The sequence below is a fragment of the Gilvimarinus gilvus genome, from assembly GCF_030518155.1.
Taxonomy (GTDB): domain Bacteria; phylum Pseudomonadota; class Gammaproteobacteria; order Pseudomonadales; family Cellvibrionaceae; genus Gilvimarinus; species Gilvimarinus gilvus.
The window spans coordinates 1-57,671 of record NZ_JAULRU010000220.1 but is presented as its reverse complement, the minus strand read 5'-3'; the positions used below and the strand labels follow the sequence as shown (position 1 = coordinate 57,671).

The following is a 57,671-nucleotide window of genomic DNA, read 5'->3' as shown; positions in this document are numbered from 1 at the left end:
AATGGCGCCATACAAAGTTCCCCGACCACCGGTAGCCACCCACACCACAAGCTCAATTGAGTTCAGTGGCGAAAACTCGCCGGGGTTAATAATGCCTACCTGCGGTACGTACAGTGCACCGGCAATACCGGCCAATACGGCGGAGAATACAAACAACCAAAGTTTGTAAGACTCCACTTTATAACCGGAGAAACGGGTGCGGGTTTCGGCATCGCGAATGGACACAATGACTCTGCCTGCGCGCGAGGTAACAATGTAACGACAGGCGAGGTACGCTAACATGAGTGCAATGCCGGAAGCCAAAAACAATCCAATTCGGGTAGAGTCGGCGGTAATTGAAAATCCGAGTATGTCTTTGAAGTCGGTTAAGCCATTGTTACCGCCAAAACCCATTTCGTTGCGGAAGAAAGCAAGCATTAAGGCGTAGGTAAGCGCCTGGGTAATAATCGCAAAATAGACACCGGTTACGCGTGAGCGGAAGGCAAGCCAGCCGAATACCCAGGCCAGTATGCCGGGAATGAGAACAATCATAATGGCGGTAAACCAAAACATATCGAAGCCCTGCCAGTACCAGGGTAAATCTTTCCAGTTAAGAAATACCATAAAGTCGGGCAGGAGCGGATCACCGTACTTGCCTCGGTCGCCAATTTGACGCATGAGGTACATGCCCATGGCGTAGCCGCCCAGAGCAAAAAAGGCGCCGTGTCCCAACGACAGAATGCCGGCGTAGCCCCAAATTAAATCGAGCGCCAAGGCGAGAAGGGCATAGCAGAGAAATTTGCCCAGTAAGGTAACGGTAAAAGTGGATACATGAAAAGGCGAGCTTTCCGGTACCGCCAGATTTAGTATTGGCACCAGAATGCAGGTTAGCGCAAGAATCGCCAACACTATCATTCCGCCTTTATCACTGGTTAATAATCGTTGAGTGAGCATAGTATTTTCACGTCCTATCAATATCACTGGGTGCTTCGTTAGTGGCGGCAAATATTTGTACTGCCGTTGCCCGAAGGCCAGCGCAAGCCCGATTGCAACAAGAAGCTTGGAAAAGCTTTGTTTGCCTCAATAGGGCGATAAGCCAATGGTTTATAAGCAACATACTGGCTTTCCTGGGTACTAGTCAGCCGCAGCCCGGCCTTTTTGCGGGAATAGCCCTTTGGGTTTTTTCTGAATGAATAAAATCAGCATCACCAGAATCAGCACTTTGGCCAGCACGGCACCGGCGTAGGGCTCCAGGAACTTATTGACAATACCAAGTCCCATGGCGCCGACTAAGGTACCCCACAGATTGCCGACGCCGCCAAACACGACGACCATAAATGAATCGATAATGTAGGCCTGGCCTAAGTTCGGGCCAACGTTGGTTAGTTGCGAAAGGGCCACGCCGGCAATTCCTGCAATACCAGAGCCGAGGCCGAAGGTAAGGGCGTCTACCCAGCTGGCGCGTACACCTACGGCACGAGCCATGGGGCGGTTTTGCGAGACCGCGCGTACTTTGAGGCCCAGCGAGGTTTTCTTAAGAATGGCCATTAGCGCGAAGAACACCATCAGGCCAAAAAGTAATATATACAGCCGGTTAAACGTGATCGACAGGGCGGGGTTTATTTGCAGGGATCCACTCATCCACTCGGGCAGGCTAACGGCCCGGTTTAATGGTGAGAAAATACTGCGAGCGGCCTGTTGTAATATCAAGCTGATACCGAAGGTGGCCAGCAAGGTTTCCAGCGGGCGGCCATATAAAAACTGGATGACGCCGCGTTCAATGGCAATGCCTACTAACCCCGCCACGACAAAAGCCGCAGGAATGGCCATAAACAAACTGTATTCAATTTGGTTGGGAAAGGCTTGTTGAATCACCCATGTGGTGTAAGCGCCGATCATCATGAGCTCACCATGAGCCATGTTGATTACGCCCATCACGCCAAAGGTAATGGCAAGTCCAATGGCCGACAGCAAAAATACAGAACCTAAGCTCAAACCAAAAAAGACATTTTCGCCGAAACGAAACATCTTCAGTTTGCCTTCAATGGAGTCAATGGCGCGCTCCGCCTCAATGCGTACCGCTTTGTCAGGATCGTTAGTGACCAGAGCTTTAAGCGGGCCGCGTACCTCAGGGATTAAAGAGCCGCGCAGTTGTTTGACTGCGTACAATCTAACGGTAGCATCGTCACTTTCGATTCTGTAGAGGGCGATGGCCGTGTTCATGGCCTCAACGACCGCAGCGCTAGTTTCATTCGCTTTGAGAGATTGCAAAAGCTCTGCGGTGTCGGCGTCGCCACCGTCGGTAATCAAGCGAGTAACAGCGCTTAAGCGAATTTCTTCGTCTGCGCTGGATAAATTAATCTGTGCTAGCAGCGTGCGAATTTGGCCGCGTAATTTGTTGTGAATAGGTACGCGCTTTAGGCGCCCTAAGTCTTTATCGATTATAGGCTCGCCGGTTTTTGCGTCGACGTATTGGTCGTTGGCGATTTCAATCACTACCAAGCCTTCTTTACCACGCGCATTCTTTAGTGCACCTTCTTGTAAGGCTTCCAGAATGGCTGCACTGCGGGTGTGATTGAGTTCGGCAATCGCATCAACAGTTTTAATGCGTTTGCTAAGGCTGCCGGAGGCCACCTGATCGACTAGCGCATAAAATTCGGTGTCGGTCTCGCTAGCTTGCGCGTGACTTGCTAAGGGCAATAACGTTGCCAGAAGGACCAGCAACACTTTTAGACATTCGCGGTACACCATAGTCGGGCCCACTTTTTTAAATCTTTCCATGGTTGTCATCACTGTCATGGTTTAGCGTTCTTTCCCGGAGGAAAACAAGGGGCGGCAGTCGCCGCCCCTATACTCATATCGAAAATACGAGAGGTCTTACTCGGCAGTAGCGCCTACACACTTTTTGGTTGCTGTGTTGTAGTTACCACAGTTCATGCTAGGCCAATCAGACTTCAGGTCTTTAGAGCCTTCAAGGTAGTCAGACCATGCATCACCCGCTACCAGGTCTTCGGTTTCCCATACGGTCAGGAACTGGCCGTCTTCCTGGATTTCGCCGATAAGAACAGGTTTGGTGATGTGGTGGTTAGGCAGCATTTTGCTGCTGCCACCGGTTAGGTTCGGTACTTCAACGCCGACGATTGCATCGATTACAGCGTCAACATCAGTAGTACCCGCTTTCTCAACCGCTTTCACCCACATATTGAAACCGATGTAATGAGCTTCCATTGGGTCGTTGGTAACGCGTTTGTCATCACCAATGAACTTCAGCCACTGATCAATGAAGGTGTCGTTCACGTCGGTTTCAACGCTCATGAAGTAGTTCCACGCCGCCATATGACCAACCAGAGGCTTAGTGTCGATACCAGACAGCTCTTCCTCACCTACAGAGAATGCAACCACTGGGATATCTTCAGCAGAAATACCTTGGTTGCCCAGTTCGCGGTAGAAAGGTACGTTGGCATCGCCATTAATGGTCGAAACTACAGCGGTTTTCTTACCCTGGCTGCCGAAGCGTTTGATGTCTGCGACAATGTTCTGCCAGTCAGAGTGGCCAAACGGGGTGTAGTTAATCATAATGTCTGATTCGGCTACGCCCTTGGACTTCAGGTAGGCTTCCAAAATTTTGTTGGTCGTACGTGGGTAAACGTAATCCGTACCGGCCAATACCCAGCGTTTCACTTCCATGTCATTCATCAGATAATCGACAGCTGGTATGGCTTGCTGATTAGGCGCCGCACCGGTGTAGAACACATTGCGCGAAGATTCTTCACCTTCGTACTGAACAGGATAGAACAGCAATCCGTTCAGCTCTTCAACCACGGGTAATACTGATTTACGTGATACCGAGGTCCAGCAACCAAAAATTGCATCGACTTCTTCCTGCGAGAGTAGCTCGCGAGTTTTTTCAGCAAACAGTGGCCAGTTAGACGCAGGGTCCACGACTACCGGCTCCAGTTTTTTACCCAGCAGGCCACCTTTTTTGTTCTGCTCTTCGATCAGCATCAGCATGGTGTCTTTCAACGTAGTTTCTGAAATAGCCATGGTGCCAGAAAGTGAGTGCAATACACCGACCTTGATAGTTTCATCTTCGGCGTAGCTCGTGGTTGCGGACAACGCCATACCACAGGCAATACCCAATGCCCCAACGGTTTTTGCCAATTGCTTGAGAATCATGGTTTTTCTCCATTTGTGTAGAAAACGATTTGGTTGAACTCCAAGTGCTTAGCGAAGGCGCCTGTTTTTCAGGCGTCTTTCTTTTTGGGGACTGTCTTCCCCCTATTGCAGCCGGTAAAGGCTCCAAATTTGCGAGCGTCGGATTGCACCGCAGTCTGACAACTGCCGCAGTGTTTACTTCACCGCTTGTAGTTACTCGCAAATATTTTTTATTACGAAACTTTTCGCTTAATGCTCGCAATATAATTTTTCCAGCCGCCGAATTCGGTAACGTCACTTGCGTTGGCAATACCGGCCGCTTCGCAGATAAATCCTTTTACGGATTCTCCGGTGTGCAAAGTGATACTGCCTAGGCCCAAAGGTGCTGGAATTTGTGAGAAAAAAGCCCCCAGGTTGCTCATCGGCAGCTGCCAAATCTCTAGGCTAATTGCCTGGCCGCTCTCTGCGCGAACCAGTGCGGGTTTGGCCGGTGTGGTATCGGCCAAGGCGTATAAACGATAATTGTTGGAGGTTGTGGTTTCTTCCACAAATTGGGCGCCGAGCTCGGTAAGCTGATAATTGAGCGGCATGCCGGTTAGGTGGGCGCCAACAACGGCTATGCGCATACAGTTTTCGCGGTGGGTAAACGTGAGTTGACCGTCTGCCGGTAATGTTCCTGCCAGGGCGCCGCGTTGCCACGGGCAAAACTGTTGCCAGCGGTGACCAAACTCGGCCAGAGCCAAATCGTTCCAGGCTGGGGCTATCAAGGTGATGCCGAACGGCAGCCCGTCGCTGCGAATTCCTGCCGGTAGCGATAGTGCAGAACAATCGGCCAGGTTGACGAAATTTGTAAAAGTACCCAATTGGCTATTGACTAGAATAGGTTCATCAGCCACTTGCTGTTGCGTAGGGAAGCGAGGAGTGGTTGGTACCAGCAAGGCATCAACGGCCTTCATTTTCTCTTGAATGGTTTTGGCGAGAGCAGCGCGATTGTATTCGGCGTTAAAGGCATCAATGGCAGAAAAATTTGAGCTATTGCGAATAATTTTTCCGACGACTTCATTAACGCTGCCGGGTTTTTGTTCGATAAAATCACCCACAGCGGCGCCGCGCTCAGCCACCCATGCACCTCCATACAGAAGCTGGGCAAGTTCAAGCATAGGCGTAAAGTCCATTTCGACAATGGTTGTGCCCATCTCTTTGAGTTTTATCAAGCTTTGCTGCCATGCGGCTTGTTGAGCTGTGTCTCCAAACCAGTCAATGCTGGCAGGAACAGCAAAGGTTGGGGAGTTGCCAATACGTTTAGCTTGCGCAAGTGTGTTCGGTTCGCGCGAATAGCCATCGCCTACATCTTCACCTTGCATAATCTCTGCAATGCAGTGAGCATCGGCGACTGAGAGCGCGAAAACGGAAACACAATCAATACTGCGACACGCCGGTACAACGCCTGCGGTACTGAAACGCCCCTTGGTGGGTTTTAGTCCGACAATGTTGTTGAAGCTGGCCGGCACACGGCCAGACCCAGCTGTGTCAGTGCCAAGACTGAAAGGCACCAGACCATTGGCGACGGCAACCGCGGAGCCGGAGCTTGAGCCACCGGAAATATAGTCTTTGTTGAAACTATTAGGCACTGCTCCGTACGGGGAGCGTGTACCTACCAAGCCTGTGGCAAATTGATCGAGGTTGGTTTTGCCTATTACAATCGCGCCGGCGTCTCGCAGTTTGGCAACGGTGGCGGCATCGTGGCGAGCTTCATAGGCATAGTCGGGACAGGCAGCTGATGTGGGCAGGCCGGCCACGTCTATATTGTCTTTTACGGCAAAGGGGATGCCGTACAATGGACACTCTTGCGGTCTCTTGTTGCTTAAATCGCTCAGTGCTTGCTGTAGGTATAACTCGCTAACAATGTGAGTCCAGGTGGGGGCGCACTCAGTAAGGCTACTCAGCAGATCCTGCAGTAGGGTGTCGGGTGTGTGTTTACCGCTGGCATAGGCTTCTTGCCAGTCCGGTATTGTCCAACCTGTGGTCAGCATTGTTTATTGATGTCCTGTCTATTATGGCAAACTCTGCTTGAGCATGAAGCGTGCCAAACAAAAAATGAGAGGTATGCTGTGTGCGGGAAAGGCCGATTTTATGGGGCTTGGCGAAAGAAACTGATCACCTCTCAGAAATCGGGTTTGCTTCAACAGGTATTCTTTGCACTAATGGTGCGCACCAAATTAACGATACGTGCACTCAATTGCGTTAAAATGGTGCGGTAATTCGGTGGCTGTTTGGAAAAGGCTTTCGTGGACTAAAAATGCGCCAGAGCGCCCTCTGTTATCTGGCTTATTGACGCACCTAATGCGAGCAGCACGGGTGTACTGCAACTAAGGAAAGTAAGAATTATGAAGCATTGGCTGCGTTTCCCTCGCAACGTCTGGGTGTTAGCGGGAACCTTATCTTTGGTCATGACCTCGATCCCATTGATGGTTCTCATTAGTGGGCTGTTGGGGGCAAAGCTCGCGGCTAACCCCGCATTGGCCACGTTACCATTGGCCTGTACTATTGTCGGCACCGCGTTAACGACCTTGCCGGCGGCTTCGTTGGTTCGTCGCCGAGGTCGACGTTTTGCAGGTTTCACGGGTATCGCTTGCTCGGCGATCGGCGCATTGCTCGGATTGGCTGCAACCGAATTTTCCAGCTTTATCAGTCTGCTGTCAGGAGCCGCTTTTATGGGCGCGGCCATGGCTTTTTTTCAGCAATTCCGCTTTGCCGCCATAGAGAGCTTAAGCGATCCGGCCGATGCAGGTCCCGCTGTATCCATGATTATGTTAAGCGGTATCGTCTCCGCCATTGTGGGGCCAGAGTTTGGGGCCTGGGGCCGGCACTGGTCGGGGCTGGCACAGTACAGTGGTTCTTTCTTGATTTTGCTGTTGGCTATCGTCTTGGCGGCCATCGTGTTTATGGGTTTTCGCAACCCTGAGCAGCTGCAAACTCAGGACAAAGGCACCGGTCGGCCTCTTTCAGAGATTGTGCGCCAGCCTGTGTTTTTAATTGCATTGGCCTCGGCTGCCATCGGCTATGCCGTTATGAGCTTCCTAATGACGTCCACACCCATCAGCATGCACAGTCACTATGGCCATAGTTTGCATGAGGCAAAATGGGTTATCCAAAGTCACCTAATGGCAATGTTTCTCCCCTCGTTGTTTGCGGGGTTTTTATTGCAGCGCCTGGGCGTTATCACGCTAATGTTGAGCGGCTGTGTCCTGTATTTTGCCGTGTTGATTATCGCATTGAGTGGACACGCTGTTATGCACTATTGGTGGGCTTTGGTGTTGCTGGGGGTTGGTTGGAATTTTCTTTTTCTTGCCGGTACCACCTTACTGCCCAAAGCTTACAGTGGCGCCGAGCGCTTTAAGGCGCAGGCGGTTAATGATTTCAGTGTATTTTCACTGCAGGCTGCGGCATCGCTTTGTGCCGGTTGGGTGTTGGTGAGCTTTGGCTGGCAGGTGCAAGTGCTGGCGACGCTAGTGCCCGTGGTGTTGCTGTTGTTGATTTCAGTGTGGGCTTTGTTGAATCGCCAACGATTGGTATAACCGAGAGACCGTGAGGCCTCTCGGGGGCGGGGTTCTGGTTTATTTATTTGCGTGAGGTAACGTGGCTAAAACATCTTCAGCCGCTTTTTTGATCAGAGCTTCCCGGTCATCACGCCTGTCGCTGGTGATTTTTTGTTGGTAAACACCCTGCCAAATTGCCTGCTTGTGTTTGGCATCGACAACATCGATATTCAGCGCCCCGGTATAGGTAATACGAGTGCTGCCACCTTCGCGCTCTTGCGGCAGTGGGCCATAGAGAGAGGCCCAGGAGCTGTAATAACCCATACGATTTGGGGTTATGGGAATGGCGTTATTGAATGACTCCAGCTGGTTATCCACTTCCGCCCGATAGTTGACAAACAAGTCTCCACCTTCTTCGATGTGGCGGTAACCTTTATCTTCCATGGCGCTAATGATGGCGGTATTGAAAACCGCTATATAGGGCTTAGCGTCGTCATAAAGCAGCATTTCTGGTTCACGGGTCAGAGAAAATGTCCGATAAACTGAAAAATCCGCCGCCTTATTGTATATCGACTCAATTTTAGGTTTGGGGGCGCTCTGACATGCCGCCAGCACTGCAATGGCGAGAGTCACAGTTACAAATAAAACGGCTCTGGATTTAAAAATCATAAGGTAGGGTCGCATTCACAAATGTAAGAGGGCGCGGCGAGTGCCGCGCCGTAATGTTACTCGGCCGCTTTAGGTGCCGTGGGGTATTGCTGGAAAATCTGCTTTACTGCGCTATGAATGGCAGGGCGCGGGTTATCCAAAGCTTCTTTGCTGAGCTTGCCTTCGGCAATCCCTTCCCAAATTAAACGCTCCTCGCTAGCATCAACAACGTCAATGTTAAGTGTGCCCATTTTATAGTGTCTGGTTTCTGTGTCTGACTCATAGACAGGAAAGCCCATGTACAGCCCTGAGCGGTATCCGTAGTAGCCATAAGATGCCGTCATTCTGGGAGACGAGCGAATTTCAGTTCGATTTTCTGTGTTCATGAAGAAATTCACCAGAAGCTCTGGATCGTTTTCGTTGTAGGTATATCCCAGCGCTTCCATTTCGTTGCGCGCGGCGGACTTAAAGTGCGATGTTACCAGTGAAGAGTAGCCGTGCTTATCCGTGCCCAGCGGGTCAACGAAACCAAACGTTTTATAGCTTCGGAAGTCGGCGTTTTTATCGAAGTCACTGCGAATATCGGGACCAGTAGCACAGCCTGTGGCCAAAACCAGCGCGGATAAAAGGGCACCCGTGATGACTGTTCGAAATGTGTACAAAAAACCTGTGGCTTTCATAGCATTACATCCTGTTAGTGAAGTTTGACGCTTGCCCTAGTATAACGTTATTTGAGAGCGAATAAATGCGATGCCGCTGCGTGTTGAGGCACAAATTACATTGATTGTGCGACAATCTGTCGCACTATATGTCGGGCGGATGTGGGTAGAATACAACCTCATATGTACAAGGCACATCTTTAGGAGTAGATAATGGAACAAAAATTGACCGGATTGGCTCTGGCTGTTGCACTCGCCGCCTCGAACACCTCTATGGCACACGAAGGTGGCCCGGTTCCCGAGTCTCATGCGCCAGCAGGGGTTATGGCTGACCATACCCACAAAAAGGGTGAGGTTATGACCGGTTACCGGTATCTGCGTTCCAGCTATAGCGGTATGTTTCACGGTAGTGATGAGGCCAGTGCACACGATCTGGCCATGGCCGGTTTCTCGATGATGCCAACGGGCATGACCATGGATATGATCATGCTGGATATCATGTACGCTCCCAACGACAACCTCACGTTGATGCTGATGCCTATGTACATGAGCATGGATATGGATATGGCTTCCACCGGTATGGCCGGACATGGTCACGCCGAGATGTCAGATATGGGTGAAATGCCCAATATGAACGATATGTCGGGTATGGACGGAATGGCCGATATGATGAATATGCATCACCACCATAGCCATGGCACCTCGGGCTGGGGCGATACCGTGGTCAGCGCCCTCTATAACTGGACCCCAAGTTCTTCTCACCAACTGATAACAACCTTTGGGGTGAGCCTTCCTACCGGTAGTGTTGATGAAAAGAACGCCGACGGCAGCTTTGTTCATTACGGTATGCAGCTCGGCAGTGGTACGTTTGACGCGCTACCTTCGATTACTTATACAGGGTTTAGTGGCATAGTGAGTTGGGGCGCTCAGGCTAACGCTGAAATTCGACTCGAAAACGAAAACGATTCGGGTTTTGCTTTTGGCGACAAGTATGGCGCTACGGTGTGGAGTGCCATTCGTGTACTCGACTGGATGAGTGTGTCGGCGCGGCTTGAATGGTCTGAGCAAGACTCCATTAGCGGACACTACAACGGTCCACATGGTCACAGTAGCCCAAGCGATTTACAGGCCAATTATGGTGGCGAATTTTTGGATGCGGGCATCGGTATTAATACTGTGATAACCGGCGGTAATTTTGCAGGACTGCGTTTAGGCGCTGAGTGGATTACCCGTATTGAAGAGGATTATAACGGCTATCAGCTAGGTTTGGATGATGGCGTTAATATTAGCCTTTCTTACGCATTTTAAAATATAAATAAAAGGGTGCGGATTGCGGGTGGTGAAAAGCTAGGCTTGGCATCCCGCATCCCGCATCCCGCATCCCGCATCTAATTTGTTAACAATTGTACCCGTTACAGTTTTTTAACATTTATTCCGATACCCTCTGCGTCAAGCAATTCTAGATAAGTTGCTCATCGCCAATAACGATTGCATGGATGAGGGGAGTGAACAGTGATGCTCGAATTTCTAACGCGGCCTGTCAGTGCGTACTTGCTGCTGATTGTCATATTGTTTTTAACCGCTTGCGGTGGCTCGGGTAATTCCGGAGCTGGCGCTAGTGTGGTATCAAGCTCATCCGGGCAGGCCTCGTGTAGCAGGCTGTTGAAAAACCTCATGCATGCTCAGCGTAGTCTGAAGCGTGCAGATGTTGTGTCTTGTCTCGACGGACAGGGTGGTTCCCTTTGCTAGAGGCAAGGCGCAGCAGATGTGCGCTTCAGGCCACGCCCTCCGGGGCTTTCAGGCTGGCCCGTACTCGTCGTTACCCTTTTTCGATGGGTGGACACACACCATCAAAAGGCCGCCTAGATTACGAGCCAGCCTGAAAGCCTGAGTACGCTTGGGGTTTTTCAATAGCCTGCTAGTTCATCTTTCAGTTCCCACAGTTCGGATTCGTTAAGTTCAGCAGCCGTTGACTATGATGTGGTCGTCAATATAGCGGGCAATGGCATGGCAACCCCGGCACTGACCACGGTGAGCCAAGGGGAGTCTTTGAGCATTGATTTTACTCCCAACGAAGGCCAGCAGCTGATCAGTGCAACGGGCTGCGGCGGTGCATTAATTGGTCTTTCTTTTGAGATTGATGAGGTTGTTGAGTCTTGCGAAGTTAGTGCCGAGTTTGCCCCGGTTCCTGTCAGTGTGACGGTAGACGTCAATGAGCATGGTAGCTATCAAGGATTACCGACGGCGTTGCTATATGGTGAAAACACTGCGATTGAGCTTATACCTGAAGAGGGTTTCTACCTGGAATCCGCGACAGGCTGTGACGGGCAGTTGATCGACAATACCTTCACAATTGAATTTTTGCGAGAGTCGTGCACCGTTGCGGTTGAGTTTGCGGTACTTCCACCATTACCCGATGCTTTTGATTACACGTATCGTTACATTAATCAGAATCGACTCGAATTCCAGGCGACGTTACCGAACCATGCAGACGCTCTTAATGTAATAGAAGTTGATGTGTTTGGGGAAAGATCTATTGTTGGTGAGTTTGAGGATGGCAGTCACAAGCAAAATGTATCAGTTTTCTTACTCGATGCAGTAAACAATACCTATGTTGTCGAGGCGTGCAATATAACGGGTTGTGTGGAAGGAAGTATGCAAGGGCTGCCGGGCAATTTTCGTCATGCTATTGGCCGTACTAAAATTGAGGCTAATGTGGGTAACTATGAAATACTAGCTTTTTCTGAGAGTGGTGAATATGTCGCTTTGTATGCTGTGGGGGAGGAAGACCGGTGTGACCGGTCCGTGATTATACTGAGGGAAGAGAATGATGAGTGGATAGACTACTTTACTATTGAAGTGACGGGCTACGATTTCATCATTGAGGCCAATTTTAGTGGCAATGGTGAAAAGTTGGCTTTAGTACAAGGGCCCTATGCAGGCTGTGGCGATAATCCTAACCCGCATGAATTCACTGATGAAACTGTAATTGTTCGATACTTTGATGTGTCGGAAAAAACTGAAAAAAGTTCAATACTAGCGAAATCCATGGAGGGACTCATCTACTGGCATTCTGTGCACGGATCAGCCTTTTCGTTCGATGGAAAACAGGTGGCGCTCGTCTATGCTAACTGGATGTTTACCTTTGAATGGAAAGATAATGGCTGGTTGCCGGCAGAAAAGTTGCATTTGATCGATGGCTACAATACAGATGATGCGATATCTTTTTCGAGAGATGGGGAAAAACTACTGTTGGCTTCTGCAATAAACTTAAATGACAGTGAGGCTGACTCTCTAGACCTGGCCAAGGTTGGCATGGTTGCACATAATATTCCGCCTAAAACCTGCGAGTTTCCCCCGTGTTTTGGTGCTGTATACGTTTATGAAAAGCTCGAACAGTGGGAGCTGTCGGCCGCGCTTGATGCAAAAGTCATTGACAAAATGGATGCATTAGACGGTGCCCATTTCGGCATGGAAGTTAATGCGGACGCAACGCGGTTTATTATGTTTAGCAGGAGAGCGAATTTTTTCATTACGTACAATATGCAGGCTGGAGAGTGGGTGAGGGAAGAAGACTATTACTTGGCTGAGAGTGCAAGCCTAATGAGAATGTCGGCCAGTGGAAATAGATTGTTTTATTGGGATGGTGGCCCCAAGTATCTTAGATGGGGGGGGCGGAGTTTGGAACGCTATGTCTGTGCCTGACAATTTTATCGAATACCAATATATGTATGAAGGCGTGCAGTTTAACAATGACGATGCTCTGTTCATGGTGGGTGGCTCGGACGACGAGCTGGTTGCTGAAAGCAGCTATCGCTTTTACCTATATCAATTCTAACGGATGTATCAATAATAGGGCATTGCTTACGTGATTTTTTACATTGAATTGCAACCACCTACTCGTACAGTTCTTACCGCAAACTCTGCACAAAGGTTATCAAGATTAACGCCGGGCAAATAAACCGGACATAAAAAGGCCACACTTTCCAAAACAAAGTGGACTCAATCTCCGGGTGGCCTTTAGTTAGCTCTTCCAATAACTTTTTGCGCGATAGGACCCAGCCTGCAAACAGACACAGGGCTACTCCAATAAGGGGCTCTGCGTATTCGGTACTTACCGTGATGGCCAAAGAGAAAAGCGTATCGAATTGCCAGATGATAATAACGCTCAGGCCAAAAATGACCGAGCCACAGGCCCACGCGGCTTTTGCCCGGGGTAAGCCCCAGCGTTCCACGCACACAGATACGGGGACTTCGAGCATGGATATGGTTGAGGTTAGGGCGGCAATGGTCATCAAGGCAAAAAAGGCGAAGGCCAGAAAGGTGCCGGCGCTGCCCATGCTAGAGAACAGCGCAGGCAATAATTGAAAAATCAGGCCGGGCCCGGCGATCAAGTCGCCGGATTCCGAGTAGATGCTTACGCCTTGCGTTTGAGCGACGTAAATGGCCGGTATGATCAACAGCCCTGCGGTAAAGGCGAAACCGGTATCGAGCAGGGTGACAGAAGCTCCCAGTCGAGGCAGGTTGTCGGTATCGCGTAAATAGGAACCGTAAATCAGCATGGTGCCGACACCGAGCGACAGCGAGAAGAATGCCTGCCCCATGGCACTTAAATATAAAGATGGCTCTCGCAGATGACTAAGATTGGGTATCAAATAAGCCTTCAGGCCTTCGCCGGCACTGGGCTGCATCAAAACGAAGACAATCAGGCTGGTCAGAATCAAAAACAGTAGAGGCATTAAGCGTGTGGACCAGGTCTCTATGCCTTTTTCAACGCCACGAGCCACGATCAGTATGGTTAGCCCGGCCATTACGCCGCACATGAATGTATCGCGTCCAAAGCTATTTTTCTTAAGCCAAAGGTGACCCGTCTCGCTCCCCCCAAGGCTTGCCACCGGTGCCAGAAATTCGGCCAGCATCCAGCCGGCCACAATAGCGTAAAAGCCCAAAATGATAACCGCGGTGCAAACGGCCACGGTGCCTATTGCTGCGCCAAATGTGCGAACCCAAGGGGTAGGACTCATGTTGCTCAAGGCTGTGAACACATTCGAGCGACTGTAACGGCCGATGGTGAGCTCTGCCATTAACGCTGGGTAGGCCAGTACAAAGGCCAGAATCAGGTAGACCAGTAGGAAGGCGGCGCCGCCATTGCTGGCCGCCTGCGTCGGAAATCCCCAAATATTGCCCAGACCAACCGCGGAGCCCGCGGCTGCCAATAGAAAACCGATTTTGCTGGAAAATTGTCCCCGCGGATGCGCCATAGTCGTCACTTATTGCCTGATTGGAGTGATTTTTGGTGCTAGTATAAAGGCCAACACATAGGCATTAACAGGGAATTGCCCGTGGATCGCGATCAAGACAAGACAGTAATCAGTGAGTCGCAGGACAAAGACAAGGCTCCGGCGACGCAAAAAATTGGTCACTACGAGGTAGTGGCTGAGCTGGGCCGTGGCGGTATGGGCACGGTGTATCGTGGTTACGAAAGCTCGCTAAACCGCTATGTCGCCATTAAAGTATTGGCGCCGCATTTAGCGGATGATGAGTCTTTGGTTGGGCGTTTCTCGCGTGAAGCCAAAAGTGTGGCCGCGCTCAATCACCCAAACGTTGTACATATCTACTTTACCGGCGAGCAAGATAATTTACCCTATTTTGTCATGGAGTGTATCGAGGGGGAGACCCTCGCTGACAGGGTGCGCGAAAAGGGCACGCTGGGTTCGAAAGAGGCGGCCGGTATTCTTATGCAGGCGGCCAAGGGGCTCGCCTGTGCTCACGATCGCGGCATTATTCACCGCGATGTAAAACCTTCCAATTTAATGATCGAACCCTCCGGTACCGTAAAAATCACCGACTTTGGCATTGCGTTGGCGCGGGACATAGGCGACAAGCTCACAACCACCGGCCAGTTTGTTGGCACAACAGGTTATGTAAGCCCCGAAGTCTTTCAGGGGCGGGCTGTAGACTCTCGCTCCGATATCTTCAGTTTGGGAGTGGTACTGTTTGAAATGCTGGCCGGTGTAAAACCCTTTGACGATGAAAGCCCGATGGGGCTTATGCTGCAGGTTGTGGAGAAGCCTGCGCCGGATATTCAAACGCTCAACCCAGACGTCGACGCGCGCCTGCAGTCCATACTCAAGCGCATGATTGAGAAAGACCCGGACAATCGCTACCAAACTTGCCAAGATTTGGTCGAAGATTTGTCTCACTATCTGGCGAATGAACCTCTAATGGGCGAGCCATTAGCCTCTGCTCAGGCTCGGCCCGCCCGCCAATCCCGCCGTGTCTTGCCCGTGTTGTTGCTGGTCTGTCTCGGATTGGGGGCTGCGGCTTATTCTTTTAGAGTGCCGTTATCAGAATTAGTGTCAGGCACCGATTCCGCGCAAGAGCCCGATCTTGAAATGGCGAGCAGCTCGCCGGCGGCCGACGAGTTAGTGGCCGAAGACATGGTGAGCTCCCCCGACATTGCTACCCGTGAAAATCATGCAAGATTAACCAGTAATAATCCCGACATCGATAATGACGTCTCGAACAAAACCGATTTAGCTGGCGCCGATGCAAGCGCAGCCGACGCGGTCAGTGAGGGTACAGCCCCCCAGCTTGCGCAGGCCAGCATAATGCACGACGCGCAACCGACAAAAAGGGCGAGTGAAATACACCGTGCGCCTGGTACCGCTGCGGTTAAGTCCGCCGCTTTGCCTGCGCCTAAGGCTGCGGTAATCGCATCTCGCGGCGATCCGTCCATAGTGGGGCCACTCGCCACACAGCTGGATGAGGCCTTGCGCAGTGATGCGGTGGAAGTGCTTGACCCGGCTTTTGTACCGGGCGCGCAGCAGGCTTTGCAGGCGCAGCAACCTGACTTAAGTTATTTGAAGGATCATTTAATCGGGGCTGGCGGGCGTTATTTGATACTGCTCACCGCAACCGCGCTGGATGCCGAGGCCATCGAGTTTTACGGCCAATACGACACCCTTTATTCGGCACAAATCGACGTCGTGCTTTATGACTTAACCCAAACCCGTTCACTGGGGCGCTGGAGTGAGCAGGTCAGTTACACCAATTTGAACGCGGCCGACAAAGCCAGGGATGCGTTTGCCGGCCACTTGTTGAGCTTGGCGGAACAGATTGCTCAATAACGCGACGGGTCGAGGTGAGACAGGCCCAGTCTTTATCTAGCGCTGCGTGTGCTGGAATAGGCGCTGCTTTTCCCGGCTCCAGTCGCGCTCTTTTTCAGTTTCGCGTTTATCGTGCAGCTGTTTACCCTTACCCAGTGCGACCTCCACCTTGATTAGGTGCTGCTTCCAGTACATGGCCGTGGCAACCACGGTGTAGCCCTTTTGCTCGGTGGCACGCTGGTACTTTTCCAGTTCGCGGTCGTGCATCAGGAGTTTACGGGAGCGGTTGTTTTCCGGCACAAAGTGGGTAGATACCGTTTTTAACGGCGTAAATTGCGCCCCAACCAGCCAGGCTTCACCGTTTTGAAAAATCACGTAGGTGTCGGTTAGCTGTACCTTGCCGGCCCGGGCACTTTTAACCTCCCAGCCAAGCAATGCAATACCTGCTTCAAGCTTGTCTTGCAGCACATAGTCGTGGCGGGATTTTTTGTTCAGCGCAATTGTGTTGCTACCGGTATTACTTTTCTGCTTTTTGGCCATGAAAATACAATTTCTGGTCGATGAGTGAGCGGCAGGCATTATAGCGATTTCACCAACACCATGCTATCAGCGTACAATCAGCGACTGTGATCTTAGTTCAATAACCGGAGCGGAGCGTGAAAAGAGCACAACAACACGCCATTTGGGGGCGCAGGGGCACTTTTATCTTGGCGGCAACGGGTTCGGCCGTTGGTCTGGGGAATATTTGGAAATTCCCTTACATTGCCGGGGAAAACGGCGGTGGTGCTTTTGTACTGATGTATTTGCTGTGCATTTGCTTGATTGGCCTGCCCGTGATGGCCGCCGAGGTTATGCTCGGGCGGCGCGGACGTGCCAGCCCCATTATGGCAATGCAGAAGGTTGCGCATGAGTCGCGCAATAGCCGGAGTTGGTCGTTAATCGGCTGGAGCGGCGTGCTGGCAGGGTTTTTAATACTGTCCTATTACAGCGTTATTGCCGGTTGGACCCTGGAATATGTCACGGCCGCGGCGCGCGGTGGATTTGAAGGCTTTGATGGCACCACGGCCAGTGCTGCGTTCAGCGCTTTACAGGCTGATACCAGCACGCTCGTGCAGTGGCAAACGGCCTTTTTGTGTATGACAGCCTTGATCATCATGTTTGGTGTTACCCGCGGTCTGGAAACCGCGGTGCGCATCTTGATGCCATTGCTGTTCTGCCTGCTGCTGCTGTTACTGGCGTATGCGGCCTACATTGGTGATTTTGCGGCGGGCTTTAATTTCTTGTTCAGTTTTCGGGCCAGTGAGCTTTCAATGGAGGGGCTTTCGCTCGCATTGGGGCATGCGTTTTTTACCCTGAGCCTAAGTATGGGTGCAATTATGGCCTATGGCTCTTACATGCCGCACAAACAATCCATTCTAAAAACAGCGGTGACAGTGGGTATTCTGGACACCTCAGTCGCACTTTTGGCGGGCTTGGTGATTTTCCCTATCGTATTTGCCAACCCCGGTGTAGAGCCCAGCGCCGGCCCTGGCTTGATGTTTGTCAGTTTGCCGATAGTATTCGGTGCCATGCCTTTGGGCGAGGTCTTCGGCACGGTGTTTTTCCTACTGGTCACGATAGCGGCCTGGAGCTCGACCATCTCGCTACTGGAGCCCGCGGTGGCTTACCTTACCGAGCGATTTCGATTCCACCGCGTTGCGGCCAATTTGCTGATCGTATTTTGTGCCTGGCTGTTGGGCCTCACCACGGTGTTTTCTCTCAATCGCTGGCAAGATTTCAAGCCAGTTGCGGGAATGACCCCATTCGACTTGAGCTTGTTTGTTACCGAGCAAGTGATGCTACCGCTGGGGGCCTTGGCTACGGCTATTTATGTCGGATGGTTTATGAACAAGCGGCCACTGCGCCGCGAGCTGGCTTTGGACTCGTCGCGCTGGTTTGTGCGCTGGTTACTCGTACTCAAGTATGTGTCGCCGGTGTTAATTGCGGTGGTGTTTGTATTAGGTATTTTTGATAAATTTGTGGGGTAAGTGTGGGGCATCGAATTGAACGCTCAGAGAGCATCCATTTTTCATGTCAGCAGATGTTTGAGCTGGTGAATGATATTGAGGCGTATCCGGAGTACATGGAAGGCTGTCAAAAGGCCGAAATACTCAATTCGGGTGAAGGTTGGTTAGAGGCGCGACTGTCTTTGGGGATGGGTGGTATTTCACAGAGCTTTGTGACACGCAATACTCTGCACCCGCCGCACAGTATGACGTTAGATTTATTGGATGGCCCCTTTCGCGAGTTTAAAGGTGAGTGGCGATTTGCCAATGAGGGTGACCAGTGCAAAGTAACACTCGAGTTGGTTTTTAGCATGAAAAACCCCTTGCTTGCCTTTGCGGCCAATCGCATGTTTGAGCAAATAGCCGAGTCGCAGGTTAAGGCTCTGTGCCATCGTGCCAGTCAAATATATGCGAATTAAAGTGGATTCCACAGTTCCTGGGGTTGGATTGAATACAATGGTGAGAGAAGCAAAATGGCGGACTTGGATTTAATTACCGTTGAGGTGGCTTATGCGCTACCCCAAAAACAAAAAATAATTGAGTTACTGGTTGAGCCCGGAACGACTGCTTTTCAGGCAGCCGAGCGATCTGGCATTGTTCGAGAGTTCCCTGAAATCGACTTAGAAACCGCCAAAATGGGTATTTTTGGCCAGGCACTCGGGGTGAAAGGGCTTAAACCACCGCGCGAACATGTGCTCCACAGTGGCGACCGTGTCGAAATCTATCGGCCTTTGACCGCTGACCCTAAAGAGGTGCGCCGACGCCGGGCAGAAAAAGCCAAGGCACAAGAGAAAACGGCTAAATAGACTATAGTGGTATAGGGGTGGAGAACTTTAAAAATGTAATCAATTTCACCCATTGGGAAGCCTTGAATTCAACATGTCTGGACTGAATTGATTATGGGCCTAGTGCGATTGCGCCGGTTTGAATGGTTGTACCCTTTGCTGTTACTGGCGATGTTCTCGCTGATCGTTGGTTTTCTCTGGTATCAATATCGCGCGGTAAATGGGCAGGTAGGACAGCTGCGTTTGGACGCCGAACATAGCCTGTGGTCTAACAAGCTCACACATTTGGAGAATACAGCCATTGAACGCTGGCGTTGGCTGAGCGAGTTTGCACAGGCGCAAGCTGAGCGTCAGGATTTGGCAACGTCGCAGCACGCGCTGATCCAAAGTTTATGGCCTGGCGCCGTGACTCTGGACATTAAACCGGACGGATCATGGCAGGCAATTCCCCCAGAGGCCTCTAAATCTCTTCGCTCAGGCCTTTCTGCAGACCTTGCTTGTAGTGACATACATGATTCAGATTGGTTGGTTACGCGACAAGAGGTCTATCTAGTCTTGCCGTTTACCGCGCAGCCTTCCCCGGCGCAGTGCTGGGTGTATTTATTGCCACTGGTTAGTTTTCTCGAATCACAATTCGCAGAAACGACAGATCTGGGGTGGTTATTGACCACGCCCGATGGCGCGATGCTTTCGAGTGGCGGTGCGGCTGTACTCGTCGCCTTGCAAAATCATGAAAGCATGCTGGCACAACCAAATCGAGCGATTGAAATACACGCAAGCAACGGCTCTCCCTATTTACTCATGGGGTTTAAGTTACTTGGGGGCGAGGATCGACAAGCGCTAACACTTACGATCAGTCAGCCCATTGACCCGACTTTTGACGTCCTATTGCATCGCAGCAGTTGGCTACACTATTTGTGGTTAGCCGTTGGTTTGATTGGCATAGCCATTTTATTTTGGGTTATTTTCAACCGGTTTAGGTTAAATGCACCCCGCCGAGCGATGGGCGCCAATCGGTTGGATCTTGCTTTGGAAAGTAGTCAAAGCGGGTATTGGGAGTGGGATATTCAGACCAATAAGGTAGAGTTTTCTGATCACTGGAAAAAAATGCTTGGGCTGACAAAAGGGGATTGGGTTAAAACAGGCGTTGATGAGTGGCTGCGGCGAATTCACCCTGAAGACCGCGAACAAAGCTACGCGCTGCTGGTGGCACACCTTAAAAGTCAAACAGATATGTTCGAGCACGAACAGCGTGTGCTCGATCGCGACGGGCGCTACATTTGGTTTCTGACCCGGGGTAAAGTTTCTGAGCGTGATGGACAAGGTCGTGCTCAATACATGATAGGCGTATACACCCGAATCAATGAGCGCAAACAAGTAGACATAATGGTGTCTAAACAGCAAAAAGCGTTGCAGCAGCTGAATGAAATCGCCACACTCGCTGAGTCGCAACCGCAAGAACAGTTGCGTAAATCGCTCAGCTTAGGCGCACAATATCTCGGCTTACCAATCGGTATAATCAGTCATATTCGAGGAGACGACTATACTATCAAGGTGCAACATTCGCCGCCAGATGCGCTGCACGACGGGCAGGTATTTTCATTGCCCGATTGCTATTGCCATGACACCTTGCGACTAGGTGATGTCCTGTCCATGCACCACGTGAAAGAGACAGGTTTCGCCACTCATCCGTGCTACATAAACACACAGTTGGAAAGCTATATTGGCGTCCCTATATGGGTGGCGGGCGAAATTTACGGCACGTTAAATTTTTCTGCGCCGGTGGCGAGGCCAGAGCCCTTCAGTGAAACCGAGCTCGATTTTGTGCGGCTGATGGCGCGGTGGGTTGGCGGCGTTCTAGAGCGTTGGTTTAGGGAGGCGGAAAGCTCCAGGCTAAGCGAGACTTTTACCAAGCTTTCCGACAGTTTACCTGGGTGCTTGTGCCAGTTTCAAATGAACCGTGACGGCGTTATGTTTTTCCCCTACGCGAGCCGCGGTATTCTGGATGTCTATGGGGTTACGCCCGAACAGATAGCAGAATCGGCTGCTTCAGTTATCGAGCGGATACATGAAGAAGATGTCGAACGCGTCGGTCAATCGATTATGTCTTCTGCGGAAACTATGACGATGTGGGCCGCCGTGTATCGTTATCATCACCCCGATAAAGGAATAGTTTGGGTGCGAGGTCAAACCAGCCCAGAAAAGCTCGATGATGGCAGTGTCATGTGGCACGGTTTCCTTTGGGACGTTACGGAAGAAATGCTGGCACAAGAACGCCTTAAATACTCCAATCGCTGGCGTCAGGCAATTCTGGACGCTGCTAATGTATCCTTTATTGCCACAGATCGCGATGGAATTATTCGTACCTTCAATAGTGGTGCCGAAAAAATGCTGGGCTACAACGCCTCTGAGGTCGAAGGTAAACGTGATCAAGGTTTTATACACGTTCAAGAAGAGGTTGTGAAGCGCGCTGAAACTCTGTCTCAAGAATTGGGGTATGTGGTGCAGCCGGGGTTTGATGTCTTTGTTGAGAAAATTAAACGTGGTGGCACAGATGAGCGCAAGTGGACGTATATAAGAAAAGACGGCTCGCGATTTCCTGTTATCTTGACGGCGACCGCCGTATACGATGAAGAAGGTAACGTCGATGGCTATCTCGGGGTCGGCCGTGACATTAGCGAGGTTGAGTCTCAACGTGAGCAATTGCGGGTGTTTGCAGAGCGTACCCAAACTATATTAAACAATGCGGCCGATGGAATTATAGCAATTCGCAGTGATGGCACCATCGACACTTTTAATCAATCGGCTGAGAGACTGTTCAGTTGGCGTGCGGAAGATGTTGTTGGTCGGTCCGTGGATATTCTTCTGGCGGCGAATGAGACGACCAGTCAGAGCAGTTTTCTCGAGCTTTTTAAGGCTGGTCAAAAGGAGCGCGCAGTGGGCGCCACTCGTGACCTTGTTGGTGTTCGACGAGAAGGAGAGCAGTTCCCGCTTGAGCTGGCGCTTTCCGAAATTATGCAAGAAGGTGAGCCTTTGTATATCGCTATAGTGCGTGATATCACGGAGCGCAAACGTATCGATCAAATGAAAAGTGAATTCATCGCTACGGTCAGTCATGAACTGCGAACACCTCTAACGGCTATCAGCGGCTCATTACGCCTATTAGATGGCGGTGCTATGGGTGCTTTGCCAGCGCAGGTCGGTCGTTTGGTGCACATTGCCTATACCAATAGTTCGCGCTTAATACACTTGGTTAATGACTTGCTCGATATGGAAAAGCTGGTGGCTGGAAGAATGGAATTTACCATGCGTCCGCGGTTGTTAGCCCCGCTTATTTGCTCAGCTATTGAAGAGAATGCAAGTTATGCGGCCGAGCACAATGTCACCTTCGAATTAAGTGATGAAAAGTTAACGAGTCGGGTCAGTGATCGCCCTGTGATTGTAAGTGTTGACGAGAATCGCCTGAAGCAGGTTATGGCTAATCTATTGTCCAACGCAGCAAAGTTTTCACCAGAAGGCGCCAAGGTCACCGTTCGGTTAGAGTGGGAACCGAAGTTAGTGCGCGTAAGTATTATTGATCAGGGCAAAGGTATACCGGAAGAGTTTCGTGACCAGATATTTCAAAAGTTTTCGCAAGTGGACAGCTCCAGTACCCGCAGTAAGGGAGGGACAGGCCTCGGCTTGGCGATCACCAAAGAGCTAGTGCAGCGTATGGATGGACATATTGGCTACGACACGCACGTGGGCAAAGGAACGCGGTTCTATTTCACGTTGCCAGCCTGTCTGGGGTCGCGATTTGCTGCTCGTCCACCGCGGGTTTTACCGAGGGTCTTGCAGGTAGAGGACGACCCGGATATCCGTGAAATCGTAGCGATTTTGATGCAGGGCTGTTTCGACTTGACCGGCGTTGCAACCGTCGCGGACGCACAAACACTGCTAGAAAGCGAGCACTATGACTTAATTATTTTAGATGTCATGCTGCCCGACGGTAGTGGTCTGGACTTGTCCTCCAAGATAGCGGACACTTCTTCGCGAGGCGCAGATATTGTGGTTTTGTCGCAGGTTCCGCTATCTACCCAGCAGTCCCGTACATATAAAGCTGTGATTGAGAAGGCGGACCAGATGGCCGATTCGCTTGTCGAACTATTGGATGAGTGGTTGGATCGGTACAATGAACGATAAAGTATGAAATGGACAGGTAAGAAAACATGGCACAGTTGCAAACGATTTTGTACGTCGAAGATGAGCCGGATATCCGCGCTATTGCCGAGCTCGCCCTGGAAACCGTAGGTGGTTATACTTTAGTGAGTTGCTCGTCGGGTCGTGAGGCTCTGGCGGCTGCCAAGAGTGAGGTGCCAGACCTGATTTTGCTGGATGTGATGATGCCGGAAATGGACGGACCGGAAACTCTGCGCCAATTGCGAGAATTAAAATCTATGGCTGGCGTACCCGCTGTTTTTATGACAGCGAAGGTACAGCCTTCAGAGGTAGCCGAATACTTGGCTTTAGGCGCGGTAGATGTCATTGCCAAACCGTTTGACCCGCTTACGCTGGCCGAGCAGATCAACAAAATTTGGCTAAGTGCCAAACCCAATACAATTTAAATTCGAGGGGTCGGGTGAGTCGAGACAGTAAAAAAAGTGTTTTGGAGAAGCTGGCGAAACTTCGAGCGGAGTATGGCGCTCACCTGCCGGTAGAATTAGCCAAAATAGCGGGCGACGCGTCGAAGCTATCTGAAATCGACGACGCCAAGCTGTTGCAGGAGTTGCATCGCCGCTTACACAAATTGGCAGGCTCTGCCGGCAGCTTTGGATTCCCGAATTTGAGCCAACGTGCCCGCGAACTCGAGTTGGCGATTCAGGAGTGGCTTAACGTGGGTGCTCCTGATGCCATAACCCGATCACAAATTATCAGTAATCTTGCCAATTTAGAATCCGGAATTGCTGAGCCAACAGATACCCACGGTCGCCCTGAAGGCCATTCGGCCCATGGGCCAGATAAACGTCGCAACACCGTGTATGTGGTAGAAGATGATCACCATCTGGCGCGAGAAGTTGAAGCGGCCTTGATCAGTTTTGGCTATGACGTTCACCATTTCGACCAGCTCAAAGATGCAGAGAGTGCCATCTTATCCCGACGGCCGGATTTTTTAATCGTTGACGTCGTTTTTGAGGGAGAGCAAGAGTTGGGGCCGCAGAGTATTGCGCGCTTGCAGGGTGCTGTCGACGACCCTTTGTCGGTTATTTTTATTTCCAGCCACGATGACTTCGAAACTTACTTGTCGGCGGTCAGAGCCGGCGCTATCGGTTATTTTGTTAAGCCTTTAGATATTGCCGAAGTGATCGATTGTCTGGAATCACACCTAAACTTGTCGCAATCGGCTTCTTATCGTGTGTTAATTGTGGATGATGATGAGTTATTGGCGCGCCATTATAAGTTGGTGTTAGAAGCCGCCGGTATGATGGTTGAGGTGGTGAACGATCCGCGTCAGGTGCTGACGGCAATGGACAGCTTTCATCCTGAGGTGGTGCTGCTCGACTTGAATTTACCCACCTGTCGTGGATACGAACTGGCGCAGCTCATCCGTCTTAACCCTGCATGGCTGCGAGTTGCCATCGCGTATTTGTCTTCAGAGCAAGACGAACAGGCGCAGGCGTTCGCAATACGCCATGGCGGCGAAGACTTTCTTACTAAGCCGATTTCTGATTTGCGCTTAGTAAGCGCAGTAAGTGTGCGAGCTGCACGTGCCCGGCAGCTCAGCGATGCCATTGATCGGGATAGTCTCACCGGCCTGCTAAAACACAGTCGCATCAAGGAACAGGTCAATATTGAGTTGCAGCGCGCGGCAAGACAAAACAAGCCAGTGAGCGTCGCTATGATAGACCTGGATCATTTTAAAAAGGTTAACGACACTTATGGCCATCCGGTAGGCGACAAGGTGATTCGCGCATTGTCGCAGTTGTTGCGCCAACGGTTGCGTAAAACAGACAGTATCGGTCGGTATGGCGGGGAAGAGTTTGTCGCGGTATTGCCCGAGTGTGATCAGGATTCGGCCGTGACCTTACTTGAGGGTATAAGAGAAAGTTTTGCGGCGCTGGGCTTCAGTGTCGACAACAAGAGCTTTAATGTGACGTTAAGCGCAGGTATCGCAACGGCCATAAGTCAAAGTGGAGATGTACTTGAGGCCGCTGACAAAGCCCTGTATCAAGCGAAAAGCAGCGGCCGCAACCGTGTGGCCGCGGGAAAATAGCCAGAGAGGTTAGCAGATGTACGCTACAAGCCTCGTCCTGCGGGACTTTAGGGCTGGCCCAAGTTCGTCACTGCCGCTTTTCGGTGGGTAGACACCTTTACAACAGCGTATAGATTGCGATTCAGCGAGCAAGCCTGATGACATAAGGAGTTTTTTACCCGTTTGCCTAATCGTTGGATGGCACTGGCGTATCGGGCTCGTCGCCTTCGCCTTCTTCAGTTGCTTTTTCCGGAAGGTTTTCGCCGTCGAAATGGGTAAAAGTATCACCGTCAAAGTAAATGGTCAGCGTGCGCTTGTAGAAGCGTCCATTACCCATTTTTAGGCTATAGTAGTAGTCCCAGCGGTCATCGCTGAAAACATCGGAAATCAGGGGCGTGCCCAGTATAAAGCGCACCTGGCGCTTGTTCATGCCAGGCTCCAGCTGTTCGATCATCTCGGTTGTGATGATGTGTCCCTGCTGGATATTAATTTTGTGGACACCAGGGAATTGAAAATATTGACACCCCGCAAGCAGAAACAGGCTACATAGAATGACGAGGGGCAATTTGACTATTTTCATTACAGGGGTTCCACTTGATAAAATGAATGGGCGATAATACCTGAACAACTTGAACACTGAGAAGGGTTTGGACAAAAAAATGGCCGACGAAAACCAAGAACTACGTAAAGCGGGCCTGAAGGTAACCTTGCCTCGGGTAAAGATTCTGCAGATGCTGGAATCTTCCGATGAGCATCACATGAGTGCTGAAGACGTCTACAAAGCACTGATGGAGGCCGGTGACGATGTCGGTTTGGCAACGGTTTACCGGGTACTGACACAGTTTGAGAGCGCAGGGTTGGTGATTCGCCATAATTTTGATGGTGGCCACTCAGTGTTCGAAATCTCTAGTGGTGAACATCACGATCACATGGTTTGCTTGGACACGGGGCGCGTGATCGAGTTCCACAACGAGGAAATTGAAAAACTTCAGCAAAAAATCGCCGAAGATCATGGCTTTGAGCTAGAGGACCATTCTCTGGTGCTTTATGTTAAGCCGAAAAAGGCCTAATTCAGGGGCTTACTAGCCTCCGGGGCCACCTCAAGCTCCGTCTACTCCTTGCCTGCAGCTTACTCCGAACCCGTTAACATTTGTTCGGCGTGAGCACGCGAGGCGTCTGTAAGCCTTGCGCCGCCAAGCATGCGGGCCAACTCGTCAACTTTTTCATCGCCTGCCAGTTCCACTAACGTTGTGGCGGCTGATTTGGCTGAACTGATTTTCGTCACCTGCAGGTGGTGGTGCCCTTTACTCGCAACCTGAGCTAAGTGAGTCACACAAAAGATTTGGCCGCGCTCGGCTAGCGCGCGCAGCAGTTGACCTACGGTATCGGCGGTAGCGCCACCTATGCCAACGTCTACTTCATCGAACACCAAGCTGGCCAGGGTGCTGTTTTCCGCCGCCACCACCTGAATCGCGAGACTAATACGTGACAGTTCACCGCCAGAGGCTACTTTGGCTAAGCTGCCAGCAGGTTGGCCAGGGTTGGTACTGATTAACAACTCAACGTCTTCGGTGCCGTGTGGTCCGGGCTTATCGCTGCGATCAAAGAAGTCAATTGTTAGCTTTGCATGTTCCATTGCCAACTGCTTGAGGTGCTGATTGACTTGTTCACCCAGGCGTTTGCCCGCTTTGCGGCGAGAGCTGGTTAACTTTGCGGCGAGTTTACGGTAATCGTCTTCGAGCTTGCGGACATCGGCTTCCAGAGCTCGCAGCTTCTCATCGCTCACGTCTAATTGGTCGACCTCTGTGCTGAGGTTGGCGTGTAACTCCCGCAGCGCCTCGGGCTGCACACGGTGTTTGCGGGCTATATCGTAAATTGTGGTCAGTCGGTCATCAATTGCGGCGATGCGCGCCGGGTCCATGGCAAAGTCATCGGAAAACAGTTCAACGCTATTGAGCGCCTCACTGACCTGAATTTGCGCTTCTTGCAGCATTTGCTCGACCTCTTGCAGAGTATCGGGTTTCTCTTTCAGCATGGTCAACAATTGCAAGGCACGGCCCAGGCCGACTTGAATCCCCATTTCATCGTTGCCCAGACAGTCGCTGAGCTGACCCGCTGTTTGCAGCAAATTTTCTGCATTGGCAAGCATGTGTCGTTCGGTTTCGAGCTCCTGTAGCTCGCCGTCTTTTAAATCGAGCTGATCGAGCTCTTCGACCTGGTAGGCAATCAATTGGTGGCGGGCACTGAGTTCCTCGGTATTAACCCGCAGCGACTCCAGGTGTCGGGCTTGCGCTTGCCAGTGTTTAAAGGCTTGTTTCACCGCGTCAGCCAAAGGCAGGTGGCCGGCGTATTCGTCGATCAGGCGGCGGTGATTGTCTTTTACCAGCAAAGACTGGTGTTCGTGCTGGCTGTGAATGTCCATAAGCATGTTGCCCAAGGTTTTCAATTGGGTCAGTGTGGCGGGATGGCCGTTGATGTATGCTTTGGAGCGCCCCTCGGCGGTAACGGTGCGGCGCAACAGACATTCGCTGGGCAACTCAACTTGCTCCAGGTCTTGCTCCACCAGCCAGTGGCGGGCTCGTTCGATGCGTGTCAAATCGAAAGTGGCGCTGATATCGGCTTTGCGGGTGCCGCGACGCACCCGGGTGGCGTCAGCCCGGTCGCCCAGTGCTTGCCCCAGTGCCTCCAGCAATACGGACTTGCCAGCGCCGGTTTCACCGGTAATAACCGTCATACCCGCTTTAAAGTCGAGATCGAGACTCTCAACCAACGTAAAATTCTGCACGCTTAAGTGGGTCAGCATAAATGCGCTCCATTTCGGGCTTATATCTGTTTATATATACAGTATTCTTGGCGATTCTGCGACGAAATGCAATACACCCCTTGAAAATGGTTAATAGGGCCCCACATTCCGCTTAATTGAATAAACCTGAATGAGGCACAACAAGGTGACAGATCAAGAGCACAAAGATCAGGTCGATCAAGAAGCAGTAGAAGCCGAACAGGCCGAGACTGAACAGCCTGAAGAGGCGGTAGAGGTTGATATCTCTAGTTTACAGTCGCAACTGCAGGATCTTACCGCAGCCCTGGCCAACGCCAAAGAGCAAACCCTTCGGGCCCATGCGGAAACGCAAAATGCCCGGCGCCGCGCCGAGGCTGATGTCGAGAAGGCCCATAAGTTCGGCCAAGAGAAGCTTGTCGCTGATCTCTTGCCGGTCGTGGATAATCTGGAGCGCGCATTGGCCAGCATTGATGTGGAAGATGAAAGCTTCAAGGCTGTGGTCGAGGGTATTGAGCTAACGCTTAAGTCTTTTACCGACACCTTAACCAAACACCAGGTCGAACCGGTGAATCCGGTGGGGGAGCCATTTGACCCGCAACTACACCAGGCAATGTCAATGATTGAGAGCCCTGACTCTGAGCCCAATACGGTGCTCGATGTATTCCAAAAAGGCTACACGTTACACGGCCGATTGGTACGACCAGCCATGGTCGTGGTGTCAAAGGGCTAAAACACCACAAAATGTATGGATTTTTGCCTGCTGGGTCTTGAAATGCGCTGATGCGCGCCCATATAGGCATTAACGACTGAATTCGCCGCGTTGCGGCAACCAACTGAAACAAAGCGTCTGGTCGACGACCAAGTCGTTGCTCTTACCGAGCGATGCGTGACCAACGAACTGAGCAACTTCAGGAGACTGAATTATGGGTAAAATTATCGGCATTGACCTGGGTACCACCAACTCGTGTGTTGCGGTGCTCGAAGGCGAAAAAGCCAAAGTTATTGAGAACTCGGAAGGCGATCGCACCACGCCATCTATTGTGGCGTTTACCAACGACGATGAAATTCTGGTTGGCCAGAGTGCTAAGCGTCAGGCGGTTACTAACCCCGACAACACCATGTATGCGGTTAAGCGATTGATCGGCCGCAAGTTTAAAGACGATGTTGTACAGAAAGACATCAAAATGGTGCCTTACAAAATTGTCGAGGCTGACAACGGCGATGCTTGGGTTGAAGTTAAAGGTGACAAAAAAGCGCCACCACAAATTTCTGCCGAAGTACTCAAGAAAATGAAGAAAACCGCTGAAGACTACTTAGGCGAAGCGGTTACCGAAGCGGTGATCACCGTTCCGGCTTACTTCAACGACTCCCAGCGTCAGGCGACCAAGGATGCCGGTAAAATTGCCGGTCTGGACGTTAAGCGTATTATTAACGAGCCAACCGCTGCTGCTCTGGCCTATGGTATGGACCAGAAAAAAGGCGACCGTACGATCGCGGTCTATGACCTCGGTGGTGGTACCTTCGATATTTCCATTATCGAAATCGCCGATGTCGATGGCGAACACCAGTTTGAAGTGCTGTCTACCAACGGTGACACCTTCCTGGGTGGTGAAGACTTCGATATGCGCCTGATCGAATACTTGGCTGAAGAGTTCAAGAAAGAGCAAGGCATTGACCTGCACAGCGATCCTCTGGCCCTGCAACGTCTGAAAGAAGCCGCGGAAAAAGCGAAAATTGAACTGTCGTCAAGTCAGCAGACAGAAGTGAATTTGCCTTACATCACTGCAGACAACACAGGTCCTAAGCACTTGGTGGTGAAGATGACACGCGCCAAGCTTGAGTCTCTGGTTGAAGAGCTGGTCACTCGCTCGTTGGAACCTGTGAAAATGGCGATTAAAGACGCCGGTGTGTCGGTAAGCGACATCAGCGATGTTATTTTGGTGGGTGGCCAAACCCGCATGCCTATGGTGCAAAAGGCCGTATCAGAGTTTTTTGGCAAAGATCCACGTAAAGACGTCAACCCCGATGAAGCTGTCGCCATGGGCGCGGCTATTCAAGGTGCGGTACTGGCCGGTGACGTGAAAGACGTGTTGTTGCTGGATGTGACTCCGCTGACTTTGGGTATTGAAACCATGGGCGGTGTTGCCACGCCACTGATTGAGAAAAACACTACCATCCCGACGAAAAAGTCGCAGGTGTTCTCAACCGCTGAAGATAACCAAACCGCTGTGACCATTCACGTGGTGCAGGGCGAGCGCAAGCAAGCGACGCAGAATAAATCACTGGGTCGTTTTGATCTGGCCGATATTCCGCCAGCGGCGCGCGGTATGCCACAAATCGAAGTGACCTTTGATATTGATGCTAACGGTATTTTGAATGTTGGCGCTAAAGACAAGGCCACCGGTAAAGAGCAATCCATCGTGATTAAAGCGTCTTCCGGTCTGTCGGACGACGAAATCGATAAGATGGTACAAGACGCCGAAGCCAATGCCGAAGCGGACAAGAAGTTCGAGCAGTTGGTGACTTCACGCAACACGCTCGAAGGCCTGATCCACGCCACTGAAAAAACGCTGAAGGAAGCCGGCGACAAGGCAACTGACGAAGAGAAAGCGGCGATTGAAGCGGCGATCACTGAAGCTCAGGAAGCGGTTAAAGGTGACGATGTTGAGGCTATCGAAGCGGCGACAACGAAACTTACCGAAGCTTCTGGCTCATTGGCGCAAAAAATGTACGCTGAGCAACAGGCGCAAGGCGCCGGTGCTGAGCAGGCCGGTGGCGCCGAAGCGGGTGCAGAGGCCGACGACGGCGTGGTAGACGCTGAGTTTGAAGAAGTGAAGGACGAAGACAACAAGTAAGTTAAGTCCTGATCCGGGTGCGGTCGTCGATCGCACTGCTCAAACTACAAATGCGGGCCGGAGATTCCTTCGCCCGCATTTGTTGTGTAACAAGACAGTGGCTTTCCCGGATATGCGGGAAGTTACGAGCAATCAAGCTGGAAACTCGAATACATGGCAAAACGCGACTATTACGATGTTCTTGGGGTGTCTAAAGACACGTCGGCGCAGGAGCTAAAAAAGGCTTACCGACGAGTGGCAATGAAACACCACCCGGATCGCAACCCAGGCGACGCCGAGTCGGAAGAGAAATTCAAAGAGGCCAGCGAGGCTTATGAAGTTCTTTCCGACGAACAAAAACGTGCCGCTTACGATCAATTCGGCCATGCCGGAGTTGATGGTCAATCGGGCATGGGCGCCGGCGCCGGTGGGTTCGGTAACTTCAGCGATATATTTGGCGATGTGTTCGGCGATATTTTTGGCGGGGCAGGCGGTGGCCGTGGTCGTCGCGGTGGTCCGTCACGTGGATCCGATTTACGCTACACCCTGGATTTAGCACTGGAAGACGCTGTGCGTGGTTCTCAGGTGCAAATTAAGGTGCCGCGATTAGCGCACTGCGACACGTGCGAAGGCTCTGGCGCTAAGCCCGGCAGCTCTCCGGTTAGCTGTGCCACCTGCGGTGGCGTGGGTCAGGTGCGCATGCAGCAGGGTTTTTTCTCGGTGCAGCAAACCTGCCCGACCTGTCACGGCCGCGGCACCACCATTTCCGACCCCTGTGGCAGCTGTCATGGCCAGGGTAGGGTAGAGGAAACCAAGACCTTATCGGTCAAGGTGCCACCGGGCGTGGATACCGGTGATCGCATACGTCTTTCTGGCGAAGGCGAAGCGGGTTTGGAAGGTGGTCCCGCCGGCGATTTGTATGTTCAAATTAACGTTAAAGAGCATGAAATTTTTACCCGCGATGGACGCGACCTGTATTGTGAAGTGCCGATTGATTTTGTGCATGCTTCACTGGGCGGTGAAATTGAAGTGCCAACACTCGACGGCCGGGTTAAGCTCAAAGTTCCGGCGGAAACTCAAACCGGCAAACTGTTTCGTTTGCGCGGCAAGGGAGTAAGCCCTGTGCGAGGCGGCGCTGCTGGAGACCTGATGTGCCGCGTTGTGATCGAAACGCCGGTTAATCTCACCTCTAAGCAAAAAGAATTGTTGCAGCAATTCGCCGATACCATGAAAGAAGGGAAAAACTCCCCGCGCCAAAAAAGCTGGTTCGATGGTATGAAAAATTTCTTTGGGGATATGAAGATTTAGATTGTCAGAATAAAGCGCTGTATTAACGGGCCCCGGTACCTATGACAGGTATCGGGGCTTTGTTTTTATGAGCTAGACGTTTGACGTCCGATGTCTGACGAGGGCAGCTTCAGACCTCGGACATCAGACATCCGACGTGTTTTGCAATGTATGTAAAGAAGTGCCAACTTCTACCCCAGAAAAAGTTAAAAAGATGGGGTTTTTCAGCTACATTGGTATACTCGGTCAACGCTTGGCAATGCCCGCTAAACGCGTTACAGTAATTGAATATAAAAAGCTAATTACATATAAAATCAATGTAGAGACCGCCACATCCCTATGGCATCCTCCTGGGTGTGGCTAGACCCTATGGAGAACCACAATGAAGATGATCAAAGGCCCCGCGCTATTTCTGGCTCAGTTCGCCGGTGATGAAGCGCCTTTTAACACCTTAGAAAACATCGCTGAATGGGCCGGAAGTCTCGGCTTCAAAGGCATTCAAATGCCCTCGTGGGATAAGCGCCTGTTCGATCTGGAGCGAGCCGCGGACGATTTAGATTACTGTAAATACGTAACAGATACCCTGGGCAAACATGGCCTTGTGCTGACTGAGCTGTCTACTCATTTGCAGGGTCAGCTAGTGGCTGTTCACCCCGTCTACGACGAAATGTTTGATATTTTTGCTCCCGAAGAATTGCACGGTAAGCCCGATGAGCGCCAGAAATGGGCCGTAGAGCAAATGTACCTGGCGGCAAAGGCCAGTAAAAATTTCGGCCTAACCGCACACGCTACCTTCTCTGGTGCTTTGCTGTGGCCCTTTGTTTATCCTTGGCCCCAGCGACCACAAGGTTTGGTGGAAACCGGCTTTGCCGAGCTAGCCAAGCGTTGGAGGCCCATTCTTGACGCCTTTGACGAGGCCGGCGTGGATGTTTGCTACGAGCTGCATCCCGGTGAAGATTTGCACGACGGTGTCACCTTTGAGCGCTTCCTGAAGGAAGTGGATAACCACCCGCGTGCCAACATCCTGTACGATCCCAGCCACTTTATTTTGCAGCAGTTGGACTATTTGGCGTTTATCGATCGCTATCACGATCGCATTAAAATGTTCCATGTAAAAGACGCAGAATTTAACCCAACCGCTCAGCAGGGTGTGTACGGTGGTTACGAGGGCTGGGTTGAGCGCGCCGGTCGTTTCCGTTCACTCGGCGATGGCCAGGTGGACTTTAAAGGTATTTTCTCCAAGCTTACTCAGCACAACTACGACGGCTGGGCGGTTATTGAGTGGGAGTGCTGCATGAAGCACCCAGAAGCGGGTGCGGAAGAAGGTTCGCGCTTTGTCGCTGAGCATATAATCCGCATTACCGACAAAGCGTTTGATGACTTTGCCGGTGGCGAAGCCGACGAAGCCAGCAATCGCCGAATCCTCGGCTTGGGGGGCAAATAATGGCCGCAGCAAGAATTCGTTTAGGCATGGTCGGTGGTGGCCGCGGTGCCTTTATTGGCGCTGTTCACCGCATTGCTTCGCGCATTGACGACAAATACGAGCTGGTGGCCGGCGCGCTTTCCTCTAATCCGGAAAACGCCAAGCTGTCAGGCGAAGACCTGCTTATCGCCCCCGACCGTTCGTACGCGTCTTACCAAGAAATGTTTAAAGCCGAAGCGGCGCGCGAAGATGGTATTGAGGCCGTGTCTATCGTGACGCCAAACCATATGCACTTCCCAGTCGCCAAAGCGGCCCTGGAAGCGGGCATTAACGTTATTTGCGACAAGCCGGTAACCCGCACATTGGAAGAAGCGCTGGAGCTCGAAAAGCTGGTGCAAAATTCCGACAGCTTTTTTGCCTTGACCCACAACTACAGCGGTTACCCATTGGTGCGCTACGCGCGCGAAATGGTTGAGCGTGGCGATATTGGTAACATCCGTATCGTGCAGGTGGAATACCCTCAAGAGTGGTTAACCGAGCAGCAGGACTCAGATAACAAGCAGGCATCCTGGCGCACCGACCCGGCCCGCTCGGGGGCCGCGGGATGTTTGGGCGATATTGGTACCCACGCCTTTCAGTTGGCTCGTTTTATCAGCGGCCAGAAGGTTACCTCTGTCTGTGCAGATTTAACGGCGTTTGTACCCGGTCGTCCGGTCGATGACAATGTACATGTGATGATGCGCTTTGAGGGCGGTGCTAAGGGCATGCTCTGGTCCAGTCAGGTAGCTCCTGGTTGCGAAAACGGTTTGCGTATTCGCCTCTTTGGCGATAAAGCCGGTTTGAGCTGGTCACAGGAAAACCCCAATGAAATGTGGTTTACCCCGCTGGCCGCTCCTGCTCAACGGATCACTCGCCGCGATGACTACTGGGACAGCGAATATGCAGTGCGCGGTATTCGCATACCTTTTGGCCACCCTGAAGGTTATCTGGAGGCGTTTGGCACCATCTACAACGACATTGCTGACGTTCTGCAAGCCAAACGCGATGGCAAAACCGTTGATATTGAAAGCTGGATTCCCGGTATTGAAACCGGGGTAGAAGGTTTAAAATTCATCACAGCGGTATTGGCTTCTTCTGAGGCTGACAGTCGCTGGACTGACCTGTAAGATGATACTCGCACCGGGCTCTAGAGCCCGGCAACCATAACAATAAGCATAGGGTTAAAACTATGACTGAAGTCCATCGTTCTAGAATTTTTACCGCCAGCTGCGTGGCGCTAATTGTAACTGCTATGACCTTCGCCATTCGAGCGGGTATTTTGTCCCAGCTTGGTGAAGACTTCGCACTCAACAATACCGAGCTAGGCTGGATTAACGGCATGGCTTTTTTGGGTTTTCCATTCGCCATGATGTTTGGTGGCCTTATTTATAATCACGTTGGTCCGAAAAAGCTATTGGCAATAGCTTTTTTGTGTCACGCCATTGGTTTGGTGATGACCATGACCGCCACCGGCTTTTGGACATTGATTCTGTCCAGTTTCTTTATCGGTTTTGCCAACGGCTCAGTGGAAGCGGCGTGTAACCCGCTAATTGCCGAGCTTTATCACGATAAAAAAACCATTATGCTCAACAAATTTCACGTATGGTTCCCAGGTGGTATTGTGATCGGTTCGTTGACGTCACTGCTTATGGGCGATGTGATGGGACTTGGCTGGCAATGGCAGATCGGTATTATGCTGATACCAACCGCAATTTATGGCTACTTGGTATTTGTAGAAGCTTTCCCTGCGCTGGATCATACCGAAACCTCTACGCTTAATAATGTGAAAGCGCTCCTGTCTCCTCTGTTTATCTTCATGATGTTTTGTATGACGGTAACCGCAATCTCTGAGTTTGGTCCGCAGCAGTGGATTGAGAAAACCCTCGGCAGTTCAGGTGTTCATCCCATGGTGATTCTGGCTATGGTAACTGGCTTGATGGCCGTTGGTCGATACTTTGCCGGGCCTGTGGTCGAGGCGTTGAACCCTGCAGGTGTACTTTTGGCCTCGGCGGTTGTCGCGACTATTGGTGTTTACACCATGAGCTTTGCTTCCGGTGCAATGATCTACGTGGCCGCTATTTTGTTTGCCTTAGGCGTCATGTATTTCTGGCCGACCATGATTGGTTTTGTCAGTGAATACCTACCAAAAACCGGGGCGTTAGGTATGTCCTTGATGGGGGGCGCCGGTATGTTCTCTGTGAGCATGTGGAACCCCGTTATTGGCGGCTGGTTGGATTCTGCCAAAGAAGACGCCATTGGCGCAGGTCTTGTTGGTCCAGAGGCTGAATTAGCTGCTGGCTTGGCAACGCTGGAGAGCATGGCGCTGTTCCCTGCCGCTTTGATCGTCGCCTTTACCTTCTTGTTCATTATTCGCAAAAAGTTGGTGCGCGGTGAAATTAACGCCGAACCTCTAGCGGATTAATGGAAGAGAAAGACTGACGCCGAAGGTCTGACGTCAGACGGGTACTGCGGATCGCAGAACGTAAAAAGGGGGGGAGCCAACCGGTTCGCCCCTTTTTTGTGTAGGCCGTACTTGGAATACTGCACATTGACGTGACGGTGCTTCAAATAAAGCCGCGACTTTTCCGTTCACAGTTCACAGTTCACGGTTCTCCCCAAAAAAAGCCCCACTTAAAAAAGCAGGGCTTTTTGTTTGCATCTGACATCAGACCTCCGACGTCAGACATCAGACGTTCTTTTACTCTATCGAGTCCCGTAAACCACCATGGTTTTGCCTTTGACGTCTACTAAACCTTGTTCTTCCAGAGTTTTGAGAACGCGGCCCACCATTTCACGGGAACAGCCTACTATACGGCCAATCTCCTGACGGGTGATTTTAATTTGCATACCGTCTGGGTGAGTCATGGCATCAGGTTCTTTACACAAATCCAGCAACGTGCGTGCAACGCGACCGGTGACATCCAAAAAGGCGAGATCACCAACTTTGCGCGTGGTTTTACGCAGGCGACGAGCCATTTGTGAGCTTAACGCAAATAGAAACTCGGGGTGGTCTTCGGAAATTTCCTGAAATTTACTGTAGCTGATTTCGGCTACTTCGCATTCGGATTTAGCGCGTACCCAAGCGCTGCGAGAATCTTGCGTGTCAAACAGTCCCATTTCACCAAAAAAGTCACCATCGTTAAGGTAAGCGACGATCATTTCGCGACCTTCATCGTCTTCGATTAATACGGTAACGGACCCTTTAACAATGTAATAGAGCGAATCACTTTTATCTCCAGCGTAGATAATAGTGCTTTTGGCGGGGTAGCGACGTCGATGACAATTGTTTAAAAAGTCATCAACATTTTTAATATGTGGCGTAAGCGAGACAGCGACCAAAGTGCAGCTCCTGCAGGATTTGTAACATGAATTAAAATTTGGCTCATTATGCCGCGAAATACCGCTAGTGCCAAATTACTGCATAAAAGCTTGGCTAGGATTGTGACCCAGTTATATCAGTATAACCTTTAAGGGGTGAATAGCGAGTTGCCAAGTGTCGAAATACACGACAAGTTCTTCCCTGACGCCGTTTGTGGTAGGCTTGGCGCCCCGATTTAGGCCGTTGGGCCGCATGGTAGAAATTTACAGAGGCAAACAAATGCAAGCGACAGTCAAATGGGTAGATGGTGCACAATTTTTGGGTGAGTCTGGCAGTGGTCACAGTGTCGTGATGGATGGCCCTGAAGATCACGGCGGTCGCAATACCGGTGTCCGCCCAATGGAGATGTTTTTGCTGGGCCTTGGCGGTTGCTCTAACTTCGACGTTATTAGTATCTTGAAGAAAACACGCCAGAATGTGTCTGATTGTCGGGTAGAAATTAGCGCGGAACGCGCCGACGCGGTACCTGCCGTGTTTACCAAAATCCACTTGCATTTTGTGGTGAGCGGCCAAGATTTGAAAGAAAAGCAAGTGGCTCGCGCTGTTGAATTGTCTGCCACTAAATACTGCTCTGCCTCCATCATGCTGGAAGGCGCTGGGGTAGAGATTAGTCACGATTTTGAGATTGTAGAGAACGCTTGATGTCCGACGTCGGATGTCAGATGCCAATGCGCCCGCGTCAGACATCCGACCTTAAGCGTTAGACCTATTCTATTAAATATAATAACTTGCCACTGTCATGGCTTTTGACGTCAGGGTCATGGCGGCCTTGACCGGCGTTGGAAAGCGCATACCGCCGGCTTCTAGGGCGGTGCGGGCGTGACGCGCCTCATCTTCCAGCATTTGTTCGACGACAATCCTCGACTTTCCATCTTGTTCCGGCAAGTCTTTGAGGTGCGATTCGAGATGCTTGCAAACCTGATCTTCGGTAGCGGCTACAAATCCCAGACTGACACGGTCGCTGATCAGCCCGGCTGTAGCGCCAATCGCAAATGAAGCAGAATACCAGAGCGGATTAAGGTAGCTGGTGTGACTGTTCAGATCGTCGAGCCGCTGCTGGCACCAATGCAGATGATCTTCTTCCTCACTGGCGGCCTCGCGCATTTGCTCGCGTACTTTGGGCAATTTAGCCGTTAGTGCCTGACCTTCGTACAGCCCCTGTGCGCAGACCTCGCCGGCGTGGTTGACCCGCATCAAGCCGGCACTGCGGCGTTTTTGCTGCGGGGTCAGCTCGGGCTCGGTAATATTGTCCGCCGGGGATGGGCGTGTGTGCTCTGCTCGCCCACCTGCCATATTTTGTAGGGTTTGGTCGGCTTTGATAATAAACCGGTCTAGCACTGAAAACTCTGGTGAATGCATAAGCCCTCCGTCAATCTATCGCCAGTATACTACGAGCTTGAAGTTTTCCGACAGCAGCTACTGCTTTGCATTGGCACCAATAATGCCCCTCTCGTCTATAATTTTGCGCAATGCGACAGTAAAGGGCTCAATGAGGTGGGCGTGGTGTTTGTGAATAAGGGGGCTGGCCTCAATTTGTCCGAGTCTTAGATTTTCATGTATTGAGTCTTGCGCGTTTACCTGTTGCACCACATTCCTGAAAATGACCTCTACCCCAAGGCAATGGGTGGCACGCTCTAAAGTCAGCATCCGTATTGCAGACTGAAAGTCGGGCACTTTAAAGAATTTAGGCGCACGCTCGCTATAGCGTTGCTTAAGCTTGTTAACCCAAAAGCGAGCCGAGTAGTTGCCGTCTACATAGCAAATTGTATTCTCGGGTTGAATAATGTGATCCAGTTCCTGCTTCCCGGCGTCAGCGCCCCAGATGCTCATAAAAGTTTGTCCGATAACAACATCAACGGGGACAACATGCGCAAGCTCTTTATCGGTAAGGGCCTCGGGAATACGGGCGCAATCGCCATGGCTGGCACCGGAGACGGCCTCTGCTAATGAGCGGCGGTCCGGGCGATAATCCATACTAAAGTGATAGCCCATCTCAGCAAAAGCGTCGTGGTAGTACTGCTCTAGTACTTGCGCCTGTGGCATTGCACTGGGTACTGAGCAGGTAAAGCGAATTGTTTTGGCTTCATCTTCGTGAGCCAAGACCGGTGTCGCCATTAAGGCAATCAGTAGCAGGGTATACCATTTCAATTTCACAACGTTCCTTGCAGTGTCATTTGGCTATATTGTATCGGCCCTGCTAAGGATAGCAACAATTGTTGCGGTCAGCCTGCAACACTGGCAGGATTGTGGCGATACCCAGAGCGGAGCTAGTCGTGCAGGAAACCAATAATATCAATCAAATCATGGATGCGAGCATCCCCCTCGTGGTCATGGAAACCTTTGAGGAAAAGAAAGCTGAAGACATGTTGTTGGGCATCGCTCGCCAGCGTTTCGCCAAATTGGCGCGCTGGAGCATTACCGACGGATTAGCGACGTTAACCTATGGGCCGCAAATTGTCGCCAAGGAAACTAAGTTTAATGAGCCGGTTGAGCTTCTGCGGCATATTAAAGCGACCAACGAGCCGAGTATTTATCTGTTATGCGATTTTCACCCCTATCTGGAGGAGCAGCCGGAAATCGTACGTCTGATCAAAGATATTGCACTGAATCACTTGAGTGTCCCCAATACACTGATATTTCTCAGCCATCGCTTGCGGCTACCTAAAGAGCTTACTCGTTACGCGACGGGCTTTTCGATGCCCCTACCTACTGATGATCGAATTTTGGATTTGATTCGAGAAGAGGCCCGTGCCTGGTCACAAAAGCATGGCGATGCGCGCATTAAAACCGACAATGTTACCTTGAAGAAAATGGTCGCTACCTTGCAGGGGCTTTCCAGTAGTGACGTCCGTCGTTTGGTGCGTTCGGCCATTTGGGATGACGGCGCTATTTCCGCAGACGACCTGCCGCGAATTAACCGCAGTAAGTTTCAGCTAATGGACCTTGAAGGCATTGTCAGTTTTGAGACCGAGGTAGATGATTTTGCCAACGTGGGTGGCCTGCATAATATGAAGCGCTGGCTAACGCAGCGCCGTGACGCCTTTGTCGAGCAAAACAGTACACTGGACCGACCTAAAGGGATTCTATTGCTCGGCGTGCAAGGGGGCGGTAAATCTTTGGCCGCAAAGTCGGTCGCCGGTATGTGGGGGTTGTCATTACTTAGGCTCGATATGGGAGCTCTCTATAACAAGTATATTGGGGAGACGGAGCGCAATTTGCGCGAGGCACTGCAACTGGCCGATGCGATGTCGCCGTGCGTGTTGTGGATGGACGAAATTGAAAAGGCGATGGGGCAGGGCGGCGGTTCCGATAGTGGCACGTCGCAGCGTTTATTGGGCACTCTATTGACCTGGATGGCCGAGCGCCCAAGCCGGGTGTTTATTGTCGCCACCAGTAACGATATCAGCCAGTTGCCGCCGGAGCTGATTCGCAAGGGGCGGTTGGATGAAATCTTTTTTGTCGATCTGCCCGATGCCGACATACGCCAGGAGATTTTCGATATCCATTTGAAAAAGCGCGACATGGACCCCGCCCAATTTGATTTGGCGGCACTTAGCGAAGCCAGTGCTGGTTTTAATGGCGCTGAGATTGAGCAGGCCGTGGTTGGGGCCTTGTATCAGGCGCAAACCGAGAGCCAGACGATGAACACTCAGTTAATATTGTCACAGTGCTCTTTTACCAGTCCTTTGTCAGTCGTCATGGCAGAGCAAATGGCCAGTTTGCGCCACTGGGCGCAGGATCGGACGGTGCCCGCATGATGATTAATGTTCGGATAATGCAGTGGTTGGTTGTGGTTTCCGTTTTGCTTGTGACGGCTTGCAGCGATGCGCCAAAGTTGGCGCCCCTACCCAGCAATGCCACCGTACTGGCGTTCGGCGATAGCTTAACGCGGGGCACCGGAGCCAGCTCTGAGCACAGCTACCCTGCGCAGCTGGCGCGCTTGACGGGCTTGTCGGTCGTTAACGAAGGAGTTCCCGGTGAGCTCTCAAAACAAGGGGCAGCGCGGTTAGCGAGTGTTCTCGATCGAGTGCAACCGGATTTATTATTGCTGTGTCACGGTGGCAACGACATCCTGCGTAACCTCGATAAAAGCGCCATGCAATCCAACCTGCAGTCAATGATCGATATGGCCTACGAGCGGGGTATACCCGTGGTATTGATCGCCGTACCGCAACGGTCGCTGTTGCTGCGCGCGGAGACGCGTTATCAGGATTTAGCCAGGCAAAATCAGCTTGTATTTGCCCCAAATGTCGTCGCCGATGTACTGGGCGAGCGTGCGCTTCGCTCCGATCAAATTCATCCCAACGCGGCTGGGTATAAAATAATCGCGGAGACAATAGCGCAATTATTGCGCGAATCGGGCGCCATATAGATGTTTTGAGTGATTTTTGAGCGTTTGACGCAAGGCTGTCGTACGTCAGCTTGGCGTCAGGCACATCTCTGACGCAGATTTCAAGCTCGTATCCCGTTTTACTGGTGTCTCACCCAAAGACATGCAGGAACCTAACTATGACCACTGCCGATAATGCAAACGCCACCAAAAGCGGCGTATCCGTCTCTTTGTCAGAAGGTATTCAGAGCTACTTTGACATTGGCGAGCACACCATTTCCGTTTGGGCCTCGGCCTGGAGTGGGCGTGAACAGGTTAAAGTTGACGACCAAATCGTCGTATCCACCCGAAATCTGACAGGGCTCAAAAGTGAAATGTCGTTCCCTCTCGATGGCAAAACCTATCAGGTCGTGTTAGAAACCAAGTCTATTTTGCGAGGCTGTTATAGCGTTTCTTTATTCTGCGGTAACACTCTCATTGACTCGGATGAAGGGGCGTATCCGGCCACCAATTTCATTTGGCGATGGGGCTGGAAAGGTGTGGTTGGCTTCTTTATCGGCTTGTTTGCTACGGGTTTTGTTGTGGGATTAGTCAGTGCCCTGATCGCTGCTGGAGCGGCGCAATGAATATCGATGGTCAGCTGATTCGCGAATCACGTCAAGCCCGCGGCTGGACACAGCAGCAGTTAGCCGAGGTGGCCACATTGAGCTTGCGCACGGTGCAGCGGGTAGAAAATCAAAATATGGGATCGAATGAAACGGTCTCATCATTGTGCGCGGTATTGGAGCTACAGCGCACTAAGTTGATGGAACCACAGCGACGGTTGGAACCCAGTGCCTATAAACAGTATTTGCTGTTACTCTCAATTTTTGTCGCGCTGGCGGCGGGGGTAGGGATAGGGATTATGGGCACTCTAATGGTCATTGACTGAAAGACTTGCCGAGTCCGAGCCATCCATAATCAGGTTTGACGCACTTATTGCACCTGATTATGGATGGTGGCCTAGCGACTTTTAGACGTTGTGATTAATACAGTTTAAATTATCGCTATTGTTGAGTGCCAATTTCAATGTATTTGATGGCAAGACTGCGGTTTTGCGGGTCGCTGGCAAAATCGAGCGTCAAATCGTAGCGACCCTTAGCCAAATGCAGTGTCTTTGCATGTTTGCCCCAGCTTTTGGTTGGTGCCTCCGAGGTGTGTGCCAACCTTTTACCCATTCGCTCCTTACTTTTAAACGGTGCGAAGTCTCGCAACACAATTTTTTGTTTACCTATACTTAGCGTAACCTCGCCGCTATATTTTTTTTGCGGTGTATCATAGCCAAGCGTGAGTGTATACCGGCCCGCTTTAACGACTTCCAAAGGCCAGCGTATTTGCCCCGGCTGCTGGGATACTGACTCTACCCAGTCGTGCGCCCATCCATCTTGAAAATGATATTCGACTCCTTCGCGGGTTATTTCGGCTTCGTGCGCTGGGAACATTGTGTACGGTATACCTGCGTGTCCGACAGGAATGGGCAGTGCTCGATACTCGTTTAAACGTGTATCTTGGTACCACTGTAAATATTGATTCTTTAGGTCATTTAACTTCTCAGGGTTTTTTTCGGCCAAGTTCACTTTTTGCTGGGGGTCTGTGGCTAAATTGTATAGTTGCCAGCGTTGCTGGTGGTCGGTTGTCGCCAGCCAGCCTTCTTGTCTAATGGCTCCCGGAGAGGCCTGAACCGCCTGTTGTTCGGGGCGTCGGGTATTGCGGAAATGGTGGGTAAACAGTGGACGCTTATTGAGTGCCGCTACATTTTCCCCTTTTATGGCGGGTGACAAGTCCACGCCGTGGATGTTGTTCGGTTGTGTTGACTTCAGCCCGGTCAGAGTAAGCAAGGTCGGTAGTAAGTCGATGTGCTGGCCCGGCGTTGTCACTCGGTAGCCTGAGCGCAAATGGCCCTGCCAGTAAATAGCGAACGGAACTCGGACACCTCCCTCATCGACTTTTCCTTTCGATCCTTTCATGTCACCGTTATAACGGCTGTTACCGCCGGGAAACGCGGGCCCATTGTCGGATAAGAAAACGACGAGAGTGTTGTCGAGCGCCCCCCGACGATCCAGTTGATTGAGTAGACGCTGCAAATTGGTGTCAATATTTTCAACCATGCCAAATACGCTGGCATCTACGTTATCGAGACCAATCAATTTGTATTGGTCAAACAGAGCCTGCGGCAATTCGAAAGGGCTGTGGGGTGTATTGAAGCTCAACATGGCAAAAAAGGGTGAGTCACTTTCTTGTATGAATTCTAGGGTTTTATCCGTTAGTCGGTCAGGCAGATAGCCTGTAAAGTTTTCTGTAGATTGGTTGTGTTGAACTTCGCCATCGAAATAGTCTGTGATGTGGCCGTCGGCAAAGCCGTAAAACTCTTCAAAGCCCTGGCCGTTAGGGTCATAGGGATATTGCAGGCCGTTGTGCCATTTGCCGAAGAGGCCGGTACGATATCCGGCGCCTTTAAATATTTCCGCGATGGTGACTTCGCTGGGAAACATTTTCTCACCGCCGCGGGTCACGCTGTACACCCCGGTTGCCAGGGAATGGCGGCCCGTTAATAGGCTGGCACGGGTGGGCGAACACACAGGACTTACATAAAAGCGATCAAAGGTAACGCCGTTGTTCATTAGGTGATCAATGGTGGGCGTTTGGATGTTTGGATTGCCGTTAGCGGCAACGTCGCCCCAGCCCATATCATCTGTTAGTACGAGCAGGACATTAGGCCGAGATATGGCGTCGATATCGGGTTGCGTTTGGCAGCCGCACAGCACAATCAGCGTTACTAGGCCAGATAATAAAGGCAGTCTCATCAGGCTTTCACTCTTGGTTATTTAATTAAAAAAAGGGCGTGTTAGCCTAGGTTAACACGCCAAATGGAGAGCGTAAGCTCATACATACAATAAATAAAATTTGCGGGCTAAGCATCTAGCCCGCAGCACGCGCGTTTAGAATGTCGCTCGTACACCGACGGAATAACGAGCTTCGTATTCATTTTGCCACGCAAACTGGTCTTTCCATTCCAGATAGTAAGTTTCTTTTTCTCCGGTAATGTTTGAGGCATTCATAAAGACGCTGATGTTGTCATTTATGTCATAGCTCGCAGACGCATCAATGTAGCTTGTTGACTCTTGCCACAAGGTGCCTGAGCCCCAGGTTTGGTTGAAACCAACCACGCGCTCACTGCGGAAGTTGTAAGCCAAGCGCGCCTGAAATGGGCCGGCTTCGTACCAACCTACTAAGTTGAAGACATCTTCCGAGTTGTCCTGGAAAGGCAGGTCGTCACCGTTTAAGCCGATATTGCCCGAAGAGCTAGGCGAATAGGTGTAGTTGGCATCAATACCAAAACCACTGAGCAGGTCAATGTCGGTAACGTCGGCAAAGGCTAGCTTAGCGGCTAGTTCAACACCTTTGAGAACGCCTCCATCACCTTGCACACTGGTTGAAACCGGCACGGTACGGCGTACGACACCGTCCTGGTCGGGCAGTGCCATATCGACGCTACCGCTTTCGATAAAGCTTTCGACGTCCACGTAAAACCAGCCAACGGACAGGGCGCTTGCACCTCCCAGGTAATACTCCAAAGACAAGTCGTAGTTAGTGGCTTGCCATGGGTCGAGTGCTGGGTTGCCATCGGCGTTGCCGCCAATCACGATAAACTTGTTGTAAGTCTCGCTGTCTGGGTCCGAGTCGATGGTGTAATTGGGGGCAAGGCCTGCGCCCCACTGTGCCAAATCAAGCGGCGCCATGGTGCGGTTGTAAGAGCTGCGTAGCACAAGGTTATCGGTTAAGTCGAAGCGCAAGTTGAGGGAAGGCAGTAAGAAGTCCAACGAACGCTCAGTGGTAACGTCACCGGCATCCAGTGACGCTGCGCCGTAAGGCTGAGCTGCGCCCACTTGGTTCTGTCGTACGGTCAGGTCAGCATCGATGGCTTTTAAACCAAAGTTACCACTCATAATCCCAGTTGCGAAATTCGCTTTTGCGTAATAGCTGATTTCTTCCAATTGTACGTTGAAAGAGCGACCTGGGTTAATGGAGCGGAAGGTGCCTGGGTACAAGTCACTGTGATAGGCCTCAACGTTTTCCATGCTCGCTGGGTTAACGGTCCAGACTGCCGGAATACCTGATACGCCACCGAAGTCGGAAACCTGAATCGCGTCGAGCTCAGCGATTGGGGTCGGTATACCGGCCGTGTAAAAGTTCTCACCGTCACCCTGAGTACAGGCATCTTCAATACCGCCGCCGTTCAAGGTAACGTCAGTTGCTTTCCACTTAACGGCGCACTGCGCCTCGCCGATAGGAGACAGCAGGTCGAATTCGTAGTTGTCCACTTCGCGATCGCTGGCGCGAACACCAAACTCAATAGAGGTGATAAATAAATCATCAAAACGCCATTCGCCATCGAAGCGGGCAACATCAAGCTCGCCATCACGGGTGAAGTTGTTCTCAGAGGTTAGGGCGCCCAATGCGTAGCTATTAACGTCAGAAAGGTAGTCGCCTATGGAGCGCGCGTTACCCATGACCTCACCATTGGGGCCAATGTTGGCATTGTTGTCAAAGCCACTCCAGCTCGGGTTGTCGCCTGTGTAATTCACAGTCATCTGAGGGATGCCCAGGTAACCGCCAGGGTTGGTTTGCAATTGGCCGTCGGCGCAGTCGCCTTGTTCGCCACGGGTGCCCGCGGGGTAGTACTGACACTCAACACCCCACTGATTACCTTTGGCAAGGTCAATATCCATATAACTGTTTAAGCGCTCTTGCTCGGCTTCCCCGTGCACCAATAGCAAGCTGCCGGTAAAGGCATCGCCATTATCGTAATTAAGCTCGACGTTATAATTTTGTGACTCTGCGGTTTGCGCTTGCACGGCTGAATAGGACTTTACGCGGCGCCCCAGGCCCGTGTACTCCTGCACTGTGTGCAATGTGTTGCCATCGGCAATGGCGTCTTTTTCGGTGTAAAGAGTTGGGTCAAACCAACCCCAATTTTGCCATTTGTCGGAGTGCGACAAGCCCATCTGTAAATCGTTGTCTTCCTGGTCGGTCATTAATGCTTCGGCAATTAATTCGAAACCGCTACCTAAATCTACCTGAATCGCAAGATTAGCACCGGTGCGGTCGCGTTCTGTGATTCGGTTGTAGGCGGTGTGTCCTTGATAAGACCAATAGGTATCATCCAGCTGGCCGTCGCCATTAATATCGACGTTGCCGTCCACAACGCGGTCGTTAAAGGTCGGGTTGCCGTTGGCAGCCCAGCTGTAAGCCCAATGCTCACTGGCAAACCCACTCCAACCACCATCGCCAGCCATACCAGCGTAGTAGTTCGCGAGGGTAGATTGCTGCTGGCTGATCGAAGCCATTACGCCAACTCGATCAGACTTCCAGTTGACCACCAAGTTGGCTGATGGGTCAGACTCTTGAGTATCGACGCCCTGGGCGAGGGTTGCGGCACCAGAGATGGTAAAGCCGTCGTCAAAATCAAATGGGCGGTAGGTCTTTAGGTTAACAATACCGGTGATACCGCCGGCGTTCATGTCGGCGGTTTGCGCCTTGGCGACTTCGGCGCCGGAGAACAACTGAGAAGGGATATCACTGTAGTTGGGCTGTACTGTCGTCAGTGAATTGGCACCCAGGTAAGATTCACCATTGAGGGTGGTCAGTACCTGTGGCATGCCGCGAACATTCAGTGATGTGCCTTCACCCGCGGAGCGGCGAATTTGTATGCCGCTGATGCGCTGGAGCGAGTCGGTAATGGTAATGTCGGGTAATTTACCAATGTCTTCAGCGGCAATCGCATCCACGACCGAGTCGGCATCACGCTTGATGTTAACCGCTGATTCTTGGGCGGCGCGCACGCCGGTAACGACAACTTCTTCCAGCATGCCACTTTCTGTGCCTTGAGCAAGCACGCCTGTGCTACCGCCTGCCAGCGCTATAGAGGCGATAGTGCGCGCCAGTAGTCGCTTATTGAAAGCTGTATTTTTCATCGTATGGTCTCCTTATCATTATAGAAGACACCTGCGTGTATGGGCTGGGAGTACAGGTGCCAGTTCGTCTTTTTATACAAATAATATGTAACCGGTTACACTTCGGGCATATAAAAACCCAGCGAGGCTAGGTTTAAAAATCGGCCTTAAGTCGCGATATGTTGCTATTAGGCCGCTATAGGCTGACTTTTTTTTTAAACGCTTTGCCGAAATCAATGGGGTTTGATTTCCGTGAAATCGGTTACATGGGAAAATAGCGAATGAAAGGCGAAATATCAAGGATAATTTCAGAGCTTTACGGATTTTAAAGATAGGTGGGCATAACTTGTTCGGAAATAGCGCCAACTTTAACTGTAGGTAAAAAGTATTTTCATATGAAAATGTTGCACCGCTGCAATTTGTGTATTAGTGTATTAATACACATGCAAGTGTATTGTGTTGTTGAGTTATAGATTTGGAACTTACAAGAGTGAAATAAACATGGAAACTGAATCAAATATGACGGCTGGGATGATTTCCCCGGCCGATTCTGTCAAATCCGAACCGGAGTCCGAGCCGCGCCTGCCGACGCCGGGTAAAGGTGTGGCCTGGTTTACATTGTTTGCATTGGTGTACCTAATTTCTGCCGTAATGTATTTCTTTGGCGTGGGCTTTTATGCCGCTGCATCTCAGCCTGAGTTATCGCCCGCGCAAATTCAAACCTTTGTGACCAGCCACGCGGAAAGTCTGCAGGGGCTGTCGGGTATGTACATTGTGCAATTTGTCTGTCTGGTGCCGATGGTGTTGTTAGCGAGTCGGTTTAAGAGTCAAGGTTGGCGTCAGACTCTCGCGCTGCACTCCGTGATGCCTAAACAGCTATTGTTTTGGTTGGGCATATGGGGCAGCTATCAAGCGGTTGCGATCACTTTGCACTATTTTGTTGACGTGGATCGGGGGGCATTTCTGCAGCAAATGAGCGGCTCGGGTAGCCTGCTAATTACGGCTGTGGTCGTTTTGTTGGCGCCGATTCTCGAAGAAATTATCTTTCGCGGTTATTTGTTTAAGGCGTGGCGTCACAGTGCTATCGGATTGACCGGAACACTATTTGTCACCAGTGCCTTGTTTGTCTCTTTACATCTTGGTCAGTATGGTTGGATATTACTAACGCAATTGTTTGTGTTCGCCATTATCCTCGGTTTGGCTCGGGAAAAGACCGGCTCGTTGGTGACACCCTGGGTTTTACATTTAGCCAACAATCTTTTTGCCAGCCTTATGATTACCTATATTGGAGTGGAGCTATGAGTGCTGATCAGGAGAAAAGTATGACCGGCACAACATTACAAGCGAGCCAGCTGCAAAGAATGCTATCGGGGCAAACCATTTTACAAGATATTTCGCTAACGGTTGCGCCGGGTGATGTTGTGGGCTTACTTGGAAAAAATGGCTCGGGTAAAACCACTTTGTTGGAAACTTTGCTTGGCTTTGGCTTTGCCTCATTTGGCAACTGTTCAGTTTGGGGGGAAGAGTCGACTAAAATGTCCAGCGACTGCAAGCAGCGTATCGGTTATGTGCCACAGCGCGATGAGCTGCCCGGCGAGATGACGGCAAAGCAGTTATTTCATTTGTACCGACAGCTGCGCCCGCGTTGGGACGGTGACATGGTGGAGCGTTTGATGCCAGCATGGGAGCTCTCTGAGACAAAGCGTATTCGCCGTATGTCGGAAGGGCAAAAACAGAAGTTAGCCATTGTGTTGGCGCTGGCGCATCAGCCGGAGTTGTTGGTGTTGGATGAGCCGGTGGCATCGCTGGACCCTATAGCGCGTCGACAGTTCTTTCAACAATTAATGGACTATGCCTGTAGCGATAATAGAGCGATTATTTTTTCATCGCATATTGTCTCCGACATGGAGCGCATCGTAAATCGCATTTGGTGTTTGCAGGGTGGACAATTAAGTTGTGATCGCACGCTGGATGATCTTTATGAATCTGTAGTTCGGGTCAGTTACAAAGGTGAGCTAGCTCAAGCTCAAAAGGTGGCAATTGAGGGACTATTGCACAGCGAAGAAGATCGCGTTGGCGGGCAGCTTATTCTGAATAACTGGTCGCAGGGTCGATTAATCGCACTGCAAAATTGTGGGCTTGAGAATATCACCGTAAGTGGCTTATCACTGGAAGAAATATTTCTATATTTGCACGGAGCCAAACATGAGTAGCGTCAGCCAGTATCGCACCTGTCTGGCCTATTTGGTTGTACCGAATCGGGCCTATAGCATATTCATTCTCGGCCTGGTGTTGGCAACAACCGCTGTGTCGATATACCTGTATTTACGTGGGGCGGAGCGGGCGCTACAGGCCGGTTGGTTTTTCTTAACGGCTTGCTTTTCTGTCGGTTTATTCGTTTTGCCTTTCCGTATGCGGCAACTTCTTATGTCTCGAGCATTTGTTCTTTCCTCTGTTGGCCCTAGGGTGCTTATCGCCAGCGGGGCGTTCATTTGTTTGCTGTGGGCGCTGTGCGTGGCGATTGCTGTTTACTCTGTTGAGGGGCTCAGTATAGTTGCGGTAATACTGGTGTTTTGGGGCACTGGCAGCTTACTGATCGCAGGCGCCACGGTAGTGCCAGCGGCTTTCCTGTTAGCTTTTTCGCTGCTTATGTTTTTGCCCTCACTGCTCCCGGCAAGTGTCTCGCTGGCACCCTTAGCGCAGTCGTTTGAGTTGTGGTTGGGCTGCGTGATTGGTTTGCTGCTGGCATTGGCTTGCTGGGCGTCTCTGCACCGGTATGTTCAGAATCATCCGCTTGCTCCCTCGGAATTATCACTGGAAGTGAAGTCCAGCCACGGACCGTTTTTTACCTGGTTTGCCAATGTGCGCTTGAGTGGCAGTGACTTTGATAACTTCCTCAAGGTCGTACAGAATTCTGGTAGGCCCGTGCTGACTTTTGTCGTGGGCAGTGGGTTGGCGTGCGTGATGTGGGTGATCGGCGGTAGCATGCTTAGTTGGTTAAGGGGGGGCGAGTTTCTTTTCTGGCTTGAATTTGATAATGAGTCGGGCATGTTTTATTTGGGCTTTTTATTTATTCCTGCCGCTATGGCGTTGACAGTTGGTCAGTCGATTTTGCGCAAGACGCGCACTCTGTGGCTGATTCTTCCTGGTGATCGAAAGCGGCAGATGAAATATGTCGAGCGCGCTTTTGGAGTTTTTCTGGCCTCGGCTTTTACGCCGTTGGTGCTGCTAGCGCTGTTGGCCGGTGCATGGGGGCTGGTGCCGGTCGATAAAACAGCGGCGCTAATAACGGGCGCCACAGCATTCTCGATATTGCTGTTTTATTGGATCATGTTTATTTATGGTCGTGACGAAAGTTGGATTGGCATTGTTAACTTATTGGCTGCTCCTGCCCTTATAGGGATCGTCGGTGGTATTGCCGGTGCTCATACTGGAAGTTGGTTGTGGATGTACCTGTTGGCTGCGGTAATTGTGGGTTTGGTTTTAATCATCCGCATAAAACTCTATGCCCGCTGGGAGAGAATTGACTATACCCAACTGCTAACGGCTCGGCTGTTTTGAGGAGCCGTTGAAATGACACCCCAAAAAAATTGTTTACTTATTTGTTTTAAGAGGGGGAAGATGGCGCCATTCGTGCAACGGGCCCATTTAGTACTGTGCTACAAGCACTGTGTGTTCGATCGGAGGGCGCCGTGTTTATTCTAAATTCCGGCTCTGGAGTGCCCATATACCGCCAGCTTGTCGATCAGGTTAAACGAATGGTCGCCGGCGGTCAGCTGGCACCGGGCGATAATTTGCCATCGGTTCGCGAACTTGCCGGCACCCATGCAGTCAACCCCATGACCGTATCCAAAGCCTATAATCAGCTAGAGGCAGAAGGGGTATTGGTGCGCCGTAGGGGTAAACCTATGCAGGTTGCCAATCAAGTTACAGAGGCGGAAACGCCCCGTGTTATGCTTGAGCCCTATTTGGCGTCCGTGGTGCAATCGGCCGAACAACTGGGCCTTAACAAAGATGAATTGCCTGACCTGATGCGAGAGTATCTCGATAAGGAGAAATAAGTGGGAAATGGACTGAGAACCTTGCGCTTACTGGGCGCGGTCCTTATGGCGGGTACATGTGCCGCGTGTTTTGAAAATAAGCCAGAAGAGCTAGGCTCGAATGCTGTGTTGACTTCATGTGAGCGCAGCATGGATGATCCTCCGCCGGCGGTTAACGGCGCCCAGTGCGGCGTTATTTCCGTTCCGATTGACGAAGCAAGGCCCGAGCAGGGCACTATTGACGTCTTTGTAAAACGCTGGCCTTCTATCAGTGCTATTTCTGAACCCGATCCTGTGTTTGTTATTGCCGGTGGGCCGGGGCAATCGGCAACGCAAGTTTCCGATAGCTTATCCCAAGCGTTTTTCAATTTGCGTAAAAAGCGCGATATTGTTTTTGTTGACCAGCGCGGCACCGGCGACAGTTCGCCTATGCACTGCGACGGTGGCGAAGAGGATACTCTGGCCGTTTTGCACAAAGACACCCGCGAGGAAACACTTAACTTGCTGCGCCAGTGCGCCGACGAACACCGCAATCTAGCGCCCTTCGTCACTACGCCCTATGCAATTGCCGATTTGGAGCGGGTGCGTCAGGCGCTGGGTTATCAACACGTAAATTTATGGGGCGCCTCCTATGGTACCCGTGTGGTATTGGAGTATGTTAGGCGTCATCCAACTGTAGTGCGCTCGGCCGTTGTCGATGGTCTGGCGCCGGTTGAGCTGGCGTTGCCATTTACCATGGCGGCAAGCGCCAACCGGGCCCTGCAGAAAATATCCCAGCAGTGTCGCCAGAGCAGTGAGTGTAGTGAGCGCTACGGTGACCCCGAGCGCAATGCGCAGCGCGTTGCCGCGCAATTGAGTCAGCAGCCAGTGACTTTGGATATTGCTAACCCGTTAACCGCACAGCCGCAAACGGTAGTACTGGATGTCGAAAAATTTTCCTCGTTGATTCGAATGCTGATGTACGACCGGTTGGCAAGCAAGGTGCTACCGCATTTATTGGCAAGTGCGGCCGAAGGGGATTTTGCTTTGCTGGGTGAAACGGTTAGCCAGCTAATGAGCTCAAATATATTTGCGCAATTGGCGATGGGCATGCACTTTAGTGTGGTGTGTAGTGAAGACGCGCGTATTGCCAATGCGCCAAGCCCTGAGACTTTTTTAACCGTAGATTTATCGGATTTAATGCTGGAGGCCTGCAATTTTTGGCACAAGGGACAATTGCCGGAGGATTACTATCAGCCAGTTCGGTCCGAGGTGCCTACGCTATTGTTATCGGGCGAGCGGGATCCGGTGACACCGCCGGTTTGGGCGGAGAAAGTCGCCGAGCACTTAAGCAATGCTATTGTGCTGGTGGCGCCCGGTGCCCACCACGGTGTTACGGTGCAAGGTTGTGGCAGCGCGCTGGTGACTCAATTTATTCGCGATTTGCTATTAACCGAAGAAAAATTGGCGTGTGTCAATGATATTCAGCCTTTGGCGCCTTATTTAAAAGCTCAAATTGCTCAGGATGAGGAGGCTTTGCCGTGATCGAGATAGAACAAATCAGTAAAAGTTTCGGCAAGGTACAAGCGTTGAACAATGTCAGTATGACCATTGGTAACGGAGAAATCGTTGGGTTACTCGGGCTAAACGGTGCCGGTAAGACAACATTAATGCGCATTATCTACGGGCTACTGGCCCCGACCGTCGGAACCGTTAAGGTGGATGGTCTCAATGTGGCCACTCAAGCCGAACAGGCACGGTTGCAACTGGGTGTGCTACCCGACGGCGCAGGTTTGTATAAGCGCCTGACAGCGCGGGAAAATATTGCCTATTTCGCGCGCTTGCAGGGAATGAATGAGGCGGCTATTACGGACTCTACCGACCAGTTGATTGATATTTTGCGAATGGACAATATTGCCGAGCGCTATAGCGACGGCTTCTCCTTGGGTGAGCGTATGAAAACGGCCTTAGCGCGCGCTATTGTGCACAAACCGCAGCACGTTTTGCTGGATGAGCCTACCAATGGCCTTGATGTGATCACGACTCGGGCGGTTCGCGCGCTGTTGCGTCAACTCAAAAGCGAAGGTCGTTCGGTATTGTTTTCCAGTCATTTAATGTACGAAGTAGAAAACCTCTGCGACCGAGTGTTAATTATCTCGGGTGGTCAGCTGGTGGCGGGCGGCCGGGTAGAGGATGTACTGCATTCGGCGGGCTGTAACAGCCTGGAAGAAGCTTTTGTGGCTCTGTCGCAGGCGGAGGTAAGCCATGTGGTTTAAGCAGTTACGAGCCGTTTGGAACAAAGAGTTGGGCGATGCCGTGCGTGATAAGCGCGCTATGAAAATTGCCTTTTTACCTCCCGTCTATATGGTGTTGTTTTTCGCCGTGGGGATCGGTTTTGCTATTCATTTGCAAAACAATGAAGAGCGCGATATTGAGATTCATCTTGCCGGGCAAGATGCCCCTCTGGAGGCCTGGCTAACTGAGAACAGTATTACGCTTAACCCAGCCCCGGAAGACCCGTACGGTGCGGTCGAAAGCGGTGAGGTGGAGTTTGTGTTGGTACTTAACACCGAGCCCGTTGCCGCTGGCAGCAAGGAGCCACGTTCTGCCACAATGGTGTACAACGCCTCCAATCAAAGTGTGCATGGCTCTGTCGGTGAAGTGCGGCGCTTGTTGTACCAGTACAACAGTATGGAGGCCGGCATTAATATTCTCGCGCGTGGCTTAAGCCCTAAGCTTATAAACCCTGTCAGCGTACGCGAAGCCAATGTGGCGAGCGATCAGCAAATGGGTGGGCTAATTTTAGGCGGTGTGCCGTTATTGTTATTGATGTGCGCGATGATGGGCAGTGTCGGTTTCGCGGTGGACATGACCGCCGGTGAGCGCGAGCGCCATTCGCTTGAGCCCTTGCTGATCAACCCCGTGCCATCCATGACACTTATTCTGGGTAAATGGTTAGCCGCTGTCGCTCTTACCTTGGCGGTAGTTTTGGTGTGTATTCTATTGATGAGTATCGCGCTCTACTTTTTGCCGTTCGATAAAATCGGCCTGCGCGTATCGGTCAGTGCCGGCGCTATGCTGGGAGTATTTCTTTCATTAATGCCCATAGCTGCCATTGCTGCAGCATTGCAGTTGGTGCTCGGTATATTGTCGCGCTCGTTTAAGGACGCGCAAACCTATATGAGTTTCTTAATCGTATTGCCCATGGTGCCCTTTTTTGTGGTGGTAACAAACCCGGGTATTTATGAGACATGGCATTTGTGGGTACCCATGCTGGGGCATCAAACCGTGCTGCGCAATTTGCTGTTGGGCGAAGGAGCCGAATTTATGGCATTTATAGCATTCACTGTTAGCGCAATACCGGTTGTTTTAATCGCATTGTGGCTGGCGGCTAAACAGGTTCGCCGGGCGAAAATTATCTATGGCTAAGGTTCGCTACTTGCGGCTAGGGGCCGCGTCGGCACTGCTGTTGTTACTGGTATCGAGTTGCTATTACTTGCAAGCGCCCGATGTACCTATGCCGGCTCGTTATTACGCCAAATCTAACGGTTACCAAGGTGATGATCAGCCGCCAGCAAAGCACCAACGTGACCTGATCATTATGCTGCCCGGTATGGGCGACCGAATCGATCGCTTTGCAAAGGAAGGGTTAATTGATCAGTTGGCCAGCGCGGACATTCCGGTGGATGCGGTCGTGGTCAATGCGCATTTTGCCTATTACCGGTCTCGTTCGTTTTTACAGCGTCTGCAACAGGATGTACTGCAGCGCGCGGCACAGGCGGGCTACCAGCGGGTGCATTTGGCTGGGGTATCTCTGGGTGGGTTTGGCAGTCTGTTATACTGGCGCCACAACCTTGATAATCCGACCCCGGGCTTGCCGATAGCCAGCGCACTCTTGTTAACCCCATACGTCGGGGAGCCGGAATACTATGCTCATCGGGTAAACCTTGAGCAGCCCCCCAGGCTTGTAATGGAAGAGAAGAATATTTGGCCGTGGCTGGACCAGCTAAGCCGGGCCCAAAGCCAGCATTGGTACATTGGTATCGCTGAGCAAGATGCTTTTTATCAAGGCAATCAAACCTTTGCCCAACAGTTGCCGAAGGACCACATATTTGTCACCGAGGGTGGCCATAATTGGAATTCCTGGCGTGCCTTATGGCCGCAACTGTTGGCACAATTTAAACGCGATTACTTTCAATCGCAGGAAGACGAATCACTATGACAGAAAAATTTCATTTAGAGGGCAGTGAATACATTACCCTCAACAACTTGCTTAAAGTGGAAGGTTGGGTAGAAAGCGGAGCGGTGGCCAAGCAGGTGATTGATGAAGGTATGGTCAGTGTCGATGGTGTTATTGAAACACGAAAGCGCTGCAAGCTGACGGTGGGGCGCGAAGTCTCATTTAATGATAATACCATTGTTATTGTGGAGTAAGTCATGACCTTGCAGTGGTACCCCGGGCACATGCACAAAGCGCAAAAAGAAATGCGCGAAGTTTTGCCCAAGGTCGATTTAGTGATTGAAGTACTCGACGCCCGCATACCTTTTAGCAGCGAGAATCCGCTCATTGCCAGTATTCGCGGTGATAAGCCTGTGGTAAAAGTGCTGACTAAGTCAGACTTGGCCGATCCTGACAATATCGCCTTTTGGCAAGAGTATCTCGATGCTCAGCGCCAAACCAAGACCCTGGCGGTCAGCACGCAGGAACCCGCCAGAATTCACACTCTGCCTGATCTATGTCGCAAGCTTACCCCAGAGAAAACCCGCGGCCTTAAAAAGCTCAAGGCGATGATTGTTGGTATTCCCAACGTGGGTAAGTCGACGCTAATCAATACGCTTGCTGGCAAAGCCGTTGCAAAAACCGGCAACGAGCCGGCAGTAACCAAGCGCCAGCAAACCATCCACATTGAAGACGACTTTGTTCTGCTCGACACTCCCGGCATTCTATGGCCTAAGCAGGAGGTAAAAAACTGCAGTTACCGTTTGGCCTTCACCGGTGCGATAAAAGATACCGCACTGGATTACGTTGACGTTGCTTTTTTCGGCGCCGAATACCTACTGGCGTATTACCCAGGCAGGTTGCAAGAACGCTATCAGTTGGCTGAACTACCTGAATCGAATCTGGAGGTGCTAGAGCTTATCGCCGCCCGCCGCGGTTGTTTAGGGGCCGGCGGCCGCGCGGACCTTAATAAAGTATCGCAGATATTCGTCAATGACTTTCGCTCCGGTGCCTTGGGGTGTATCAGCCTGGAAACACCCGAAGTGGTAGAGCAAGAAGTGGCCGAGGCGAAAGTGTTGGCCGAGCAAAAGGCCGAACGCAAAGCCCAGGTAAAAGCAGAGCGGAAAAAGCGCAGCCGCAAAAATAGATAGTGTTGTTCTCGGGCGAGGGATATTAACCTTGCCTTCAGGCGGGCAATACTCGCCTATCCCCCGCTGAAAAACGCCTCATGATATTTGTCGCTATAGCCTTATACACGCGGTTTTCGGTCAGTACGGTCTATTAAGGTAGTCAAAATAGTCGCCACGACACCTATCCTTGGGAGCTATCTAGAAAATTGAGAATCACAGCTTGTTTTCAAGTACTTAGAGGTGACTGTTATAGCCGGGATAGACGTCACGCCAAGACACCTATCCCAGGATGATTTATCGGCCTAAATGTTCAAAGCCTTGATCACGCGCGGGTTGTGGGATAGTGTCGTGTTTCTACTAATTCTGGATAGGTATCATGACCTGAGATTTGGCGCCAGGCACCTATTAAACTGTTAGGCATCAGGAATGATCGAGCACCGAATTATTCTGTACGTCGCATCTGCAATCGTAGGGACGATGGCAACTTGGTTGGTAATTTTCATACTTGGTATGATTTTTGTGCCAGACTTTCATGTTGTAGCAATGGTTATTCTACTGTTCGCACTCCCTACCGCGGTTGGTGTTTGCTTAATTGGATTTCCAATATTCAAAGCTTCTACAAAGTTTTTCTCTGAGCTTAATCACTATTTGAATGTATTAATTTCGGGTTTACTATCTAGCATTCTGCCGATGGCAGTCGCGGCATTCTTTGTATGTTATTTGCTTCAGAGCGAAGTAAACCTTCCACAATACTTTTCCTCAGTGTTGAGTGTTTTATTAGTAGGCATGCCTTTTTTTCTTGTTTCCTCACTAATCTACGCAAGGTGTTCAAAAAATGCCTAACAATCAGCGGCAGAGTGACAGCCAACGCTACGCACCTTTTGTGTTACTCGCTGGCGCTCAAACAATGACACAAAAGGTGCTCCGCACTGGCTGCGCCTGCGCTGGGCGTTGAGACTGTAGAAAAACTCCAAAAAATAGGTGTTTTTTGCTAAAATTGGCCATCGAATAAGGGACCGGTGCCATGCCAAACTTCAAAAAGTATAACTATAACCAAGACGCCATGGTTGTGATTAATTTCGAAGAGC

Annotated in this window: 48 protein-coding genes (1 of these 48 running past the window's edge); 33 read left to right on the top strand and 15 right to left on the bottom strand. The window is 51.1% G+C overall.

Features of this window, described 5'->3' with window-relative positions:
* The 4 genes from urtC to atzF all read right to left on the bottom strand — a co-directional run.
* Positions 1-933: the 5' portion of an urea ABC transporter permease subunit UrtC gene (gene urtC, locus QWI17_RS02680; protein ID WP_370659600.1), read on the bottom strand. 213 nt of this gene lie to the left of the window's left edge; only the first 933 of its 1,146 coding nucleotides appear in the window; the start codon lies at positions 931-933; the stop codon falls past the left edge of the window.
* Between the two features lie 180 nt (positions 934-1,113).
* On the bottom strand, positions 1,114-2,769 hold the full coding sequence (gene urtB / locus QWI17_RS02675) for an urea ABC transporter permease subunit UrtB (protein WP_441294578.1): 1,656 nt from the start codon (positions 2,767-2,769) through the stop codon (positions 1,114-1,116).
* Between the two features lie 87 nt (positions 2,770-2,856).
* Positions 2,857-4,101 carry an urea ABC transporter substrate-binding protein gene (gene urtA, locus QWI17_RS02670; RefSeq protein ID WP_302721046.1) on the bottom strand — a complete coding sequence of 415 codons (1,245 nt, stop codon included), beginning with the start codon at positions 4,099-4,101 and terminating at the stop codon, positions 2,857-2,859.
* Between the two features lie 266 nt (positions 4,102-4,367).
* The gene (atzF, locus tag QWI17_RS02665) at positions 4,368-6,167 is read right to left on the bottom strand and encodes an allophanate hydrolase (protein ID WP_302720948.1); all 1,800 of its coding nucleotides are present in this window, start codon (positions 6,165-6,167) and stop codon (positions 4,368-4,370) included.
* Positions 6,168-6,521: 354 nt separating this feature from the next.
* Here atzF and QWI17_RS02660 point away from each other — a divergent pair, with 354 nt between their 5' ends.
* Positions 6,522-7,712, top strand: a complete 1,191-nt coding sequence (locus tag QWI17_RS02660) for an MFS transporter (RefSeq protein WP_302720947.1) — start codon at positions 6,522-6,524, stop codon at positions 7,710-7,712.
* A gap of 39 nt (positions 7,713-7,751) precedes the next feature.
* Here QWI17_RS02660 and QWI17_RS02655 read toward each other — a convergent pair whose 3' ends face one another.
* Together QWI17_RS02655 and QWI17_RS02650 are read right to left on the bottom strand one after the other, a co-directional pair.
* Positions 7,752-8,342, bottom strand: coding sequence for a DUF4136 domain-containing protein (locus QWI17_RS02655; protein WP_302720946.1), 591 nt, complete (start codon positions 8,340-8,342; stop codon positions 7,752-7,754).
* Positions 8,343-8,398: 56 nt separating this feature from the next.
* Positions 8,399-9,001, bottom strand: a complete 603-nt coding sequence (locus tag QWI17_RS02650) for a DUF4136 domain-containing protein (protein ID WP_302720945.1) — start codon at positions 8,999-9,001, stop codon at positions 8,399-8,401.
* Between the two features lie 192 nt (positions 9,002-9,193).
* Between QWI17_RS02650 and QWI17_RS02645 the strand changes: the two genes are divergently transcribed.
* The 3 genes from QWI17_RS02645 to QWI17_RS02635 all read left to right on the top strand — a co-directional run bounded on the left by QWI17_RS02645 (position 9,194) and on the right by QWI17_RS02635 (position 12,818).
* Positions 9,194-10,288 (top strand): hypothetical protein, encoded by a 1,095-nt coding sequence (locus tag QWI17_RS02645; protein ID WP_302720944.1) that lies wholly within the window; start codon positions 9,194-9,196, stop codon positions 10,286-10,288.
* A gap of 699 nt (positions 10,289-10,987) precedes the next feature.
* Entirely contained in the window at positions 10,988-12,685 is a 1,698-nt protein-coding gene (locus QWI17_RS02640) for a hypothetical protein (protein WP_302720943.1), read from the top strand.
* A complete protein-coding gene (locus QWI17_RS02635; protein WP_302720942.1) occupies positions 12,672-12,818 on the top strand; it encodes a hypothetical protein in 147 nt (48 codons plus the stop codon). Before QWI17_RS02640 ends, QWI17_RS02635 begins: the two co-directional genes overlap by 14 nt.
* 73 nt (positions 12,819-12,891) lie before the next feature.
* Here the strand turns inward: QWI17_RS02635 and QWI17_RS02630 are convergent, their stop codons facing one another.
* On the bottom strand, positions 12,892-14,241 hold the full coding sequence (locus tag QWI17_RS02630; protein ID WP_302720941.1) for a sodium-dependent transporter: 1,350 nt from the start codon (positions 14,239-14,241) through the stop codon (positions 12,892-12,894).
* A gap of 81 nt (positions 14,242-14,322) precedes the next feature.
* On the opposite strand from QWI17_RS02630, the gene QWI17_RS02625 reads away from it, so the two are divergent.
* Positions 14,323-16,110 (top strand): serine/threonine protein kinase, encoded by a 1,788-nt coding sequence (locus QWI17_RS02625; protein ID WP_302720940.1) that lies wholly within the window; start codon positions 14,323-14,325, stop codon positions 16,108-16,110.
* Between the two features lie 36 nt (positions 16,111-16,146).
* Here the strand turns inward: QWI17_RS02625 and smpB are convergent, their stop codons facing one another.
* Positions 16,147-16,629: an SsrA-binding protein SmpB gene (gene smpB / locus QWI17_RS02620; RefSeq protein ID WP_302720939.1), complete on the bottom strand. Its 483-nt coding sequence runs from the start codon at positions 16,627-16,629 to the stop codon at positions 16,147-16,149.
* A 116-nt stretch (positions 16,630-16,745) separates the two neighbouring features.
* Here smpB and QWI17_RS02615 point away from each other — a divergent pair, with 116 nt between their 5' ends.
* From QWI17_RS02615 to QWI17_RS02590, 6 genes are all read left to right on the top strand, one after another.
* Complete coding sequence (locus QWI17_RS02615) at positions 16,746-18,116, top strand: sodium-dependent transporter (protein WP_302720938.1); 1,371 nt, start codon at positions 16,746-16,748, stop codon at positions 18,114-18,116.
* A 2-nt stretch (positions 18,117-18,118) separates the two neighbouring features.
* Positions 18,119-18,553 (top strand): type II toxin-antitoxin system RatA family toxin, encoded by a 435-nt coding sequence (locus QWI17_RS02610; protein ID WP_302720937.1) that lies wholly within the window; start codon positions 18,119-18,121, stop codon positions 18,551-18,553.
* Between the two features lie 54 nt (positions 18,554-18,607).
* A complete protein-coding gene (locus QWI17_RS02605; RefSeq protein ID WP_302720936.1) occupies positions 18,608-18,940 on the top strand; it encodes an RnfH family protein in 333 nt (110 codons plus the stop codon).
* Between the two features lie 93 nt (positions 18,941-19,033).
* Positions 19,034-23,101 carry a PAS domain S-box protein gene (locus QWI17_RS02600; RefSeq protein WP_302720935.1) on the top strand — a complete coding sequence of 1,356 codons (4,068 nt, stop codon included), beginning with the start codon at positions 19,034-19,036 and terminating at the stop codon, positions 23,099-23,101.
* A gap of 26 nt (positions 23,102-23,127) precedes the next feature.
* The gene (locus QWI17_RS02595; protein ID WP_302720934.1) at positions 23,128-23,523 is read left to right on the top strand and encodes a response regulator; all 396 of its coding nucleotides are present in this window, start codon (positions 23,128-23,130) and stop codon (positions 23,521-23,523) included.
* Between the two features lie 14 nt (positions 23,524-23,537).
* The gene (locus QWI17_RS02590) at positions 23,538-25,169 is read left to right on the top strand and encodes a diguanylate cyclase (protein ID WP_302720933.1); all 1,632 of its coding nucleotides are present in this window, start codon (positions 23,538-23,540) and stop codon (positions 25,167-25,169) included.
* Positions 25,170-25,335: 166 nt separating this feature from the next.
* On the opposite strand, the gene QWI17_RS02585 is transcribed toward QWI17_RS02590, so the two are convergent.
* Positions 25,336-25,728 carry an outer membrane protein assembly factor BamE gene (locus QWI17_RS02585; protein ID WP_302720932.1) on the bottom strand — a complete coding sequence of 131 codons (393 nt, stop codon included), beginning with the start codon at positions 25,726-25,728 and terminating at the stop codon, positions 25,336-25,338.
* Between the two features lie 79 nt (positions 25,729-25,807).
* Here QWI17_RS02585 and fur point away from each other — a divergent pair, with 79 nt between their 5' ends.
* Entirely contained in the window at positions 25,808-26,218 is a 411-nt protein-coding gene (gene fur / locus QWI17_RS02580) for a ferric iron uptake transcriptional regulator (RefSeq protein ID WP_302720931.1), read from the top strand.
* 59 nt (positions 26,219-26,277) lie between these two features.
* Here the strand turns inward: fur and recN are convergent, their stop codons facing one another.
* Entirely contained in the window at positions 26,278-27,951 is a 1,674-nt protein-coding gene (gene recN / locus QWI17_RS02575) for a DNA repair protein RecN (protein WP_302720930.1), read from the bottom strand.
* A gap of 130 nt (positions 27,952-28,081) precedes the next feature.
* On the opposite strand from recN, the gene grpE reads away from it, so the two are divergent.
* The 6 genes from grpE (at position 28,082) to QWI17_RS02545 (ending at position 35,935) form a co-directional block, all read left to right on the top strand.
* Positions 28,082-28,660 (top strand): nucleotide exchange factor GrpE, encoded by a 579-nt coding sequence (gene grpE / locus QWI17_RS02570; RefSeq protein ID WP_302720929.1) that lies wholly within the window; start codon positions 28,082-28,084, stop codon positions 28,658-28,660.
* 193 nt (positions 28,661-28,853) lie between these two features.
* Positions 28,854-30,785 carry a molecular chaperone DnaK gene (gene dnaK, locus QWI17_RS02565; protein ID WP_302720928.1) on the top strand — a complete coding sequence of 644 codons (1,932 nt, stop codon included), beginning with the start codon at positions 28,854-28,856 and terminating at the stop codon, positions 30,783-30,785.
* A 153-nt stretch (positions 30,786-30,938) separates the two neighbouring features.
* A complete protein-coding gene (gene dnaJ, locus QWI17_RS02560; RefSeq protein WP_302720927.1) occupies positions 30,939-32,072 on the top strand; it encodes a molecular chaperone DnaJ in 1,134 nt (377 codons plus the stop codon).
* 361 nt (positions 32,073-32,433) lie between these two features.
* Positions 32,434-33,495 (top strand): sugar phosphate isomerase/epimerase family protein, encoded by a 1,062-nt coding sequence (locus QWI17_RS02555; protein WP_302720925.1) that lies wholly within the window; start codon positions 32,434-32,436, stop codon positions 33,493-33,495.
* Positions 33,495-34,640 carry a Gfo/Idh/MocA family protein gene (locus QWI17_RS02550; protein ID WP_302720924.1) on the top strand — a complete coding sequence of 382 codons (1,146 nt, stop codon included), beginning with the start codon at positions 33,495-33,497 and terminating at the stop codon, positions 34,638-34,640. Before QWI17_RS02555 ends, QWI17_RS02550 begins: the two co-directional genes overlap by 1 nt.
* Positions 34,641-34,702: 62 nt before the next feature.
* A complete protein-coding gene (locus tag QWI17_RS02545; RefSeq protein WP_302720923.1) occupies positions 34,703-35,935 on the top strand; it encodes an MFS transporter in 1,233 nt (410 codons plus the stop codon).
* A 281-nt stretch (positions 35,936-36,216) separates the two neighbouring features.
* Here QWI17_RS02545 and crp read toward each other — a convergent pair whose 3' ends face one another.
* Positions 36,217-36,852 (bottom strand): cAMP-activated global transcriptional regulator CRP, encoded by a 636-nt coding sequence (gene crp / locus QWI17_RS02540; protein WP_302720922.1) that lies wholly within the window; start codon positions 36,850-36,852, stop codon positions 36,217-36,219.
* A gap of 259 nt (positions 36,853-37,111) precedes the next feature.
* Here crp and QWI17_RS02535 point away from each other — a divergent pair, with 259 nt between their 5' ends.
* Positions 37,112-37,534, top strand: a complete 423-nt coding sequence (locus QWI17_RS02535) for an OsmC family protein (RefSeq protein WP_302720921.1) — start codon at positions 37,112-37,114, stop codon at positions 37,532-37,534.
* Positions 37,535-37,606: 72 nt separating this feature from the next.
* Here the strand turns inward: QWI17_RS02535 and coq7 are convergent, their stop codons facing one another.
* Together coq7 and QWI17_RS02525 are read right to left on the bottom strand one after the other, a co-directional pair.
* The gene (coq7, locus tag QWI17_RS02530; RefSeq protein ID WP_302720920.1) at positions 37,607-38,251 is read right to left on the bottom strand and encodes a 2-polyprenyl-3-methyl-6-methoxy-1,4-benzoquinone monooxygenase; all 645 of its coding nucleotides are present in this window, start codon (positions 38,249-38,251) and stop codon (positions 37,607-37,609) included.
* 57 nt (positions 38,252-38,308) lie between these two features.
* A complete protein-coding gene (locus QWI17_RS02525; protein ID WP_302720919.1) occupies positions 38,309-39,046 on the bottom strand; it encodes a hypothetical protein in 738 nt (245 codons plus the stop codon).
* Between the two features lie 92 nt (positions 39,047-39,138).
* Here QWI17_RS02525 and QWI17_RS02520 point away from each other — a divergent pair, with 92 nt between their 5' ends.
* The 4 genes from QWI17_RS02520 (at position 39,139) to QWI17_RS02505 (ending at position 42,153) form a co-directional block, all read left to right on the top strand.
* Positions 39,139-40,650 carry an AAA family ATPase gene (locus tag QWI17_RS02520; protein ID WP_319835114.1) on the top strand — a complete coding sequence of 504 codons (1,512 nt, stop codon included), beginning with the start codon at positions 39,139-39,141 and terminating at the stop codon, positions 40,648-40,650.
* Positions 40,647-41,264: an arylesterase gene (locus QWI17_RS02515; RefSeq protein ID WP_302720918.1), complete on the top strand. Its 618-nt coding sequence runs from the start codon at positions 40,647-40,649 to the stop codon at positions 41,262-41,264. The genes QWI17_RS02520 and QWI17_RS02515 overlap by 4 nt, the downstream gene beginning before the upstream one ends.
* Positions 41,265-41,401: 137 nt before the next feature.
* Positions 41,402-41,848, top strand: coding sequence for a hypothetical protein (locus tag QWI17_RS02510; RefSeq protein ID WP_302720917.1), 447 nt, complete (start codon positions 41,402-41,404; stop codon positions 41,846-41,848).
* Positions 41,845-42,153 (top strand): helix-turn-helix domain-containing protein, encoded by a 309-nt coding sequence (locus QWI17_RS02505; protein WP_302720916.1) that lies wholly within the window; start codon positions 41,845-41,847, stop codon positions 42,151-42,153. Before QWI17_RS02510 ends, QWI17_RS02505 begins: the two co-directional genes overlap by 4 nt.
* 115 nt (positions 42,154-42,268) lie before the next feature.
* On the opposite strand, the gene QWI17_RS02500 is transcribed toward QWI17_RS02505, so the two are convergent.
* A complete protein-coding gene (locus tag QWI17_RS02500; protein ID WP_302720915.1) occupies positions 42,269-44,065 on the bottom strand; it encodes an arylsulfatase in 1,797 nt (598 codons plus the stop codon).
* A gap of 135 nt (positions 44,066-44,200) precedes the next feature.
* Entirely contained in the window at positions 44,201-47,236 is a 3,036-nt protein-coding gene (locus QWI17_RS02495) for a TonB-dependent receptor (RefSeq protein WP_302720914.1), read from the bottom strand.
* Between the two features lie 480 nt (positions 47,237-47,716).
* On the opposite strand from QWI17_RS02495, the gene QWI17_RS02490 reads away from it, so the two are divergent.
* From QWI17_RS02490 to ylqF, 10 genes are all read left to right on the top strand, one after another.
* Positions 47,717-48,517 carry a CPBP family intramembrane glutamic endopeptidase gene (locus QWI17_RS02490; protein ID WP_302720913.1) on the top strand — a complete coding sequence of 267 codons (801 nt, stop codon included), beginning with the start codon at positions 47,717-47,719 and terminating at the stop codon, positions 48,515-48,517.
* Positions 48,514-49,428: an ABC transporter ATP-binding protein gene (locus tag QWI17_RS02485; RefSeq protein ID WP_302720912.1), complete on the top strand. Its 915-nt coding sequence runs from the start codon at positions 48,514-48,516 to the stop codon at positions 49,426-49,428. Before QWI17_RS02490 ends, QWI17_RS02485 begins: the two co-directional genes overlap by 4 nt.
* Positions 49,421-50,776 carry a hypothetical protein gene (locus QWI17_RS02480; RefSeq protein ID WP_302720911.1) on the top strand — a complete coding sequence of 452 codons (1,356 nt, stop codon included), beginning with the start codon at positions 49,421-49,423 and terminating at the stop codon, positions 50,774-50,776. The genes QWI17_RS02485 and QWI17_RS02480 overlap by 8 nt, the downstream gene beginning before the upstream one ends.
* A 131-nt stretch (positions 50,777-50,907) precedes the next feature.
* Positions 50,908-51,276, top strand: a complete 369-nt coding sequence (locus QWI17_RS02475; RefSeq protein WP_302720910.1) for a GntR family transcriptional regulator — start codon at positions 50,908-50,910, stop codon at positions 51,274-51,276.
* On the top strand, positions 51,277-52,779 hold the full coding sequence (locus QWI17_RS02470; protein WP_302720909.1) for an alpha/beta hydrolase: 1,503 nt from the start codon (positions 51,277-51,279) through the stop codon (positions 52,777-52,779).
* Complete coding sequence (locus QWI17_RS02465) at positions 52,776-53,510, top strand: ABC transporter ATP-binding protein (protein WP_302720908.1); 735 nt, start codon at positions 52,776-52,778, stop codon at positions 53,508-53,510. Before QWI17_RS02470 ends, QWI17_RS02465 begins: the two co-directional genes overlap by 4 nt.
* On the top strand, positions 53,500-54,663 hold the full coding sequence (locus tag QWI17_RS02460; protein ID WP_302720907.1) for an ABC transporter permease: 1,164 nt from the start codon (positions 53,500-53,502) through the stop codon (positions 54,661-54,663). Before QWI17_RS02465 ends, QWI17_RS02460 begins: the two co-directional genes overlap by 11 nt.
* A complete protein-coding gene (locus tag QWI17_RS02455) occupies positions 54,656-55,456 on the top strand; it encodes an alpha/beta hydrolase (protein WP_302720906.1) in 801 nt (266 codons plus the stop codon). Before QWI17_RS02460 ends, QWI17_RS02455 begins: the two co-directional genes overlap by 8 nt.
* Positions 55,453-55,668, top strand: a complete 216-nt coding sequence (locus QWI17_RS02450; protein ID WP_302720905.1) for an RNA-binding S4 domain-containing protein — start codon at positions 55,453-55,455, stop codon at positions 55,666-55,668. Before QWI17_RS02455 ends, QWI17_RS02450 begins: the two co-directional genes overlap by 4 nt.
* A 3-nt stretch (positions 55,669-55,671) precedes the next feature.
* Entirely contained in the window at positions 55,672-56,604 is a 933-nt protein-coding gene (gene ylqF, locus QWI17_RS02445) for a ribosome biogenesis GTPase YlqF (RefSeq protein ID WP_302720904.1), read from the top strand.
* The last annotated feature ends 1,067 nt before the right edge of the window (positions 56,605-57,671 follow it).

Excerpts from the sequence above, each read along its gene's own strand:
- QWI17_RS02510 (WP_302720917.1), top strand. The coding sequence starts at position 41,402 with ATGACCACTGCCGATAATGCAAACGCCACCAAAAGCGGCGTATCCGTC.
- atzF (WP_302720948.1), bottom strand. The coding sequence starts at position 6,167 with ATGCTGACCACAGGTTGGACAATACCGGACTGGCAAGAAGCCTATGCC.
- QWI17_RS02660 (WP_302720947.1), top strand. The coding sequence starts at position 6,522 with ATGAAGCATTGGCTGCGTTTCCCTCGCAACGTCTGGGTGTTAGCGGGA.
- dnaJ (WP_302720927.1), top strand. The coding sequence starts at position 30,939 with ATGGCAAAACGCGACTATTACGATGTTCTTGGGGTGTCTAAAGACACG.
- recN (WP_302720930.1), bottom strand. The coding sequence starts at position 27,951 with ATGCTGACCCACTTAAGCGTGCAGAATTTTACGTTGGTTGAGAGTCTC.
- QWI17_RS02485 (WP_302720912.1), top strand. The coding sequence starts at position 48,514 with ATGAGTGCTGATCAGGAGAAAAGTATGACCGGCACAACATTACAAGCG.
- QWI17_RS02505 (WP_302720916.1), top strand. The coding sequence starts at position 41,845 with ATGAATATCGATGGTCAGCTGATTCGCGAATCACGTCAAGCCCGCGGC.
- urtB (WP_441294578.1), bottom strand. The coding sequence starts at position 2,769 with ATGACAACCATGGAAAGATTTAAAAAAGTGGGCCCGACTATGGTGTAC.
- urtA (WP_302721046.1), bottom strand. The coding sequence starts at position 4,101 with ATGGCGTTGTCCGCAACCACGAGCTACGCCGAAGATGAAACTATCAAG.
- QWI17_RS02605 (WP_302720936.1), top strand. The coding sequence starts at position 18,608 with ATGGCGGACTTGGATTTAATTACCGTTGAGGTGGCTTATGCGCTACCC.
- QWI17_RS02585 (WP_302720932.1), bottom strand. The coding sequence starts at position 25,728 with ATGAAAATAGTCAAATTGCCCCTCGTCATTCTATGTAGCCTGTTTCTG.
- coq7 (WP_302720920.1), bottom strand. The coding sequence starts at position 38,251 with ATGCATTCACCAGAGTTTTCAGTGCTAGACCGGTTTATTATCAAAGCC.
- QWI17_RS02490 (WP_302720913.1), top strand. The coding sequence starts at position 47,717 with ATGGAAACTGAATCAAATATGACGGCTGGGATGATTTCCCCGGCCGAT.
- QWI17_RS02535 (WP_302720921.1), top strand. The coding sequence starts at position 37,112 with ATGCAAGCGACAGTCAAATGGGTAGATGGTGCACAATTTTTGGGTGAG.
- QWI17_RS02645 (WP_302720944.1), top strand. The coding sequence starts at position 9,194 with ATGGAACAAAAATTGACCGGATTGGCTCTGGCTGTTGCACTCGCCGCC.
- QWI17_RS02635 (WP_302720942.1), top strand. The coding sequence starts at position 12,672 with ATGTCTGTGCCTGACAATTTTATCGAATACCAATATATGTATGAAGGC.
- QWI17_RS02655 (WP_302720946.1), bottom strand. The coding sequence starts at position 8,342 with ATGATTTTTAAATCCAGAGCCGTTTTATTTGTAACTGTGACTCTCGCC.
- QWI17_RS02600 (WP_302720935.1), top strand. The coding sequence starts at position 19,034 with ATGGGCCTAGTGCGATTGCGCCGGTTTGAATGGTTGTACCCTTTGCTG.
- QWI17_RS02500 (WP_302720915.1), bottom strand. The coding sequence starts at position 44,065 with ATGAGACTGCCTTTATTATCTGGCCTAGTAACGCTGATTGTGCTGTGC.
- QWI17_RS02595 (WP_302720934.1), top strand. The coding sequence starts at position 23,128 with ATGGCACAGTTGCAAACGATTTTGTACGTCGAAGATGAGCCGGATATC.
- ylqF (WP_302720904.1), top strand. The coding sequence starts at position 55,672 with ATGACCTTGCAGTGGTACCCCGGGCACATGCACAAAGCGCAAAAAGAA.
- QWI17_RS02555 (WP_302720925.1), top strand. The coding sequence starts at position 32,434 with ATGAAGATGATCAAAGGCCCCGCGCTATTTCTGGCTCAGTTCGCCGGT.
- QWI17_RS02450 (WP_302720905.1), top strand. The coding sequence starts at position 55,453 with ATGACAGAAAAATTTCATTTAGAGGGCAGTGAATACATTACCCTCAAC.
- QWI17_RS02455 (WP_302720906.1), top strand. The coding sequence starts at position 54,656 with ATGGCTAAGGTTCGCTACTTGCGGCTAGGGGCCGCGTCGGCACTGCTG.
- QWI17_RS02495 (WP_302720914.1), bottom strand. The coding sequence starts at position 47,236 with ATGAAAAATACAGCTTTCAATAAGCGACTACTGGCGCGCACTATCGCC.
- QWI17_RS02650 (WP_302720945.1), bottom strand. The coding sequence starts at position 9,001 with ATGAAAGCCACAGGTTTTTTGTACACATTTCGAACAGTCATCACGGGT.
- dnaK (WP_302720928.1), top strand. The coding sequence starts at position 28,854 with ATGGGTAAAATTATCGGCATTGACCTGGGTACCACCAACTCGTGTGTT.
- grpE (WP_302720929.1), top strand. The coding sequence starts at position 28,082 with ATGAGGCACAACAAGGTGACAGATCAAGAGCACAAAGATCAGGTCGAT.
- QWI17_RS02480 (WP_302720911.1), top strand. The coding sequence starts at position 49,421 with ATGAGTAGCGTCAGCCAGTATCGCACCTGTCTGGCCTATTTGGTTGTA.
- QWI17_RS02460 (WP_302720907.1), top strand. The coding sequence starts at position 53,500 with ATGTGGTTTAAGCAGTTACGAGCCGTTTGGAACAAAGAGTTGGGCGAT.
- QWI17_RS02550 (WP_302720924.1), top strand. The coding sequence starts at position 33,495 with ATGGCCGCAGCAAGAATTCGTTTAGGCATGGTCGGTGGTGGCCGCGGT.
- QWI17_RS02640 (WP_302720943.1), top strand. The coding sequence starts at position 10,988 with ATGGCAACCCCGGCACTGACCACGGTGAGCCAAGGGGAGTCTTTGAGC.
- fur (WP_302720931.1), top strand. The coding sequence starts at position 25,808 with ATGGCCGACGAAAACCAAGAACTACGTAAAGCGGGCCTGAAGGTAACC.
- QWI17_RS02630 (WP_302720941.1), bottom strand. The coding sequence starts at position 14,241 with ATGGCGCATCCGCGGGGACAATTTTCCAGCAAAATCGGTTTTCTATTG.
- smpB (WP_302720939.1), bottom strand. The coding sequence starts at position 16,629 with ATGGCCAAAAAGCAGAAAAGTAATACCGGTAGCAACACAATTGCGCTG.
- QWI17_RS02545 (WP_302720923.1), top strand. The coding sequence starts at position 34,703 with ATGACTGAAGTCCATCGTTCTAGAATTTTTACCGCCAGCTGCGTGGCG.
- QWI17_RS02515 (WP_302720918.1), top strand. The coding sequence starts at position 40,647 with ATGATGATTAATGTTCGGATAATGCAGTGGTTGGTTGTGGTTTCCGTT.